This is a genomic window from Nocardiopsis quinghaiensis, assembly GCF_008638365.1.
Classification (GTDB): Bacteria; Actinomycetota; Actinomycetes; order Streptosporangiales; family Streptosporangiaceae; genus Nocardiopsis; species Nocardiopsis quinghaiensis.
Genome location: NZ_VWVU01000001.1, coordinates 56627 through 114297, shown reverse-complemented (window position 1 = coordinate 114297; position 57671 = coordinate 56627). Strand labels below are relative to the sequence as shown.

Here is a 57671-nt window from a genome sequence, read left to right as displayed (position 1 = left end):
GCCGGACTACCACCGGATATGGCGGTGTCCAGCCTCGAATGCCTGGCGTCGTCGTGCGTCGACACCCTGCTGGCGCGTGCCGGGCGGCGCTGAGCAGCACATGGGCGGCGCGCCCTCAGTCGCGTTGCTCCGCCAGGGAGCCCTCCCCGCCGTGTTCCGTCTCGGCATCGCCGGGAGCGCTGTCGGCCCCCTCGTCCCCCTGCGGATCTGTGGCGGGAGCACCGTCCGCCTCCTCGGCCCCGATCGGTGGGACGTGGCGAAGCCGAACGAAGACGAGCACGGCCGTGGCCACGAGAAGCACCGCGCTGACCAGGGCGACGACGTGGAGGCCGCTGGTGAACGCCTCCTGCGCCACGAGCGTCATCTGGGAGCCCGTAGAGCCTCCCAGCTCCTCCGACGCCGCGACGGCCCCGGCGACGTTGTCGGTCATGGCGGCAGCCGTGTCGGAGGGCACTCCGTCGGGTGTGGCTTCGGCCGCCTGCGTGCTGTAGACGAAGGCACCGAGCGTGCCCACCGTGGCGATTCCGAGGGACGTCCCCATCTCATTGCTGACCTGGGGCAGGGAGGCGGCGGAGCCGGCCTTCTCCGGAGGGGCTCCCCCGACCACCAGGTTCATGCCGAGGGCGAGCCCGGGGCCGCCTCCCAGGCACCAGACCATGAATCCGGCCACGGGGAGGACGACGCCGCTCTCGGGCCCGACCAGAAGCAGCATGAGCAGACCGGCCGCCACGACCAGCAGGCCTCCGCCGATGAGGAGCGAGGGACGGAACCGCTGCGCGAGGGTGGGGGCCAGTACCACGCTGACCGTTCCCACGGCCAAACCCGGGATGAGGGCGAGTGCGGCCTGGAACGGGGTCAGCCCCAGCACCGACTGGAAGAACTGGCTGATGAAGAACAGGGCCGTCCCGGTCAACATGCTGTACATGAGCATGACCACGAGCGCCACTGTGAGCTGACCGTTCTTGAACAGGCGCAGGTCGAGAAGGGGGTCGTCGAGAACCAGCTGGCGCCGTACGAAGGCCGCACCGCCGACGACGCCCAGGAGCACGGCGGCGATGGGCAGGGGCTCCCAGCCGATCCGCGCCAACTCCTTCACCCCGTAGACGAAGGGGAGGATCATCAGCAGCGACAGGAGGACACTCATGAGGTCGAGCCGGCCCGGCTCGGGAGAACGGTACTCCGGCAGTACCAGGGGGCCCAGGACGAGCAGGACCACCATGGCCGGAACGGCCAGCAGGAAGACCGAGCCCCACCAGAAGTACTCCAGCATCACACCGCCCGTGATGGGCCCGATGATCGCTCCGAGGGTGAACGCGCCGGCCCACATCCCGATAGCCGTCCCCTTCTGCTTCGGGTCGAGGAACATGTTGCTGATCAGCGCGAGCGTGGAGGGCGCGAGGGTGGCCCCGGCGATGCCGAGCAGCGCGCGTGCGGCGATCAGCATCTCGGGGCTGGTGGAGAAAGCGGCGGTGACCGAGGCGGCGCCGAAGGCCACCGCGCCGATCATCAGGAGCTTACGGCGGCCGATCCTGTCACCGAGGGTGCCCATCGTCACCAGGAATCCGCCGACCATGAAGCCGTAGATGTCCATGACCCAGAGCTGCTGGGTGCTGTTCACGCCGAGGTCGGCGGTCAGGTTCGGGAGGGCGAGCAACAGCACGAAGACGTCGAAGGAGACGAGCATGCTGGCCAGGGTGAGGACCGCGAGCCCCACCCACTCCTTGCGCCCCGCTCTCGGTGCGCTCTGCGTGGTCATCGTGGTTCCTTTCTGCACGGGTTTCCGGTGGGACGCGGCCGCCGGGTGTACGCCCCGGAGGTGTCGGCGCCGTTCCGTTCACGAGCACCGCGTTCACGCCCTACACCCCTACGACGAACGCCCCTCGCCGAAATCGACAGACGAACGGGACGTGGACGCTCACATGTCCCGGAACGTGGCGTTCGGGGTGATGTCCGCGTGGAAGAGCCCGGTCGGGTCGAGTTCCTCGCGCAACCGGTCCAACCGCTCCACCCGGTCCGGGGTGAGGTGACGTTGCGGCTGTTCCCGTGTCTCCACGAACGTGGGGGCGGTCGTGCCCGTGTCCCAGCGGGCCAGCCCCGAGCGGACCCTCGCGCAGTGGGCGGACAGAGCGCCGGGGGTCACACCGTCCAGCGGCGCTCCGGCACCGGAGTAGACGAAGGCGGCGTCGAGATGGTCGAGGGCCCCGCCGCCGGGGTGGGGCCGGGCCAGGGAACCGCCCAGCTGCCTGAGTCCGGCGGCCACGAGCGGGGAACCCGAGTCCGGTCCGACCAGGTCGATGAGGGCGCGTACACCAGCCTCGTCGAGGTCTTCCAGAAGCATGTGGTCGCCGAGGATCGGCACGGGTTCGGGGGGGTCCATGTGCATGCGGATCACCTCGGGCACGGCGACCGGAGCCCAGGTGTCGGTGATCGGCGCCGCCACGTCCCGCAACGGTCCCAACAGATCGTGGGCCGTCCCGAGCGCGGCCCGTTCGTCACCCGCGTAGGGAACGGCGCCGTCGACGCATACGACCGGTCCGGAGCTGAGTTCCTCCGGCACGTCCGGGACCCGGGGAAACCTCATGACGCGCAGCGACGACATGATGTCCTCAGAGGCCCCGCGGGCCCAGGCCGTCCACGTCTCCAGGAGCCGGTCCAGGTGCCTTCCCTCCCAGAACGCGGCCCCGGCCACGGCCCCACGCACGGGGAAGAGGGACACCTCGACGGCCGTCACCACACCGAACCCGCCCCCGCCTCCGCGCAGGGCCCACAGGATCTCAGGGTCATGCGCCTCGTCCACCCTGCGCGAACGGCCGTCGGCGGTGACCAGTTCGACGGCCCGTACCCCGTTGGACGCCAAACCGTGTCGACGGGAGTAGAAGCTCACCCCGCCGCGCAACAGGTAACCGACCGCTCCCACGTTGGCGGAGGAGCCATGCGGCGCCGCGAGCCCGTGGGGTGCCGCTGCGTCCACGACCTCTCCCCAGAGCGCCCCGGCGGGGACACGCGCGACCCTGCGGTCCGGATCGACCTCCACCCTCTCGGACATACGGGCGCGGACGAGCAACTGGCCCTCCATGGGGGCGGCGACCGCCGCGGCGTGCCCGGTGGAGTGCACACGCAGCCGGCTCCCGGCACGCCGGGCATACCTGACCGCCTCACCCACCTCCTCCGGGGTGGTGGCCGTCAGGGCACCGGACGGCCGCGCCGGAGCCAGGAGATTGAACACCCGTGTGGCCGTCCCGTAGTCGTGGGATCCGGGGAAGGCGAAGGGGGAGCGGTCCCCGCCCTGGCCCCCGGCCCTCATGCCTCCTCCCGGACGGCCGTCATGAAGACGAAACCCTCCTCGCCGGAGGCATCGACGATCCTCATCCCCGCATCGGCCAACCAGCCCCGGAGCTGTTCGGATTCGAACAGCAGCATCCCTTCAGGCCTGGAGGGGAAGTGATGGGACTCCTGGAAGTGGCGTTCCAGGGGGTCGTCCGCCCAGCGGAAGGTCATCAGGGTGAACGTTCCCCCCGGCCGCAGGCAGCGCCCGACCTCTCGGACGGCCGTCCCCGCCTCCTCGGGGAACGCCTGGAGGGCGTTCCAGCAGTTGACCGCGCCCAGGGAGCCCGTCGCGAAGGGGAGGTCGAGGGCACTGCCCAGGACCGCGGGGACTCCCGGAAGGCGCCGTCGGAGGACGTCGAGCATGGGCAGCCCGGAGTCGAGCGCGATCACCCGGTCCTCACCGACGGCTCCGGCGAGCACGCTCGTCCAGCGCCCCGCTCCGGCCGCCAGGTCCAGGACCGGGCCCTCCACCGGCCGGACGCGCTCGATGACGTAGTCGTCCTCGTCCGCCAGAGTGACCGCGCCTCCCCAGTTGCCCCCCGCGACGCGAAGGAAGGAAGGGCGCAGGACCGCCTCGTAGTAACGTCCCATGCTCGGCATGTTCGCGAGCTTGCCGAGCAGGCCGGCCGTGGCGTCGTCCCCGTCCGCCCCCGCGCCGCCCGGAGCCTCGCTGAGCAGGTCGACGATGCCCCCCGCGGTGGGAACGTCCCTGGAGCACGAGGGGCAGTGGAACACGGAGCCGAGGCCGGAGCCGTCGAGGACCTCCCTGCAGTCCGGGCAACGCAGGAGGCCCGCGAAGCGGTCGAACAGCCCTTCCCCGGAGGCCTCCGGGGCCACGGACCCGGTTCCCGGAGCCTCATCCGGCACCGTGGTCTCCTCCGGCGCGGGCAGGGAGCGGGTGCGGGTCACCCAGCGGGCGCGTCCGCCCATGTAGGCCAGAAGGGTACGGGTGTCGTTGTCCCAGTTGGCACGGGCCTGTTCGGGGGTGAGCCGATCGATCCACCCACGGTCGAAAGCGGTCTCCTCCTGGTTCAGACGCCACACCACGGGCGAGGGCCAGGCCCTGCCCAGGTCGGGATGGTCCGGATCGAACTCGGCCAGGGCCCGTTCCAGGCGGGCCCGGTCCGCCTGGACCAGGTCCGCCCCCTCAAGGAAGGCCAGGATGCGTTCGCGTTCCCCGGGGAGGTTCCCCAGCAGGTACAGCAATACCGTGGTGGTCTCGGCGTCGGCGCCGCCGAACAGATCGAGGTAGTGGTCGAGCCCCTCGGACACGCCCTCGGACAGGACGGGGTCCCCGCCACCGGCGAGGAGCCCGAGCAGCAGCAGCGAGAGGGTCGTGGGGCGTCGGCGGACCTCCTCCACAAGGAGCGGCACCGCGTCCCTGGCCTGCGGCGTGGGCTCCCCGCCCTGCCAGACGGCGTCGAGGAGCGCTTTGAAGCACGCCTCACGGCGTTCGGAGGGCGCCCTCGCCAGGTCCGCCACCAGAGTGGCCGTGGAGGGAGACTGTGTGGACACGCTCACGCGCGCCCCCTTTCCTGGTCGTTTTCCTGTTGGAAGTGGTTGTGGCGGCGGTCAGGGCCTGCGCGCTGAGACGATCACGTAGCCCACCTGGTCGCGGCGGGCGGCGAAGAAGCCCCGGTGCTTGTCCGCGTAGCGGGCCAGGTCGTCCTCGGAGAACTCGTCCGCCAGTTCCCCGCGCCGCGCGATCGACGCGCGAAGGTACCGGTTCTTCCGCCCGTAGACGCGGGGTCCGCACTGGGTGTGCTCCTCCACCGCGAACCCCGCCCGAAGCAGGGCTTCCAGCCACTCCCCCATGGAGGGCAGGCGCCGCAGTTCGAGGGAGGACATGAAGTGCGCCAGCCGTGTGGGCTCGGTGTCGGATTCACGGCTCAGGTCCGCGAACGTGAGGCGGCCGCCAGGGCGGAGCACCCTGTGGAACTCGGCCAGCACCCGGTCGAGGTCGGAGGCGTTCTGGAGGGACTCCAGCGCGACGACGGCATCGAAGGAACCGTTCTCGAAGGGCAGTTCCGCGAAGTCGCCCAGGAGGAAATCCGTCTTCGATCCGCCCGGTTCGAGCCGCGCCCGTTCCCGCGCCCGTCGGACCTCGTACCGGCTGATCGTGACGCCCGTGACGCGCGCGCCCGTGGCGCGGGCCAAGCGCAGTGCCAGTCCGCCCGTGCCGCAGCCGGCGTCCAGCACGCGTTCCCCGGAACGGGCTCCCAGGGCCTGGGCGACCCGGTCGCTGACCCGCTCGACCGCTTCGGGCAGGGAGGCCGGGTCCTCGTCGTCGTACCAGTACCACATATGGAGCTGACCGCCCCCGTAACGCTCTCCGACGGGGGAGCGCTCGTCGTAGTGGTGGCCGAAGTCGGTGGGCCCACGGGTGTCACCGTTCATGTCCCCTCCTGGTGTTGGAGTCCCGGCCAAGGGCACCGGGCTCCGGAAGGCCGCGTCAGCTCCAATCTCCTCGTTCCGGTCCCGGCGCCGCGTCCTTCAGATTGCGGACCGGCGCCTCCCGGCCGAGGAAAAATCCCCGGCCCTGTCGAATCGGCTCGGAGCCCGATCGTCGTAGGGGGTGAAGGACCCGACAACGGACAGGAAAGGGGCATCACCATGGCCCAGTACGCGATCCTCATCTACGCGCCCACCCCCGGTGACTGGATGGAGGCCCCGCCCGAGGAGCTGGAGGCCCACGGCGCCTACGGCGGCCAGATCGAGGAGATGGGCGGCAAGATCGTGTCCGCGCTCGCCCTCCAGGCCAGCAGCACCGCGACGACCGTCCGGGGGAACTCGGTCATCGACGGACCGTTCACCGAGACCAAGGAGGTCCTCGGAGGGGTGACGGTCATCGAGGCCCGCGACCTCGACCACGCCCTTGAGATCGCCAAGAAGTGCCCGGCGACCTGGCGTGGGAGCGTCGAGGTCCGCCCCCTGATGGGCTGACCCGGGTAACAGGACGAGCACAGGAACGAAGGAAGAAGCATCATGGGCAAGATCATCGTTTCGCCGTGGGTCACCGTCGACGGTGTCATCGAGTCCCCGCACGAGTGGCAGCTGCCGTTCTGGAGCGAGGACATGCGCAAGTTCTCCAACGAGCAGCTGTTCTCGGTCTCGGCCCTTCTCCTCGGCAGGGTGACCTACGAGGGGTTCGCGGGAGCGTGGCCCTCCCGCGGTGACGAGGACGAGTTCTCCGCGACGATGAACAAGCTGCCCAAGTACGTGGTCTCCACGACACTGGAGAACCCGGAGTGGAACAACAGCGCCGTCATCGGCGGTGACGCCGTCAGCGGCATCGCCGAACTGAAGGAGAAGGTCGACGGGGACATCCTCGTCTACGGCAGCGGAACGCTCGCCAACACCCTGCTCAGCCACGGACTCGGTGACGAGTACCGGGTCTGGGTGCATCCGACCGTGGTGGGGAAGGGCAAGCGGCTGTTCGAGGGGGAGGTGAGTCAGAGCGTGCTGTCCCTCACGGGAACCACGACCTTCGAGTCGGGGGTGACCGTCCTGACCTACGTCCCCGCCGCTCCCACGGAGTAACTGGGGGGTGCGCCGGGGCGGCCCCCCGGCGCACCCGGCTCAGGTCGGCTTCACCGCGTGGGCCAGCAGGTAACCGAACTCCTCGACCAGTCCGACGGGCGCCTTGAAGACCTCCAGGAGGGGGGCCACCTGGGGGCCGAAGCGTTCGACCAGCTCGTCGTGGCGCTCGTCGACGGCGTCGATGATCCTGCGGGGAGTGCGCTTGGTGTTCGGGGTGATGTCGAGAAGCTCGACGACTTCCAGACCGCTCCCCACCAGGAGCCCGCGGTAACCGTCGAGGTCCAGCAGCGGACCCGCGGACATCGCTTCCAGGTGCGCGCGCACGAGCTCCTCGTCGGCGGGGCTCATCGGCCCCGCCCTGAGCAGGTCCGTAGCCACCAGGCGTCCGCCCGGGCGGAGCACGCGCACGATCTCGGCGAGGGCCCGTCCGCGTTCCATGTGCATCAGTGACTCGAAGGCCCACACGGTGTCGAACGAGGAGTCGGGGAACTCCAGGTCGGCACCGTCCCCGAGCTCGAACAGGACGCGGTCGGACATCCCGGCCTCTTCCGCTCGCCCCCGTGCGTCGAAGACCTGCTCCTCGTTGTTGGAGACCCCGACGACATGGGCGCCCGTCCTCTCCGCGAGACGCAGCGCGGGCAGGCCCACCCCGCAGCCCACATCCAGCAGGCGCCCGCCCTCTCCCACACCGGAGCGGGCGATCAGTTCGTCTGTCATACGGTCCGTGGCGACCTGGTTGGAGCTGTCGTCCTCCTCCGAGGTCCAGTACCCGTGGTGGAAGTTCTCGCCCCACAACTCGCGCAGGATCTGGTTGGATATGTCGTAGTATGCGTCGGTTTCCTCGCTGAGCGGAGCGCTATCCGAGGCTCCGGGGTGATCGTCACGCATATGATGTGCCTCTTCTTTGTAGGCGGATGAGGCCGTACGGTGCCGCACGGCCGCTTCACTCGTTCAACATGTCATCGCGCGCCCGTGACAGGTTCTCGTACGCCTCCAGGTCGTCGACGTGCCAACCGTCCAGCCCGTACTCGTCCAGGCACTGACCCACGAACTGCTTGTAGCCGTCGACACGTCCGTCCGCGGTCTGGGCGGCCAGCAGTTCGATCCTCGTGTTCTCGTGGTTGCCCGCGTAGTTGCGCTCGTACAGTTCGTGCCGCCCGCCGAACTCGGTGCCGACCGCGTCCCACAGGAGCTTCATGACCTTGACGCGCTCCACGGCGTCCGAGCCGTCGGAGCCACGCAGAAAACGGTCCAGGTAGGGCCGCAGCTCCTCGTTGCGGAAGTCCTCGACTCCGGAGTTGACGTAGATGAGGCCGCTGGCGACATCCTGCTGAATGATCTCCCTGACCCGGGGGTAGCCGATCTGCATGAACCACCGGTACGCCAGTCCGTAGTCGGGATTGGGCAGCACGGCTCCGTCCTGCCAGGGAACGGGAGTGCGCGCCGCCGCGTCGGACAGGCCCCGGAAGAGGTTGCGCCACGCCAGGACCTCACCGAGCCTGGCACGCACGCCCCGGTAGTCCGCCGTCCCGGTGATCTCCAGGGCCCGGGCCAGCAGACCGGCGAGGAATTCGAGCTTGACCGCCAACCGGGTGGAGCCGTGGAACGTGAAGCGCTCCACGAACCCCGAGCGACCGGTGAAAAGCTGTGCCTTGCCGAGGTTGCCGTAGATGAACACGTTCTCCCACGGGACCAGCACCCGGTCCAGCACCAGGATGGTGTCGTTCTCGTCAAGGCGTGACGAGAGCGGATGATCGAACGGACTGCCCATGACCGCGGCCGCGGCGGTGTAGGAGGGCCTGCATATGAGCTTCGCCCCGGGCGCGTCCATGGGGATCGTGGCCACCAGGGCGAAGCTCTTGTCCTTGACCGGGATGCCGTAGTGGGCGACGAAGTTGTAGTGCGCGAGGGCCGAACCGGTGGCGACGACCTTCGCGCCGCTGACGACCAGCCCCGCGTCGGTCTCCTTCTCGACGTGGACGAAGACGTCACGGACCTCGTCGGGGGATCGGTTCCGGTCCACGGGGGGATGGACGATCGCGTGGTTCCAGAACAGGACTTTCTCCTGTGATTCCCGGTACCAGCGACGCGCGTTATCCGAAAAGGGCTCGTAGAACTGTGCGTTGGCGCCCAGGGTACCGAGGAAGGCCGCTTTGTAGTCCGGACTACGCCCCATCCAGCCGTAGCTCATCCGCGACCACGCCGTGATCGCCCGCTGGGAGGCGACGAGGTCGTCTGCGCTGCGGGGCGTGGTGAAGAAAGCGTGGGTGTAGCCGTCGCCTCCGCTGTCGGTGGGGACGACGAGGTCACCGTTCCTCGCCGGGTCGTGCAGGGCGTCGTAGAGACGGGCCGTCATCCGAACCGGGTTGTGGAACGCGGGGTGCCGGGTCACGTCCTTGACCCTCTCGCCCAGCAGGTACACCTCGCGGTCGTCCCGGAGGCTGTCGACGTACTCCTCCCCCGTGAGAGGACGCGTCTTCGGCTTTCCTTCGGTCGCCGCGCCTGTGGTCTCCCGCTGTTCTCCCACCAGACCCCCTCTTCTCCACCAGATAACCAGAACATTTCCATGGCATCATCGCACAATAGGCATTGGAAACTTCTCCAAAAATGCGCTGCTGATGACTGCGGAAGATATGAGAAGGCCTTCATATCTCCCACAGGCTTGGAGGCGCATCCGACCGGGTGATTCACAGGGAAATTTTCGCGCAATCAAGAAGGTGCCGCACAGGATTCTGTGTGCGACTGTCTCACAAGTGTGATGACAGCTTTTTACGCGGCTTCGGAGGGTACGCGGATGACGATGAGAACCACGGTTCCCGGTACAGACGAGGTTGTCCGCAGGGCGGCGGACACCGTTCCCGTTCTGCGTCAGCACGCCGCCTGGGGTGAGGAGAACAGGCGCCTGCACGGTGAGGTGATCGACGCCCTGGCCGAGTCCGGGGTCTTCCGCCTACGTGTACCCGAGCGCTTCGGGGGCCGGGAGGCGAACTGTGAGTCACTGGTCCGGGTCGCCACGGAACTGGGTCGGGGAGACGGCGCGGCCGCGTGGACGGCGTCCGTCTACTGGATCCCGACCTGGATGGTCTGCCAGTTCCCCGACGAGGTCCAGGAGGAGGTGTTCTCCACCCCCGACGTCCGCGTGTGCGGCACCTTGAGCCCTGGCGGCACCGGTGTCCCCGTGGACGGCGGCATCCGCGTCAACGGCCGCTGGGGCTTCATCAGCGGTGCGCCGCACGCCCACTGGCAGGAGATCATCGTGGTCGTTCCCGGCGCGGACGGCGGTGAGCCGGAACCGGTCGTGGCGCTCGTGCCGATGTCGGACCTGCGAATCGTGGATGACTGGCACACGTCGGGTCTGCGCGGCAGTGGAAGCGTTGCGACCGTGGCCGAGGACGTCTTCGTCCCGCAGGTACGCGTCCTCCCCCTGGGGCACGTCATGTCCGGTCGCTCCGCCTCCGCGGCCTCGGCCGGCTCCGCCGCCTACCGGGTCCCCCTGCTGCCCGTGGCCGCGGCCTCCTCCGTAGGTTGCACGGCCGGCATGGCCTTGGGCGCCAGAGAGGCGTTCCTGGAGCGTCTCCCGGGCCGAAAGATCACCTACACCTCCTATGAGCAGCAGAGCGAGGCCCCGCTGACCCATGTCCGGGTGGCCGAGGCCGCGACTCTCGCCGACGCCGCCGGGTTCCACGCCCTGCGCCTGGCCGGAACCGTCGACGCCAAGGGACTCGACGGCTCCGCCTGGTCCCTGGAGGAGAGGGCCAGGTGCCGGGCCGACCTTGGAGCGGCCTGCCGATCGGCCAGGGAGGCCGTCGACCTGCTCGCGTCTGCCAGCGGTGGGTCGTCGGTGTACTCCACCGTGCCGATCCAGCGGTTCCGGCGTGACCTCCACGCCGTAAACCTGCACGCCCTGATGAATCCCGACACCAACAACGAGCTGTACGGGAGGGTCCTGTGCGGCCTGGAACCCAACACCCTCTACGTGTGAGACCCCAGCGCCGTCCACGGCGAGCGACAACGACAGGGAGAGAGCTATGAACACGCGGACGACACACACCACCCCCGACGAAAAGGACCAGGCGGCCGTCGCCGCCGTTCCCGGGCGCATCGTAGCCGCCTGGGAGGAAAACGACGCACGTGCCTTCGCCGAGGTCTTCGCCCAGGACGGCACCATGGTCCTCCCGGGCGTCTACCGGAAGGGACGGCAGGAGGTCAGGGCCTTCATGGAGACAGCCTTCGCGGGCCCCTACAAGAGCACGCGGGTCACGGGAACCCCCCTGGACCTTCGCTTCCTGAGTCCCGACGTCGCGGTCGTCGTCACCCAGGGCGGCATCCTGGCCCCCGGTGAGACCGAGGTCTCGGACGAACGGGCCATCCGCGCCACGTGGGTCGTCGCTCGCGAGGACGGGCAGTGGCGCCTCGCGGCCTACCAGAACAGCCCGCGCGGCTGAGGCGTGGGCGCCGGCCGGCGCCCACGGCGAAGAGGGTGGGGACAGATCCTGTCCCCACCCTCTCGTGGTTCCCGGCCTCAGGCGCCCTGGGGAGCGAACGCCCGTCCGAGCCGAACGGGGAGACGCCGGTGACCGTTCATGATGAAGGTCGGGAGCGGTTCCAGGCCCTCGGAGGGCGCTGCCAGGGAAAGCCCGGGGAACCGGGTGAAGAGCCGGGACAGGCCGGTCTCGGCGACCAGCCTCGCCACTCCGGCCCCCAGGCAGTAATGGGGGCCGACTCCGAAGGACAGGTGCTCCTTGTCCTCTCGTGTCACGTCGAAGCGGTCGGCGCCTTCTCCGTGCAGTTCCGGGTCCCTGCCGACAGCGCTGTAGTTGACGAGGATCGGGTCACCTCTGGGAATGGTCACGCCGTCCAGGTCGATGTCCTCGACCGCGTAGCGCAGGGGCAGGTGCGCGAGGGGGGACTGCACACGCAGGGTCTCGTCCACGACGTCCTGCCAGGAGACCCGGCCTGAGACGACCAGCTCCAGCTGGTCGGGGTGGGACAGCAGCGCGGTGACGGCGTTGTCGAAGAAGTTGATCGTGGTTTCGGAGCCCGCTCCCAGGATCGCGAAGATCGTGTCCGTGAGTTCCTGGTCGCTCAGCTTGGAGCCGTCCTCGTCCTGCGCGGCGATGAGGTCGGAGGTGATGTCCTCCCCCGGCTCGCGGCGCTTGCGGGCTATCAGCTCGGACATGGCACCGCGCCATCCCTCCAGGATGCCCTGGGCCTGCACGGGGGTGACGGTGGTGTCCACCATCATGTCCACGACCTTCGCTGTCGCGGCCCGTGACTCCTCGGACATACCGATCATGTCGGCGACGAGGCGGGCGGGCAGAGGATAGGCGAAGCGCTCCCGCAGGTCGACCACCTCGGTCGGCTCCGCCTGGGCGAGTCCCGCGAGCAGCTCCTCGGTCAGCTCCTCGATCCGGGGGAGGAAGGCCCTGCTCCGCCGCGGTGTGAACGCCTTGCCCACCAGTCTCCGCAACCGGACATGGTCCTTACCGTATGCGGTGACCATGTTGTCCATGGCGATCCAGCTGATCATCTCCCAGTCCGGGGGGATCTCCCCGTTGATGAAGGCCGGCCAGTGGGCGCGCGCGCTCTTGGTCACCCGGGGGTCCGTGAGCACGCTCCTGATCGCGCTGTGGCTGTTCAACGACCAAGCCAGGACACCACCGGGAAGCTCCACGCGTGTGGCGGCCCCCCGGGAGCGGAGCAGGTCCGTCTCACCGTGCAGGTCACGTCCGCTGGTGTCGAGGACGTGGGGACATGTCGAGGTCATGAGAGCACCAATCCTTCGGGGCGGGTCATCGGGTGAACTGGCCGGGCCGGCGACCGGCCCCGGCCGGGCCGCGGTATGCCTGGGCGATGTCGAGCCAGTGGTCGGCGTCGGCTCCCACCGCGCTCACGGCCAGGTCGTCACGGTGGCGGCGACGCGTCACCAGCAGGCAGAAGTCGGCGGCCTCTCCCGTGATCCGCTGCTCTGCGTCGGCGGGGCCGAATTCCCACTTCTGGCCGGAGGGGGAGGTCAGCTCGTATCGGAACTGCGTGGCCGGAGGCGTAAGCCCCCGGGACTGGTAGCCGAAATCCCAGGTCAGTACCGCGAATCCCACCACGTTGCCGATGCGGTCGGTCCGCTCGGGGGTGACGCCCAGGGCGTCGGCGATGTCCTGGCCGTGGGCGAGGACCTCCATCATCCCCGCACAGGCGAGGACGCCCGGAGGAATCGGGCGTACGAGCCAGGGCACCGGCTGGTCGGCGGGGGCGGCGGCGAGGGCCTCCACGGCGAAGTCCCGGTCGGCGCGCCAGCGGGCGAGCAGTTTCTCGGGGTCCTCCAGCGGATAGGTCGTCAGGACCGCGTTGACGGCCCCGTCGAAGTCCTCGCTGGCCTTGGCCGTCATCGCGGCGAAGGCCTCCGCGTCCGAGGCCGCGGTTCCGGCCAACCGGAAGACGAAGCAGAGGTGGGCCACCTGGTGGGCGACGGTCCATCCGGGGGCCGGGGTCTCCCGCGTCCAGTCGACGGGGTCCAGGTCGGCCACCAAGGCGTCGATCCCGGCCGCCTCGGCCCTCAGATCGGCGATAACGGAGGGCAACTCCGTGATGACGTTGGGCAGGGTGCTCACGTCTGGGTCCTTTCATCTGTCCGGTGGTGTGTGCGGGGTCAGGAGGTCGGGCCCTCGTCCAACATGGCGCGGGTGGCGTGGCGGGCAGCGGTCATGGCGGCCCAGCAGACGGCTCGGACCAGGGTCGGATCGTCGGCTCCGGCGTTCCGGCACTCGGTGACCGTGTCGTCGCCGACCTGGTAGGAGGCCCGTGCGGTGAGCAGGGCCAGGCGGCCGAGGGGGCGATCGGGCGGGGGTAGCTCGCTCACCGGCTCCTCGACCCAGGCGCGGCTGACTCCGGCGGAACCGGTGCCCTGCTCCTGGAGGTGGCGGCGGAGCAGGGCGCGGACGGTGTCGGGGAGCGCGCGGTCACCGGCCGCGTCGATGGTGGCGGCCGTACGGGTCAGGGCACGCAGTATCCGGGGGTCCCCGGCGGCCCAGCCCAGGTCGTCGGGTACGGGTCCGCGCCGTGTTCGCTCGGGCAGCAGTGGGAGGGAGGCGCCGGGGACGGGGTGGCCCGACCGGGCGGCGATGACCGCCCCCGTGGCACGGCGCAAGGACTTCCGCGCGAAGCCGGGAGCGAAGGCGGGCAGGGGCGATTCGGGTAGGAAGACGTTGACCAGGCGGTTGATGTGCTGGAAGGTCAGTACGACGGCGCCCAGTTCGGCGCGCTCCGGGGGGTCGGCGCCCAGCCGCACCCGGGAGTCGCCGCCGACCGGGCCGAGGGAGCCGAGGGTCGCGCCGTGCACCTCCACGCAGTAGGGGCAGGCGTTGTCCCGGGACACGGCGGTCGCCACCGCCTCCCGGTCGGGGCGCGCTGTGCGGCCCGGGACCAGAAGTGATTCGCGCAGCGCCGTCCAAGTGGCCGCCGCGCACTCTGGGGCGGGTGAGAGCAGCGCGACCGGTGGTGCGAGCACCCCGAAGTCGCGCTCCACCTGCCGGTAGAGCGTCGCGACCTCGCCGCGCGCCCGGCGCGGCGGAACCGGGTGGACATGGCGTACGTCCTTCAACGACCGACGCACGGCCGTCCGCAGGAGCATCCAAAGCACTGGGGCGCCTCCCGTTTGAGAACCGGCCACTGATCAGGAGGACCGCTGGCCGCTCGGGTCCAGAACGCCCCCGCGCCCCGACGTGGCGCCGTCGGGGGCGGGAGCGCCGTATGTGACGTCGACACCCCGTGCGCGGGCGGCGTCGACGATGCCCGGCACGGCGCGTTCGGCGAGGGCCGCGATGGTCATCGCGGGGTTGACGGTGAGGGCGCCGGGGACCGACGACCCATCGGTGACGAAGACGCCCGGATGGCCCCGGAGCTCGTGGCGGTCGTCCAGGGCGGAGGTGTGCGGGTCGTCCCCGATACGGCACGAGGCCAGGGGGTGAACCGTGTAGGCACCGACCAGGTCGTTGGTCCAGGGGGCGACGTCGGCGATCCCGTCCTTGCCCAGGATCTCCTTGACCTCGGCGTCCGAGCGCTCCCAGCCGCGGAGGGTGTTCATCGTGGGCCGGTAGGTGAGCGGTCCCCTTCCGAGCATCTGCTGGGACAGGCGGACGGCGTTGCCCGTGGGCGGGAGCGGGCCGAAGACCCCCTCGTTGTCGTCCTCGCTCATGGTGAAGACGATCAGCCACGACTTCCAGCGCTTCAGCATCTCCTTCTTGTCCGCGCCGAACCACGACGGCGCGGGCGCTCCGGGGACCTGGGCGAGGATGGTGCCGAGGGCCGGCGGGAAGTAGAGCTGCTCCAGCGAGTACCGGGAGTACTCCGGGAGCGATCCGTCCAGCTTGTCCCAGTTGGCGACGCAGGGTCCCTTGCCGATCTGGAAGGCCTCGTAGGCGCGCTCCTCGTCGCGGGACAGGCCGAGGACGTCGCGGACCCGGTCCTCGTTGACGACCGCGGTGTTGAGGCGTTCGCCGTTGCCGGAGAAATAGCGCCCCACCGCGTGCGGCATGGTCCCCAGGTCGCTCTCGGACCGCTTGAGGATCACGGGCGTGGCTCCGGCCCCGGCGGCCAGCACGACGATCCTGGCCTCGATCACGCCCGAGTCCGTGGTGACGCGGTAGTCGTCCTCGTCGATGACGTCGTAGTGGACCCGGTATCCGCCGTCGTCCGTGCGCTCCAGCCTCTGCACCTCGTGCAGGGGCCTGATCCGCGCCCCGTGGGAGACCGCGGCGGGAAGGTAGTTGAACATCAGGGACTTCTTGGCCTCGAACCGGCAGCCCGCCATCATCCAGTTGCAGTTGACGCAGGCGTCCTTGTCGATGGCGACGGGCACCGGGTTCGCCGTCCGCCCGGAGTGGTCGCAGGCCGCGCCCCAGAGCCCGCCCGCGTAGCTGACGTCGGACCAGTCCTGGGTACGCACCCCCATCGCCTCGGCCACCCGGTCGTACCAGGGGTCCAGTGCCTCCCGTGTGATGGCGGACGGCCACATGCGCCGTCCGATCGAGCCCTTGCGCTCGAAGACGAACCGGGGAGCGCGGGGAAGCGCGGCGAAGTACACCATGCTCCCCCCTCCCACGCAGTTGCCGCCGAGCACGCTCATGCCGTCGCCCACGGTGAAGTCGAAGGCCCTGGTGTAGGAGGAGCCGAGGAGGAAGTCGTGCTGGAGCTCCTCGGTCTCCAGCCAGGGTCCCCGTTCGAGGACGGTGACGCGGGCGCCTCCGGCCGCGAGGTGGTAGGCGGTGATGGCGCCGCCGAAGCCGCTGCCGACGATGAGCACGTCGGTCTTCTCCGTGGTGTTCACGCGGGGCTCCCCGAGGAGGTCGTGTCCGGGTGGAGGCGGGCCAGCGGCCTGCCGTAGGAGTAGTCCTTGAAACGCAGGAGGCCGTCGGGGTCGGGGGCGGCGAACCCCATCGCCCGGAGCCCCGGGTGCCCTGCGGCGATGGCCGCGGGGGTGCTGGTGTGGGCGGCGCTGTCGTAGGCCATGTTGCAGAAGAGCGCGAGCATCACCCAGAACTCCTTCTCGGGGTGGCCCGGTGAGGTCAGCGCCCTGACCAGCGCGGTGCGGTCCTCGAAGGACAGCTGGACGAAGGGCGGGAGCCCTCCATCCAGGGCGGTGCCGTGCTGGTCGGCGTACCGTGCGGCGTGCCCGTTGAGGAGTTCGGTGAACTCGGCCAGCCCGGAGGCCAGCCCCGTCGCGGGGGTCCTCAGCAGTTCGAGCGCCCCCGCCTCGACCGCCCCGGCGTCGTGTGAGCGGCCCGCGACGGCGGTGTCCTCCGGCGTGCGCTTGACGCCCGGGAGGACGGTGTCGGCGAACGCCTCCAGTGTTCGTGTCTCAGTGCTCCCCGCGTCGGGAGTGCCCCTCGGCATGGTCGTCTCCTGTCTTCTGGGGGGTGTTCGTGGGGGGAGGCGTGTGTCGCCGCCCCGGCGTCCTAGGCGGGACGGACGTTCATCGGAAGTCCGCCGCGCACGCGCAGCGAGAGCATGGGTTCGGGCACGACCCTGTGGTCCGGCGGAAGGCTCAGTCGCAGTTCGCGCGACACGGCGGCGAGCACGAAGACGGACTCCATCATGCCGAGGTTGCTCCCCACGCAGACCCTCGGTCCGGCGCCGAAGGGGATGTAGGCGTAGCGGTGCCGGTCGTCGCGTCGGTCCGGGCCGAAGCGGTCGGGGTCGAAGCGGTCGGGGTCCTCCCAGGAGTCGGGGCGCCGGTGCAGGGTGTAGGGGCAGATCAGGACGTCGGATCCGGCCGGGACGCGGTAGCCCCCGACCTCGTCGTCGGCCAGCGCCTTGCGCGGCAGGATCCACACCGGCGGGTACAGGCGCATGGTCTCCTGGACGACCATCGTGGTGAAGGTCAGCTCGTGCAGGTCCTCGTAGGTCGGCGACCTGTCCCCGAGGACGCGCACCGCCTCCTCCCTGAGCCGCTCCGCCGTGCCGGGATTGCGGTCCACCAGGTAGAAGGCCCAGCTCAGGGTACTGGCCGTGGTTTCGTGCCCGGCCAGCAGGAGCGTGACCAACTCGTCGCGCACGCGCCGGGCGCGGACCCCGGGCTCCTCCGAGGCGGCCTCGGCCAGCACCCGGGAGAGGGCGTCGTCCCCCTCGCCTCCGGGAACGCGGTCCCGCACGAGGCGGCCGACGATGCTCTGGAGCTCCCTGCGCGCACGTCGGAACCTCGTCTGCGTGGGGAACGGCAGCCATACCGGCAGCGCGTTCATCGTGACCATGTCGAACATGGCCTGGTCCTGTACGGCCTCGAAGGAGGCGCCGATGGAGTCGAAGGCGTGGAGGTCCGACTCCAGGAGGGTGCGCCCCAGGACGCCCAGGGTCAGACCGGTCGCCTCCTCCGCCAGGTCCACGGGCCCGTGGCCCACGCGCGTCCTCAGCCGGTCCACGAGTGCGGCGGCCTCCTTGGCCACCGAGTCCGCCTGGCCGGCGATCCGCTGGTGCTGGAACACCGGGCGCATCGTCCGGCGCTGGGTGCGCCACAGATCGCCCTCGCTCGTCAGCAGCCCGTCGCCCAGGGCCCGCTTGGCGTGGGCCTGACCGATGCCCTTGTGGTAGTTGCCGCTGTTCTCGGCCAGCACGTGCTTGGCGTGGTCGGGGTGGTTGAAGAAGTACAGGGTCTTGGGTCCGGCGGCCATGCGGACCGCGTCGCCGTACCGCTCGGCCGCGGTGGACATCATCGCGAGCCTGTCGGTGAGGAGGTCACGCAGCATGCCGGGAGCCGCGGAGACCGGTGTGCGCGGCGGATGCCGCATGTCCCCCGCGGTCACGGCGTGCCCCCGTCCCTCTGCGCGAACTCGGCGGCGAGGGAGGCCCGCCACACCTCGTACCGGGGACGCGCGGGGTCGGGTTCGGGTCCTGAGGCGTCGGGGCGCAGGTCCCTGGAGAACCTGGCCGCCTTCTCCGCGTCCATGCCGCAGAGCACCCGGGCCCCGGTCTCCGTGTGCGGAGCCAGGAGATCAGCGCGGATCCTGGCCTCGGCGGCGAAGGCGCTGCCCTGGGCGAGGTGGTGCCGGTGGTCCCCGGCGTGCCCGCGGAGCCGGTGGAGTTCCTCCTCGTCGGCCCCGCCCGCGTAGGTGGCGGCCAGGCCCACCCCGGCGTAGAGGTCGGGCCTGCGGTCCTCGGGGAAGGACTCCACCAGGGCCGCGACCCGGTCCGCGTCCGTCCCGGCCACGAACCACAGGGCCCGTCCGATCCCCTGGTCGGCGGCACGGAGGGCGTAGGGGCCGTCCCCGGTCCGTCTCGCCGCGCGTTCGTCACGCTCCCTCCGGTGGACGTACCTGTCCGTGTGGAAGTACGCCTGGTGGAAGCCGTAGCCGTCGTGCACGAGCCAGCGCAGGAGGGGGTCGAGACGGCGGGTGTCGGGCCACAGGGGCCGCGGCAGGCGGGCCATGGCCCACCCGATACCGATGTAGGCCATGTAGACGTGCGGGTCCCCCGGTCCCCTCAGGAAGGAGTCGGTCCGGTGGCTCCCGGGGAGGAGGCCGTCCAGGAGCGCGAAGCCCATGGCCGCCCCCTCGTAGGCGAATCCCCGGAAACGCTCGGGCAGCGCTCCGAGCCGCTGTCCGGTGGCGGACGGGGAACCCGTCTCGACCGCGTCACCGAGGCCCGTGAGGAAGGACTCCCCCACGGTTTCCAGGATCCGCCGCGCCTCCGGTCCCTTGTCATGGAATCCACGGGTCTCCAGTTTCGTCTCGGACGCCTTCGGTGTCATCACGCGGCGCCTCAGCGCCCCTATCGCAGTGGCCAACTGGTCCTCGCTCCCGCCGTACGCGGTGGATTCTGTGTCATTTCCATACTTCTCGGGGACCGGGCGAGGAATCTACTCAGGAATTGCCGCGCGGCGGCCGTTCGGCTGTCAGAGCACTCCAGGAGAAACGGCTCGCACGCCCGCACGCCACACCTCGTAGTCCGGGTCCGCTCCGCCGCCCGGCTCGACGCGGTTGTCGTCGGCGATCCGCGCGGCGCCGAGGGCGTCCAGGCCCGTGAGGGCCCGCACCGCCTCCTCCGTGTACTCGGGCACGTAGTCCGAGAACACGCGCGCCTTGGCCGCGAAGACGGCTCCTTGGAAGACGTGCGCTCCGTCGTCTCCCGCGGCCTCCACCAGCCCGCGGAGGTCGCCGGGTTCCGCTCCGCCCGCGAATACGGCTGCGAGTCCGACTCCGCTCCAGAGGTCGGCCCTCCGCCGCCGGGCGAACCGCCCGACGGCGGAGGCGACCGCACCGCAGCGGGCGCCGTGGACGAACCACAGGGCCCGCCCCACTCCCTGGTCGAAGGCCCGGGGGAAGTACTCGGGGGCTCCCGCCCACGGGTAGGGCCTCGGGAGCCGCTGCTCCCCGATCCAGCGCGGTGAGTCGAAGTAGGCCAGGTCGAACCCGTAGCCGTCGACGGCCAGCCAGCTCATGGTGGGGTGGTAGGGATTCCCCGTCAGGTCGGGCAGGATCCTCTTCCACAGCGGCCGGGGCAGGCGGGCCATGGCGAATCCGATGCCTATGTAGGAGAGGAAGGTGTGGGGGAGCGCGGGTCCGAGCATGAGCTCGCGGGTCCGGTCGGACCGGCCGAGGGGGAGTACGTCCCGGATGGTGTGGGCCATGGTCACGCCCTCGCAGGCGAATCCACGCAGGTCCGGGGCGACCGTGTCGAGCCTGTGTTCGACCTCGCGCGAGTCGCGCGTCCCCATGCCCCACTCGAAACCGCAGACGACCGCTTCGGGGATCCTCTCCAGGTGACGGGCCGAGGGGGAGTCGCGGCCGGGGAGGCCGAGGTGGTCGAAGCCGACGTGTGCCAGCGGGGGCGACAGCAGCAGTCGGCCGAGAGCGCCGACGGGATGGGGTCGGGCGCCCATCTTCAGGCCACGGTCTGGCGGATGCATGCGGACCGCGAGAACCTGCTCTCCACCGACACGGCGGGTTCGGCCAGGGTGACGGCGATGGGCGCGTCGGTCTCCTGGACCTCGCTGAGGGACAGGTGGACGTAGGTCCGCAGGCCCCGTGCGATGGTCACCGGATGTCGGGACGAGCCGATGAACATGTGTCCCGAGCGGGTGCGGTCGCCGGTGGGGACCGCCAGGGCGATGACCACGTGCGGCCCCGTGGGGACGTCGGCGATCGTGAACTCGGCCCTTCCCTTGGCGGACAGGACCTCGTAGGCCACGGGGGCGCCCTGGGGGATCGCGTCGGGGAACACGGCGACGAGGACGTCGGACTCCCCCGCCTCGTCGGGGAGGTCGACCGCCCCGCTGATGGAGTGGGACGGGCCCTGCGGACGCGGTTGCAGGCGTCTGGCCCGCCGCATCTCCTCCAGGGGAGGCAGGCACGAGTACTCGTGGGAGGCGACGACGAGCAGCTCCGCCACCTTCGGGTCCCTGTACTGGGTGGGGGACATGCCCACCGCGCGCGTGAACCTGCTCGTGAAGGTGCCCACGCTGTTGTACCCCACGCTGCACACGATGTCGGAGACGGTGAGGGCGGTGGTGAGCAACAGTCGCTTGGCGGCGAACAGGCGCACTGACGTCAGGTACTTGCCGGGTGTGACGCCCATGGCGCGGGAGAAGACGCGGGAGAAGTGGTAGGGGCTGACGAAGACCTCCGCGGCGATCTCATTGAGTGTGAGTGGGTCGCAGTACCGTTTGTGCATGGAGGCGACAGCTTGACGAACGGATTTATCCATCTTCTCCACCAAAATCTCCTCAGAACAGAAGGACCTATCCCCTGGGATGATTATTCAAAGAGAGCACGGAAAGTGGAACTAGAAAATTGCACGCCAAATAGGCTTCGCACCGCCCAGAAATTCGGAAAAATAACCGATAAATCTTTGGAGCATACCCTCGAAAGGTAAGTCATAACCTCCGCATCGAATCGAGGCGCATGACCTTCGTCAACTCACTCAGTCAGCCTCGCAATCAGAGAGGGGGCACGGCGCTCCCACGACTCTCTTCCCCATTTCGCGTGAACCCACACCGACCCCTCCTCGCTTCGACGCTCCTCATCGTGTCACCCGAAGACACGGCACACATCTTCCATGTTGCGCCTTAGGCAGACAAAAAGGACAGGAAAAACCAGCATTTGATTACAAGAGCCGACACACTGTGTTCCCAGATAACTACAGTCCGCATGTATGAAGATCCCACCTTTCCCCCACGGACCGCCGGCTACCAGGAAACTACTCTTCGCACAACTGTGGTTTGGAATTCAACTTGCACGCCACGTGAAACCCGCCCCCCGCCCCGCGGCAAACAATGAGTGACATTCCGCCGGTTGGTGATTACTTTACGCATCGGTGTCGTCGCTCGTGTTCACATCGTGGACAAAAGAGCAGACTGTGCCGCGTCTTCCGTGAGATTGGGACCGAAACAAGGTTCGGAAGCGAACCGAAACAAAACCGCTGACCACGAGTAGCCTCCGTGCCCCGACGTGTACAGACTCACAGGCATGAGTCCTCGAAAGGCAGACCCAAATGCACGTGCCCACCTCATCGACACCGCCGCACGGCTTCTGTCCAGCGATGGCCCTCCGGCCCTGTCCACACGCAGGATCGCCCAGGAGGCGGGGAGCTCCACGATGGCCGTGTACACCTACTTCGACGGCATCGGCGGACTGGTGCACGCGATGGTCCACGAGGGGTTCGCGCGGTTGGAGGAGCACTTCACCCGGGTCGGGGCCACCGAGGACCCCGTCGCCGACCTGGCCCTGCTCGGCCGCGCGTTCCGCCACAACGCCTCGCGGAACGCGCATCTGTACGCGGTCATGTTCGGCGGCTGCTCCCTGGCCGGCTTCACCCTGTCCGAGGACGACCGGCAGCACGGTCGCTACACGCTCCGCAACGTGACCGCGTGCGTGGCCCGCTGCGTCGGGTCCGAACGCTTCCGTCCGGCCGACCCGGAGCTGGTCGCCCACCGGCTGTGGAGCGCGGTGCACGGGCTCACCACACTCGAACTCGGCTCCTACCTCGTCTCCCCCTACGACGCCGACCGGTGCTTCGAGGACCAGCTCGTGTCGCTGATGGTCGGGTGCGGAGACGCCCCGGACTCCGCCCGGCTGTCCGTGGCCGCGTCCTTGGAGCGCCTGCCGTCCCTGTGCGCCCTCGAAGCGCACGATGCGTGAGCGTCCGCCACCGACCACGCGGTGGGCCGGGGCCAGGCGTCCGGCGGGCGTGCACGCCCGGTCCGGCGGCCGCGGGCTCGCAAGGCACCGGGGCCACCTCCCGCACACGTAGGCACCGCCGTCCAGGCTCTGCCTGGTCGGAGGGCCGCGGCGACGTGCGTGCGAGGCCCAGGCTTTCGCGCCCCCACCCACCCTCTGGAGCGGTGACCGCAAGGGTCCGCCGGCCCGGCCCCGCGCGCCGTGGTCTTGTACTCATAGCGAGGTTGGACGCTCCAACCTCGCTATGAGTACAAGATCGATCAGGGTGAGACACCGAGTTCACACAGGCAACGCTTCCGGACAGCCCACTAGAGCGGCACGTTCCCGTGCTTGCGCCGGGGAGGCTCCCTCCTCTTGTCCCGCAGGAGCGCGAGCCCGCGCGCCACCGCCGAGCGCGTGTCCGCCGGGTCGATCACGTCGTCGACGAACCCCTCCTCCGGGGCCCGGTACGGGTGCATCAGGCGCTCCCTGTAGTCCGCGATGAGCTCCGCCCGCCGCGCCTCCGGGTCGGCCGCGGCCCGCAGTTCCCTGCGGTGGACCACGTTCACCGCGCCCTCCGCGCCCATCACCGCGATCTCGTTGCTGGGCCAGACCAGTGACAGGTCCGTGCCTATGGAACGGGAGTCCATCACGATGTAGGCGCCCCCGTACGCCTTGCGCAGGATCACCTGGACGCGCGGAACCGTCGCCTCGCAGTAGGCGTAGAGCAGCTTCGCCCCGTGCCGGATCACCCCCGCGTGCTCCTGGCCGGTCCCCGGGAGGAAGCCGGGGACGTCCACCAGGGTCACGATGGGGATGTTGAACGCGTCGCAGAAGCGGACGAAGCGCGCCGCCTTCTGCGAGGCGTCGCTGTCCAGGACGCCGGCCAGGACCATCGGCTGGTTGCCGACGACGCCGACCACGGCACCGTCCACGCGGGTGAGGGCGCACAGGACGTTGGGCGCCCACCCCTCGTGCACCTCCAGGAAGTCGCCGTCGTCCGCCAGCTCGGCGACGACCTCGCGCATGTCGTAGGGCTTGTTCGGCTCCGCGGGGACGATCTCGGCCAGGCGGGGGCGCGTGTCCGCGTCCGCCCCGGCCGGTGGCGCCTCGGGAGGGCGGGCCAGGTTGTTCTCGGGCAGGAGCGAGACGAGGTGGCGCACGTCCTCCAAGCACTCCTCCTCGTCGTCGCGGACGAAGGCGGCCACACCGGTGCGCCCGCCGTGCACGTCCGCGCCTCCGAGCTCCTCGTGCCCCACCCGTTCACCGCTCACCGCGGCGATCACGTCGGGGCCGGTCAGGTACATCCTGGCCGCGCCGCGGACCATGAACGTGAAGTCCGCGAGAGCGGGCGAGTAGGCGGCGCCGCCCGCGCACGGTCCGAGGATCACGCTGATCTGGGGGATCACCCCGGACGCGGCCACCTGGCGGCGGAAGATCCCCCCGTAGCCGTCCAGGGCCGCCACGCCCTCCTGGATACGGGCCCCGCCGCTGTCGTTGAGGCCGATGACCGGCGCCCCGCCGTCCAACGCCAGGTCCATGACCCGGTGGATCTTCCTGGCGTGCTCGGCGCCGAGGGACCCGCCGAGGATGGTGAAGTCCTGGGCGTAGACGAACACGCGCCTGCCGTCGATCGTGCCGGAGCCGGTGACCACGCCGTCGGTGTGCGGGCGCCGCCCCTCGGTGGCGGGGCCCTCGTCCCTGCGGCGGCGGAACATGCCGAACTCGACGAAGGAGCCCTCGTCGAGGAGCAGGGCCAGCCGCTCCCGCGCCGTGCGCTTGCCCAGGCCGTGCTGGCGTTCTATCCCGGTGGGGTCCCCCGCCTCGGTCAGGCCCCGCAGGGTGTCCCGCTCGCGTCGCAGTGACGCCATGGTGCGGGCCCGCGGGGCCTGTGGCCGTGCCGTGCGGGGCACGGCCACAGGGCGCAGATCCGCCTCGGAGGCGCTCATCCCGCGCTCACCGTCCCGTCCGGACGGGCGGCGGTCACGGAACCGTCGGCGAGCCCCCGGAAGGAGCCCCCGTGGAACAGCAGCGCGGTGCGCTCGGTCCCCGGAGCCGCGTCCAGCACCCGTCCGACGAAGATCGAGTGGTCGCCGGCCACGTGCTCCTCCGTCACCTCGCACTCCAGCCAGGCCAGCGCGTCGGAGATCAGGGGCGCTCCCGTCCGGGGCCCGGGCAGCCAGTCCACCGGCGCGAACTGCTCACGCCCGCACGGCCGGGAGCGGTCGGCGAAGTAGCGCGCGGCCCCCTCCTGTTCCGCGCACAGGACCGACACCGCGAAGTGCCCCTCGGCCGCGACCGCCTTGTGCAGCCGGGCCGTTCCCGAGACGCAGCACAGCACCAGGGGCGGGTCCAGCGACACCGAGCAGAAGGCGTTGGCCGTCATGCCGTGGGGGTTGGCACCGCCGACCGTGATCACCGTGACCCCGGTCGCGAACGTGGACATCACCTGTCGCAGGGACTCCATGTCAACCACCCGCCGTTCGTACCGGGGCGCGGCCGCCCGCGGCCGTCCCGTCCACGGTGTACGCCGCGAGTACCTCGCGCAGCTCCTCGGGGACGCGGGTGGGCACCGTGGCCGTGTTGGGACCGCGCATGCAGGCGATGCGCTGCCTGCCGCGCGCCACGAGCGTCTCCGCCTCGCCGTCCAGGAGCACGTAGTCGAAGGAGAACTGCACCTGGGTCTGGGTCAGCTCCTCCAGGCGCATCCGTACGGAGAGTTCGTCGAAGGCCGTGATCTCGGCGAAGAACTCGCAGTCCACCTTGAGCGTGAACAGCTTCAGGTCCCCGCGCACGTCCTCCAGGACGCCGGGGGCCCGCTCCTTGAGGAACATCTCCCGGCAGCGCCCCTGCCAGCGCAGGTAGTTGACGTAGTAGACGTTGCCCACCAGGTTCGTCTCCTCGAAACCGACGGTGTGGCGGAGCTCGTAGTAGTCGGACATCACCTCTCCTCTCCGGACAGGACGGCGAACACCACCGGGTCGGGGTTCGCGTTCAGCGTGGTCGTCCAGGTGGCGACGCGGGCGTCCCCCGACGAGAGGACCACCCACCCGTGGGGGCGCACCTCCTCCAGGGTCAGGGAGCGGCCGGTGCCCCCCGACTTGCGCAGGCACTCCAGGGCGCTCCACAGGCGCGTCGCCGCGACGTGCGCGGACTCCCCCGCCTGCTCGGCGACCAGGTCGCGCACGGACAGGAGCCCGTGGCCGAGCAGGCCGCTCCACTCCTCCTGCGGGCGTTCGGCCACGGTCTCCACGTCGCAGGCGATCCGTTCCGCGCCCGCGACCGCCAGCGTCACCCCCGCCCCGTGCGAGGCCGACACCGCCGACTCCTCCGCCTCCGGGCGCCCGTCCGGACGGTGGCGCACCCGGACGGGCCGGTTCAGGGCCCGGCTGACCGCGAGTTCGGTCCTCGCCCTCCGCTCCTCGGTGTCCCCGGCGGGGCCGGAGGACGGGTCGGGATCGACGACCACGGCCCTGGAACCGCCCAGCACCTGCTCCAGTTCACGCTCCAGGTGCGGCCCCAGCAGCGCGGGCACCCACGGGCCGGCGCCGCCGCTCCGGCGCACCGCCCTGAGCCGCAGGCCCTCCCAGCGCTCCACCAGCGCCCCGGAGGAGTCCCGCACATCGACGTCGTAGACGTAGGAGTCCCCGTCCTGCGAGCGCTCGCGCGCGTCGAGCAGCACGCAGTCGGCCTCCTGGTCCTCGGGACGGGCCAGGACGATCCGGTCGACTCCCTCCGGCAGCAGGGTCCCGTCCGGGACGCAGGCCTGGAGGACGTGCATGGCGGCGTCGCGCACTCCCGGATCCGCCAGGACCCTCTCCTGGGGCAGGAAGACCCCGAACCAGTCCCCCGGAGCGACGGTGGACAGCTCCGCGACCACGTGGCGCGCGCTCACCCTTCGGTAGGACAGCAGCCGCTGGAACCGCTTGCCCTGGAAGAGGACGCTCCCGTACAGCTCGTCGGGATCGATCGGCACCCGGGGCAGCGACAGGACCGTGTCCGCCGTCGGGGGGCGCTCCTCCTCGGGACCGGTGCTCCGCCAGCTCAGGACGGCGCGGAAGTGGTCCGCGTCGTAGCCCGTCTCCTCGCTGCGGACGACGACCTCCACCGTCTCGCCGTCGCGCACCAGCGCGGCGACGCGGATGGTGGTCGTGTCTCCGGGACGGACGGCCACCGGGCGCAGGAAGCGCCCCCGTTCCAGCACGGGAGGACCGCTGTGCCCGCTCACGGCCGCCGCGACCTGGGCCATCGCCTCCATGCCGACCACCGCGGGGAAGAGCATGTCGCCGTCCAGCAGGTGGTCGTCCAGGTAGGGGTCGTCGGTCGACGACAGCACGGTCTCGGTGACCAGCTCGACCCCGGGGTAGTGCACGAGGACCCGGTCGACGAAACGGCCCAGGGGGAGTTCGCGCTCCTCCGTCGCGAGCGTCGGCATGCCGCCGGTACGGCCGCTGACGACCAGCACCGGGCCCGCGGAGGGATCACGGAGGACCTGGTGCAGGACCGCTATCCCCTCCTCGGCGGAGACGGGCGTGATGCCGTCGCGCATCAGCGCCTCCACCACGCCGAGCCTCTCCCCCATACCGGCGCCGGACCACACCGACCACTCCAGGGCCAGGACGCGTGTGTCCGGGTGCTCCCGCCCGTACTCGACCGTCATCTCGGTGAGCCAGTCGTTGGCGGTGGAGTAGTGCGCCTCACCGCGCAGCCCGGCCCGGCCGATGATGCTGCCGAAGGTGACCAGCAGGCGCAGCCGCGCGGGGTCGAGCGCGCCGAGGACGGCCTCCAGGCCGTCGGTCTTGGGCGCGAGCGTGCGCCGGAAGACCGGCTCGGTCAGCGTTCCCACAGCGGCCGGCTCGTTGCGGCCGGCTCCGTGCAGCACCGCGGTGACGGCTCCCAGCCGCTCCTGGAGGGCGCTCACCGCGCGCCGGACCTCCTCGGGGCGGGTCACGTCGGCCCGCTCGTAGCGGTAGCGGACCCCGGACGCCGACATCCTCTCCAGGTTCGCGGCCAGCTCGGCGTCCTCCTCCTCGGACGCGCGGCCGACGAGGGCGAGCCCGGCACCGTACTCCGTGGCCAGGGACAGGGCGCACTCGGCGGTGATGCCCTTTCCGCCGCCGGTGACCAGGAGCACGTCGTCCGGCCCGAGGGGGGCCTCACCGCCGTCCGGCCGTCCGGGGAGCGTGGCCCGCAGCACGGGGACCGTGCGGCGTCCCTCCGCGTCGTAGCGCACCTCCGCGAACCCGGATGTGGCCGCGACCTCGGCGGCCACCCGGCGCACGGCCTCCTCCCGCGCCTCACCGGGAGCCGGCTCCGGGTCGTGCAGGGTGATCAGGGTGGTGGTCACACCGGGCAGCTCCTGGTGCAGCGTCCTGGCGACCCCCGAGGCACCGCGCCCGCCCTGGACCACGACGAACCGTCCCTCCGGTCCGGCGGCCAGCGCGGCGCGTGCCGCGTCCAGGAACGTCCCCACGAGGTGTGCCCCGCCGTCGGCGGGGAGGCAGAGGAGGACGCCACCGCCGTGGTCGGAGAGCGCCTCGCGCAGCGGCTCGGCCAGGGGGTGTCCGGGCGAGGCGTACACGCTCCACCCGTCCCGGTCCCGGTCGGCGGTCTCGGCGGGCCCCGGCCGAGGAGGCGGGGCCTCGACGTAGGCGGCCTCGAAGGCGCGCACCCACGGAGCCACCCCCGGTGCCTCCCCCGCGGCGTCCCCGCCGTCCGCGGTCCGCGCCAGCGCGTCGATGGTCTCGGCCAGTTCCCCCAGGCTGGAGGTCGCGTACCCCGACGTCGCCCCCATCGGGGGCAGGCCCAGGCGCCGGGTGACCTCGTTGACGATCTGGCCGACCGTGATGGAGCTCAGGTGGAGGTCGTCCAGCGGCCGTGTGTCCGGCCCCACCATGGACACGGGGAGTTCGACGCGTTCGGCGGAGAGCGCGCGCAGGAGCTCCAACGTGTCGGCGGCCTCCTCCCGGCCGCCGCCCGCCCCGTCCTCGGGGACAGCGGGCGCGGGGGCCCTGCCGTCGGTGCGCCCCACCTCCACGCTGGGGGCGGTCTCACAGGGACTGGCCAGGAACTCGAACTCGTCCGGCAGGTCCCGGACGAGCCGCCCGGTGAAGAGCGCCCGTACGTCCACGGGCGCGCCGAGGGCGTAGACGGCGGCGACCGCCCCGAGGAAGGAGGCCAGTGAGGTGGAGTCCGTGTCCACGGCCACGGCCGGGACGTCCGGAACGGCGGTGGCCGCGAGTCCGGTGAGCACGCGCCCCGGACCCACTTCGACGAAGAGGTCCGCGCCCTCCGCCGCACGGACGACGGCCTCGTGGAAACGCACCGGGAGCACGATCTGCTCGCTCAGGAGTGAACGCGTATCGGTGTCGGCGCCGAGGGGCGCCCCGGTCACCGTGGAGACCACACCGGCCGACAGCGGCGCGAACCGGGTCCCGTCGAGCCGTCGGCCGAACTCCTCGGTGGCGGGGGCGACCAACGGGGAGTGGAAGGCGTGCGAGACGTTCACGCGCGTGGCGGCGATCCCGTCGGCGCGCGCCCTCCGGCAGACCCTCTCCACGGCCTCGGCCGCACCGGAGACGACGGTCTGCTCGGGCCCGTTGTACCCGGCGACGACCAGTTCGGCCTCGTCCGCGACCAGCGCCTCCACCCGCTCGGGAGAGGCCGCCAGACCGGCCATGGCACCGTCGTCCCCGCCCGTCGCGGCCATCGCTCGGCCCCGGGCGGCGGCGAGGTCGAGGATCTCGGCGGCGTCGGCCGCACCCGCCCAGTGCAGGGCGGTCAACTCGCCGAGGCTGTGGCCGACGGCCCCGTCCGCCCGCACGCCGATGTCGTCCAGCACGGCCAGGGCCGCCAGGGAACCGGCCACGATGCGCGGCTGGGCGATCTCGGTGGCCGCCTGGTCCCCGTCCGCCCGCAGCCGGGCGGAGGCCACGACCTCGTCGGCCCGGCCGAACCGGCGGCGGAGCGCACCGGGTCCGCCGTTCCCCGAGCCCTGTCCGGGGAAGAGGTAGCGGATGCTGGGCGGGGTGGATCGGTGCGCGAGGAAGATCCCCCGCGCCGGGGAGACGACCTCCCGCTCACCCGAGTCGATCCGTTCGACCAGCGCGCGTACCGCGTCCGCGGCGGCCTCGGGCGAGGAGGCGACGACGGCGGCGCGCGCGGGGCCTCCACCGGTCCGCTCGGCGAGTGTGTGCGCCAGGTCGGTGAGCTCGGCGTAGGAGAGGCGGGGCAGGACCTCCGAGAGCTCCTCCAGCCGCTGGCGCACGTCGGCGGTGTCACCGCCCTCCACGACCAGCAGTTCGGCGCCCTGGCGACCGGACACCAGCTCGCGGGTGCGGGCTGTGATCCCGGCTCCCTCACGGTCGGCCGCCGCCTCCACCGTGATGTGGGTGTTGACCCCGCCGAACCCCATGGCCGAGACCCCGGCACGCACGGGGCGGTCCTGGGGCCACGGCAGCGCGCGGTCCGGCACGTACAGCGCCGCCGACTCCTCCTCCAGCAGCGGGTGCGGGTCGTGGTGCCCGGTGCCGGGCGGGATGACCCGGTGGTACACGGTGAGGATCGCCTTGATCAGTCCGGCGACACCCGCCGCGGCCTTGGTGTGGCCGAAGTTGGCCTTCACCGAGCCGAGGGCCGCCGGAGGGGCGGAGGGGTCGGCGGCGGTCCTGGCGCCGGAGAGCGCCGCGAGCTCGGTCGCGTCGCCCAGCGCGGTGCCGGTGCCGTGGCCCTCGAAGTAGCCGACCGTCTCGATCCCGTACCCGGCCCGCGCGTAGGCCCGCTCCAGCGCGAGCCGGTGCCCGCTCTCCTCGGGCCGGGTGATCCCGCCCCTGCCGTCGGAGGAGACCGCCCAGCCCGTGATCACGGCGTAGACGCGCTTGCCCTGGGCGATCGCGTCCTCCTCCCGCATGAGAACGAGCGCCCCGGAGCCCTCCCCCGGCCAGAAACCGTTGGAGTCCTTGTCGTAGACCTTCATCTCGCCGGTGGCCAGGGCCCCGGTCTTGGCGAAGCCGATCACCTCGAAGGGGTCGATGGACAGGTCGACCCCGCCGGCGAGCGCGGCGTCGAGGTCCCCCTCGGCCAGGGCGGTCGCGGCCGTGGCGACCGACAGCAGGGAGGACGAGCAGGCGCCGTCGACCGTGTAGCCGCCGCCGCCCAGGTCGAAGTGGTTGCAGACCCGGCCCGCGATGGTGTTGGACAGGCCCCCGGCGAGGGTGTCCTCGTCGATGCGTGGAAAGGGTGCCTTGTAGGACTCCTCCAGGTCGGACAGGAAGGCGTCGGCCTCCTCCTCCCCCCAACCGTGGTCGAGCAGGGCCGAGGCGACCGTCCTGCGCACGTAGGGCCAGCGCAGCCGCATCGTGTTGGCCCGGGAGAACTCACCCGTGAGGCTGTTTCCGATGACCACTCCGGTGGACCGCCGCGGCAGCCCATCCCCCTCGGGGAAACCAGCGTCCTCCAAGGCCCGGGCCATCGTGTCGAGAGCGAGCCAGTGCGTCATATCCGTCGAACGGAAAGAACTCCCGGACACCCGGTAGCGCGCCCTGTCGAACGAGAACCCGCGCAGCACCGCAGCCTTGTCCGAGTAGAAGCGGTCCTCCGCGGAAGGGTCCTGGGACCAGTAGTCGTCCAGGTTCATGCGCTCGCTGGGAAGACGGCGGAAGGCCCTCCTGCCAGCGAGTACGTTATCCCAAAGATCCAGGGGGGAGTCTGCGTCCGGATAACGCAGAGCGATTCCCACGACAGCAATTCTGGTGTTTTCCATACCCCACCCACACGATTTCAAGGAATGGCGATATCCGCCAGTAATCCCAGAACAATCATGCGCGTGCGGGGGCTCCCTGTCTTCTCCGTTAGTGCGCCTCCGTGCAACCCCTATTCCATAACAGCGTGATAATTGCTATGCAACGGGACTACACGCAGGCCATTCCGTCCTCGGGTACGGCGAGATCGATCAGGTAGGCGTCCACGGTCTCGTCGACGCACTGGTCGCCCATCCGGTAGCCGGTGTGGCCGTCGCCGTCCCGGGTCACCAGGAAGCCCGAGTCGAGCTGTTCGGCGAGCGCCTCGGACCACGCGTACGGGGTGGCCGAGTCCCGCGTGGTGCCCACCACCATGACGGGGTCGGCCCCCTCGCCGTCGAGCTCGGCGGACGGGGCCACCGCCTCCTCCGGCCAGTACGCGCACGGCAGCGCGCCCCACGCCAGTGTGGGACCGAAGATCGGCGACTCCTCACCGGCCTCGGCGGCGGCGTCGGCGTAGGCCTGCACGTCGCGCGGGCTGGGCGAGTCGGAGCAGTTCACCGCGATGAGCGCCGCCGTGGAGTTCTCGTAGGCGGCCGGCTCCCCGCGGTTGTACAGGTCGTCGGCGAGCTGCATCAGCACGGTGCCGTCACCGTCCTCCATCCCGGCGGTGAGCCCCTCGCGCACGCGCGGCCACCAGTTCTCGGTGTACAGGGCGGCGAGTACGCCCAGCTCGGCACGGGCCCGGTTGACCTCGCGGTCGTCCATGCTGTTGGACAGGGGCTCCTCGGCGGTGTCCGCAAGGAAACCGCTCAGCGCGTCGACACCGTCGTCCACACTGTCGCCGGAACCGCCGAGCGGGCAGTCCGGCAGGTCGAGGCAGTCCTCCACGAAGGCCCGCAGTGCGGTCTCGAACCCGGCCGCCTGCTGCACGCTGAGGTCGAGCTGTCCCTGGCTGGGGTCCATGGCGCCGTCGAGCACCAGCGCGCGCACCCGGTCGGGGAACTGCTCGGCGTACTGGGCGCCGATGTGGGTGCCGTAGGAGGCGCCCAGGTAGGTGAGCTGCTCGTCGCCGACCAGGGCGCGCAGGATGTCCATGTCGCGGGCGACGTCGGCGGTGCCCATGTGCAGCATGAGCTCGGGATCGTTGGCCTGACAGGCCTCGACGAAGTCGCGGCTGTCCTCCTCCAGCTCCCTCTGCTCGGCGTCGGTCACCTCGGACATGTCGCCGTCGCCCTCGACACTGTCCACACCGCCGAGGAACTCGTCGATGCCCTCGGCGTCCATGCAGGTCAACGGTGAGCTGCGCCCGACCCCGCGCGGGTCGAACCCGACCACGTCGAACCTCTTGCGCACCGCGCTGCTGACGATGTGGGGGGCGTGGTCGACGAAGTCGTACCCGGAACCGCCCGGCCCGCCGGGGTTGACCAGCAGGGAGCCGAGGGCGTCGCCGCCGCTGGCGGGGAGCCGCTTGACCGCGATCCCGATGCGCTCGCCCCCGGGGGCCTCGTAGTCCAGGGGCACCTCGTAGGTCGCGCACTCGGTACCGGACGGGCCGCTGTCGCACTCGTCCCAGGCGAGTTCCTGGTCGGCGAAGCCGGCGAGCGCGTCCACGGCCTCGGGGGCGCCTCCCTCCCCCGACGGCTCCCCCGGGTCCGCCGTACACGCCGTCGCCAGCAGCACGACCCCGGCGAGCACGGCCGCCCACGTTCCCCGAACCCTCGTCCTCACCGGCGTCCGCCTTCCTGTTACGGCCGACCCTGGTCGGCGTGTCGTCAACGCCGCACCATTGTCCACCAACGGCGCGGGCCCCGCGCCCGTGGCGCCGCCGCCTATCCGGCCAGGAGGGCGGAGGTCATGGCCTCCATGGCGATCTGGGGGTGCACGTTCGCGGCGATACGCTCACGGCACTGCATGATGGCGTCGATCCGGCGCAGCGTGGGCTCGGGGGCGCCGGCGCGCGCGACGCGCTCCAGGTCGCCGGAGCGCTCGGCCGTGGACAGTTCCACCCGCGCCCCGAGCTGCAGGGTGAGCACGTCCCGGTAGAAGGCGGCCAGGTCGAGCAGGGCACGGTCGTAGGAGTCGCGCTTGGTCCGGGTCGCGCGGCGCTTCTGCCGCTCCTCCAGGTCCTTCATCGCGCCCGCCGAGCCGCGTACCGCCTTGGCCACGCCCTTGCCCGTGGAGCCCTCGCCGAACGCGGCCCTGAGCTCTCCCCGCTCCTTCTCGTCGAGTGCCTTGGTGAGGGCCTTGGACTCCTCCTCGGCGATCTCGTAGAGCCGTGCGGCGGAGGTGACGCACGCACCGAGACCGTCGAGCCGGACCGGGATGGACAGCACCTCCTCCCGGCGCCTGCGCGCTTCGGGATCGGTGGCCAGCTGCCGGGCCCGGTCGATCCGTCCGGCGGCGGCGACCGCGGCCGAGCGGGCGGTGTCGGCGTCGATCCCGTCGCGCTGGACGAGGGCGTCCGCCAACTCCCGAGTGCCGGGAGTGGTCAGGGTGACCATGCGGCAGCGGGAGCGGATGGTGACGAGCAGGTCCTCGGGGGTGGGCGTGCACAGCAGCCACACCGTGCGCGGGGAGGGTTCCTCCACCGCCTTGAGCAGGGCGTTGGAGGCGGCCTCGGTGGCACGGTCGGCGTCCTCGAACAGGATGATCCGGAACCGCCCGCCGGAGGGCTTGGAGCCCGCGCGCAGCACGAGGTCGCGGGTGGCGGCCACTCCGAAGCTCAGTCCGCTGGGCCGCACGTACAGCATGTCGGGGTGGGTCCCGGCGAGGACCTGGTGGCAGGAGTCGCAGTGCCCGCAGCCTCCGTCGGCGCACTGGAGGGCCGCGGCGAAGGCCAGCGCGGCCTCCTCGCGCCCGGAGCCGGGCGGCCCGGTGAACAGCCAGGCGTGGGTCATCCCGGTGCCCCGGCCCCCGGAGACGAGGTCGGTCGCGCCGGCCACGGCACGCTTGAGCTGGCCCGTCGCGCCCTGCTGGCCGACGAGGTCGTCGAAGACCGTCACTCTTCCCCCCGGGAGCCGCCGCTGATGTCTGGACCTTCAGGATAGGAGCCGGCACCGACGCGCGGGCCGTCGTCCACAGGCTCGTCCCGTCCGTCCCCCGCGTCCGGGCCGCCCGCGCGCCCTGCTCCCCCTCCCGGGAGAGCCGGAAAGGGCATGCACCGAGAGTGACGACGCGCGACTCGCCCCATGGTTGTCGCAGGTCAGGGGATTGTCCGCATCAGGCCAGAGGGCACATCGACGCGAACTCCGGGCACCGTCCCCGGATCTCCCCGTGTGTGGCCGGGGAGACGGCCGCACATACGGGGGAACCGAACCAAGGGGGAAGACGATGACGAACACGCACAGCGAGACCGAGCGGACCGCGGCGGTGGCCGCCGGGTGGCCCGAACTGGCGGAGGGACAGCGGACCTGGGAGGTCGCCGTCGTCGAGTTCGTGCTCGCGGACCTCGGCTACTACGGCCACAGGAACGTCGACGAGCGGTTCGGCCCCGCGCTGACCGAGGCGCTCACCGCGTACCAGGACGACAGGGGCCGGGAGGCCACCGGCCGGGTCGACGCCGCCACCTGGGGGCAGCTGACCGACGACTTCGGCCTCGTCCGCCGGGGCCACGAGGGGGCGAGGGTCCGGGCCGCGCAGTACGCGCTCAACGAGGGCCACGGCAGCGACCTGGCCGTCGACGGGATCTTCGGCCCGGCGACCCTGGCCGCCGTCGAGTCCTTCCAGCAGGAGGCCGGGATCGAGGACGACGGCGTGGTCGGTCCGAACACCTTCACCTCGCTGATCACCCACGGGTCCTGAGCCCGGGCCCGGCCGGGAGGGGCGGCGCGGCTCGCGCGCCGTCCCTCCCGGCCACCACCGGAGCGGCCGGCCACCGCTCCCGAGGACGAGAAGGGTTCCCTCCCGTGGTGGGAGGGAACCCTTCCGGCGTCCGTGCCGCTCAGTCGTTCCTGATCACCGGGATCATGCCGGTGACCGCCTCCGCGCTGCTCGGGACCGGGTCGGGCAGCATGGAGCGCACCCGGCGCTGGATCTCGCGGGTGGTCCTCTCCCGCGGTTCACGCGCGTCGAGTACCAGGTAGCGCTCGGGGTCGGCCTTGGCCAACTCCAGGAAGCCCTTGCGGACCTTGTTGTGGAACTCCGCCGACTCGCCCTCGATGCGGTCGGCGGGACCGCCCAGGCGGGACAGGCCGTCCTCGGGGCGCACGTCCAGCAGCACCGTCAGGTCCGGTACCAGGCCCTGTGTGGCCCAACCGCTGATGCCGCGGATGTCGTCCACCGACAGGTCCCGGCCCGCGCCCTGGTAGGCGAGCAGCGAGTCCACGTAGCGGTCGCTGATGACGATCGCGCCGCGCCGCAGCGCCGGCAGGATCTCCTGCTCGACGTGGTCGGCCTTGTCGGCGGCGTACAGCAGCACCTCGGCGCGCGGGGTGATGTGCGAGTTCTCCCGGTCCAGGAGCAGGCCGCGCAGGCGCATGCCGAGCTTGGTCGCGCCCGGCTGGCGGGTGCCGATCACCTCGAAGCCCTGGTCGCGCAGCCACACCGTCAGCTCGCGCACCTGGGTGGACTTGCCCGCGCCCTCGCCGCCCTCGATGACGATGAACGCGCCGGCGGGCCTGGCCGCCTCCTCGTCCTCCTCCGTGACCGCGACGCCGCGCAGCGCCGCGAACAGCTCGGGAAGGAGGCCGGGGCCGGCTTCGGGATCGTCCCGGCGGTTCATCTGGCGGTAGCAGACCAGGGCCACGACGACGGCGAGCAGACCCGAGGCCATCAGCACGACACCGCCGCCGCGCAGGTCGTAGGTGAGCGAACCCAGCGGGATCGCGTAGCTGCCGATGAGCCCGGCGGCCAGGGGGGCGAGCGCGGCAGCGCCCACCAGGACGATGCGGGCGGCGCCGTGCAGGAAGGCGAGGGTACGACCCCGGTACTCGTCCTCGACCTCGTGACCGAGCATGGTCAGGCCGATCACCCAGGCGATACCGGCGCCCACGCCGAGCAGGGCGCTGAGGGCGGCGGTGAGCACCATGTCGGCGACGGCACCCGCGAACAGCAGGGCCAGACCGGCGAGGGCGATGCTCAGGCCGAACAGACGCCTGCGGCTGAACTGCTTGAGCAGCCGGGGCCCGGCGAGCATGCCCAGGGCCATGCCCGCGAAGACCGCCGCGAAGAGCACACCGAACCCGGCGTTGCCCGCGCCCAGGCTCTCGACGTGGAGGCGGCCGACACCGATGACGGCGCCCCCGGCGGCGAGGGCGCCGAGCATGCCCAGGACGAGGCCGCGCACGAGCGGTGTGCCGCCCGCGTGGCGCCGGCCGGTCAGCACCGAGCGCAGGATGCCGCTGTCGCGGGTGGCGCTCTCACTGTCCTTGGACGGCTTGTGCTTGGGAATCGGCAGACCGGCGATGACGACCGCCGCGACGAGGAAGGTCAGGCCGTTGAGGTAGAGGGCGACGTCCGCCTCGGGGCTGGCCATCGAGGGCAGCACCGCGCCGAGCACGTTGCTGGCGGAGGCGAGCGCGGCGAACAGCAGCGCCGCGAGGGGCGCGGTGCCGTAGGTGGTGAGCAGGCTCAGCCGGTCGGCCTGATCCAACAGCTTGCGGGGCACCAGGTTGGGGACCGTGGCGTCCTTGGCCGGCGCCCAGAACAGGGAGACGACCTCGGCCAGGAGGCCGGCGATGAACAGCCACTCCAGCGCGAAACCGGGGAGGAGGAGGCCCGCGAGGGGGATGGAGACGTACAGGAGGGCGCGCAGGACGTCCCCGACCACCATCGTCCACTTGCGGTCGAGGCGGTCGGCGACCGTCACGGCCAGCGGGCTCAGCAGGACCGACGGGGCGAGCTTGATCACCACGACGCCGCTGACGGCCAGGTACTGGACGAGTCGGGAGCTGTCGGCGGTGAAGACCGCCGCCAGGGAGATCAGGGCCAGCAGGCTCAGCCAGTCACCCAGGCTGGACAGGGTAAGCGAGATCCACAGCCTTCGGAAGGGTGTGATCGCGAGGACGTTACGCGCCTCGGACGGCGCTCCCGGTGGTGCAGATCTGCTCATAGCGCTCAAGGTTATTCGGTGAGGGGAAAGGGGGACGACGGACCGCGGGTCCGCCTCAGATTCGGTGGGTACCTCTGGGGCCACACACGTTTCCGCATCCCCATCAGTTCCACCAAGCGTAGTACGGAAGATGCCTTCCGAACAGGGTGGGAGCACGCCCACCCGGAGTGAGGACCGAAGACGCCGCTCACCCGGGCACGCCTCGTCGGTCGTGCCCGGGTGAGCCTACGCGTGAAGAGGGCGTGCGGCGAACCCGGGAGCCGGGCCGCCGCGTCCGGCTACTCCTTGGCGGAGGACCTGGGCGTACCGGTCTTCTTGGCCGGGGTCTTCTTGGCGGCCGTCTTCGTGGTGGCCGTCTTCGTGGTGGACGCCTTCTTCGCCGTGGTCTTCTTCGCGGCGGGCTTCTTCGCGGCGGGCTTCTTCTTGGCGGGGGCCTTGGCCCGACGCTCGGCCAGCAGCTCGGCGGCCCGCTCGTCGGTGATCGACTCGACCTCGTCGCCCTTGCGCAGGGAGGCGTTGACCTCCCCGTCGGTGACGTAGGGGCCGAACCGGCCGTCCTTGACCACCATCTTGGCGCCCGACTCCGGGTCGGTGCCCAGCTCGCGCAGCGGCGGGGCGGCGGCACGGCGCCCGCGCTGCTTGGGCTGGGCGAACAGCGCCTCGGCCTGCTCCAGGGTGACCGTGAAGATCTGGTCCTCGGTCTCCAGGGAACGGCTGTCGGTGCCCTTCTTCAGGTAGGGCCCGAACCGGCCGTTCTGCGCGGTGACGTCCTCGCCGTCGAGCTGGCCGACCACGCGGGGCAGCGACAGCAGGCGCAGCGCGTCGTCCAGGGCGACGGTGTCCAGGCTCATCGACTTCAGCAGCGAGCTGGTGCGCGGCTTGGGCCTGGCCTTCTTGCCCTTGGCCTTGGATCCGCCCTCGGCGGCCTCCTCCGGCTCCTCGATCACCTCGGTGACGTAGGGGCCGAACCGCCCGGTCTTGGCCACGATCATGCGCCCGGTCTCGGGGTCGGTACCCAGCTCGCGGTCACCGCTGGGCTGGGCGAACAGCTCCTCGGCCTTCTCCTTGGTCAGCTCGTCCGGGGCCAGGTCCTCGGGCACGTTCACCCGCACGCCGTCCCGGTCCAGGTAGGGGCCGTAGCGCCCCACCCTCAGCACGATGTCGGTTCCGGGCAGCGGCAGGGAGCTGATCTCCTTGGGGTCGATCTCGGAGAGCTGGTCGCTCACCAACTCCTTCAGACCGGTCTCCCGGTGCCCCTCGGTGTCCTCACCGCCGAAGTAGAAGCGGCGCAGCCACGGCAGGCTCTCGGCCTCGCCCCGGGCGATGGCGTCGAGTACGCCCTCCAGGCGCGCGGTGAACTCGTAGTCCACCAGGCTGCCGAAGTGCCGCTCCAACAGCTGCACCACGGCGAAGGCCAGGAAGGACGGCACGAGCGCCGTGCCCTTCTTGAACACGTAGCCGCGGTCCAGGATGGTGCCGATGATCGAGGCGTAGGTGGAGGGCCGGCCGATCTCCCGCTCCTCCAGCTCCTTGACCAGGGTGGCCTCGGTGTAGCGCGCGGGCGGACGGGTGCTGTGCCCCTCGGCCTCCAGGTTCTGCGCCTTGAGCGGGTCGCCCTCGGACATCGCGGGCAGGCGGCGCTCGCGGTCGTCCAGGTCGGCGGCCGGGTCGTCGGAGCCCTCCACGTAGGCCTTGAGGAAGCCGTGGAAGGTGATGACCTTGCCGGTCGCGCTGAACTCCGCCACCTCGCCGTCGGAGGAGGCGCCCTCGATCCGCACCGTGACGGACTCGCCGACCGCGTCCTTCATCTGGGAGGCGACGGTGCGCTTCCAGACCAGCTCGTAGAGCCGGAGCTCCGGTCCGGACAGACCGGTGGCGGAGGGGGTGCGGAAGGTGTCGCCGGACGGGCGGATCGCCTCGTGCGCCTCCTGCGCGTTCTTGACCTTCTTGGCGTACACCCGCGGCTTGTCGGGCAGGTAGTCGCCGCCGTACAGGCTGCGCACCTGGGAGCGGGCGGCGTTGACGGCGCTGTCCGACAGCGTGGTGCTGTCGGTACGCATGTAGGTGATGTAGCCGTGCTCGTACAGCCGCTGGGCGACCTGCATGGTCTGCTTCGCGGACAGGCCGAGCTTGCGGGAGGCCTCCTGCTGGAGGGTGGTGGTGCGGAACGGCGCGTAGGGCGAGCGGCGGTAGGGCTTGCGCTCCACCGAGCGGACCGAGAACCCGGCACCGGTCAGGCGCTCGGCCAGTCCGCGGGCCGCGGCCTCGTCCAGCTGGCGGACGTCGCGGTCCGGGCGCAGTGTGCCCTGCGTGGTGAAGTCGCGGCCGACGGCGACGCGGGTGCCGTCCACCGAGACCAGGGTGGCGGGGAAGGCCGCGGTCCCCTCGGCGGCACCGGCCTCGGTGGCGTCGAAGAGCGCCTTGATGTCCCAGTACTCGGCGGAGGTGAACGCCATGCGCTCGCGCTCGCGCTCGACCACCAGGCGGGTGGCCACGGACTGCACGCGGCCCGCCGAGAGCTTCGGCATGACCTTCTTCCACAGCACGGGTGAGACCTCGTAGCCGTAGAGGCGGTCCAGGATGCGCCGGGTCTCCTGGGCGCTGACCAGGCGGGTGTTGAGGTCGCGCGTGTTGTGGGCCGCACGCTGGATGGCGTCCTCGGTGATCTCGTTGAACACCATGCGGTGGACGGGGATCCGGGGCTTGAGCTCCTCCAGCAGGTGCCAGGCGATCGCCTCGCCCTCGCGGTCCTCATCCGTGGCGAGGAGGAGTTCGTCGGCGTCCTCCACGAGCTCCTTGAGCTTCTTGACGTGCGCCTTCTTGTCGGTGTTGACGACGTAGAGCGGTTCGAAGTCGCCATCGACGTCCACGCCGAGCCGCGCCCAGGCCTGTCCCTTGTACTTGGCGGGGATCTCGGCGGCCTTGTTGGGCATGTCACGGATGTGGCCGATGCTGGACTCCACGACGTAGCCACGCCCCAGATAACCGGCGATGGTCTTCGCCTTGGCTGGCGACTCGACGATGACGAGGGTGGTGCCCACCCCCTGTCGTCCGCTGTCCTTCGAGCCGTTCTTGCCGGCGCTGCCCTTCGTGGGTGGCACGCTCTTCCCCTACGTCTAGCCTTCGTGGTCTATCCGGCCGCGGTCCGTCGATGTCCCGTGGGAACCGACAGTAACCGAAACTCCTGGCACTCCCCCATCGGTGGGTGGGCGGTGTCCCCGTCCCCCTCGGGTGCGTATCCCGTCGCCCCGGGTGGGCACCCGGCTCACACCCACCGGCATCCGCAGAATAAGCGCTTCCCGCACCGAGGCCGGTTCGTAGCGTACGTGAGCCGTCCCGGCAACGTGCGTCGGTTCGCGGTCACCGGCTCTGACGAGCACCTACAACACCCCTCCCGAGTGACTTCGGTCACACTTGACTGCGGCCGGGCGTCACCTCCCCCGGAATGCGGCGAGTCCTCCCGGATATTCCCGGGAGGACTCGGCTCACGTCCTGGACTGGTGGCCCCCACCTCCGTGCTCCCCGCAGTCCACCGCGTTCCTCACGGAACGGGGAGTACGGAAGGTGAGCGGTCCGGTCCAGTCGACGCGCACGGCACTCGGAGTGCCGGTGCGGGAAACCCCGCCCCGGGACACCGCCGCCCTGTGGTGTTCGGCACCTCGCAGTCCACCGCGTTCCTCACGGAACGAGGCGCCGCCGCCGCCAGGGCCGCGCGGTCACCCGCGGGCACGGTCCCCCTGTTCGGTCGCTACAGGCCCACGCCCGCGGCACCGAGGACCTCGCCGACCGGGTCGGCCACCTTCAGCGGCGCGGACTCGGGCAGCTGGTCGGCCTGCTCGGGGGCGTGCTGCTCGACGGCCTGCTTGGTGGTCTCGCTCACCTCGTAGTTGACGGGCACCATCTCCGAGACCGGGACCTCGGGCAGTTCGCTCACGAGCGGCACGGAGTCCAGCGCGCCGGCCTGGTGCTCGGTGGCGCTCTGGTGCACGACCGCGGCGCCGTCGTCGGTGCTGCTGGCACCGGCCATGCCCGCGACCGCGGCGACGGCGTTGCCGGAGACGTTGACCGGGATCTCGCCGTCCACGACCAGCTGGTTGCCGCCGACCGCGGAACCGTTGCCGGAGGTGGCGACGTCCTCCTCTTCCTCCACGACCAGGGCGCCGGTGTCGGTCGAGGCCGCACCGGCCACACCGCCGACGGCGCCGATCGCGTTGCCCGCGACGTTCACGGGCACGTCCAGGTCCACGACGGCCTGGTTCCCGCCCAGCAGCGAACCGTTGCCCGAGGTGGCGACGGACTGGTGCTCGCGCCCCGCGGACTGGTGCTCGCGGGGGGCCGACTGGTGCAGCACGCCCGCGTCCACGCCGGAGGTGTCGGGCAGCGGCAGCACCTCGGCGTTGCGTGCGGCCTCGCCGACCAGGTCCATGGCCGTGTACTCGGCGGGCGCGGACTGGTGGTGGCGGTGGCCGTGTCCGTGGCCCTCGTGCACCAGCGCGCCGGTGTCGGTGGCCGCGGCTCCCGCGACACCGCCGACCGCGCCGATGGCGTTGCCCGCGACGTTGACCGGGATCTCGCCGTCCACGACCAGCTGGTTGCCGCCCAGGAGGGAGCCGTTGCCCGAGGTGGCGACGTCCGGGTCGTGGTGGTCGTGGTGGACCACCGCGGCACCGTCGCCGGTGCTGCTGGCTCCGGCCGTGCCCAGCACGGCGCCGATGGCGTTGCCCGAGACGTTGACCGGGATGTCGCCGTTCACGACGGCCTGGTTGCCGCCGAGGACCGAGCCGTTGCCGCTGCTCGCTACGTCGCTGTCGGCGAAGGCCACGCCGCCGCCCAGCGCGACGAAGCCCGCCGTCAACAGCACGGACTTCGCTGAGGTGCTGGCCCACTTACGCATGTGGGAAGTCCTTTCGGAGAGTCTTGATGAGAAGGTGTGTGTGCTTGGGCCACAGGCCGTTCCACGCCCCTGGATGGGGTGCGGGCCCTCGGCCAAGGCCGGGGATCACCCGGTCGGCCCCGCACCTGGGCGGTGCGTGTCGCCGGTTCTGGAGGGTGAGCCGCAGCCGCGCTCCGCTGGTTGCGGACGGACCCGCGCACCCCGTCGGTCAGCCCCGCCCGGAGGCGGCGGCTGACGTGAACCCCGCGCACATGGCCTCGGCCGGTGCTACGGGACTCGCGTCAGCCCCCGGGCCGCGAACGGCCCGGGAGGCCGACCTCAGGCGCGGGCGCGGCGGCGCCTGCCGAAGAGGACCAGGCCGACACCGGCCGCGATCGCGGCGGCGGCGGTGGCGAGCAGCCCGGAGAGGGCGCCGCCGTCGGTCCCGGTGAGGGCGAGCTCGGGAGCCGGGGTGTCCTTGTCCTCGGCGGGCGGGGAGGTGGTCTCCTCCCCCGGGGTCTCCCCGTAGCCCGGGTCCTTGGGCTCCTTGGGCTCCTTGGGCTCCTTGGGCTCCTCGGGGTCCTTCGGGTCCTCGGGGTCCTTCGGGTCCTCAGGGTCCTTGGGCTCCTCAGGGTCCTTGGGCTCCTCAGGGTCCTTCGGCTCCTCGGGCTCCTTCGGGTCCTCAGGGTCCTTGGGCTCCTTCGGGTCCTCAGGGTCCTTGGGGTCCTCGGGCTTCTCCGTGACCCCGGCTCCGCTGTCGACGCAGTCGGCACCGGCCGCGCCGACGGCGGAGACGGCGTTGCCGCAGACGTTGACGGGGACGTCGCCGTCCACGACGCCCTGGTTGCCGCCCAGGACGGAGCCGTTGCCCGAGGTGGTGACGTCCGAGCCGCCGTGGTCGTGCTCCTTGACCTCGGCTCCGCTGCCGACGCAGCTGGCGCCGGCCAGGCCGAGCACGGCGATGGCGTTGCCGCAGGCGTTGATGGGGATGTCGCCGTCCAGAACCAGCTGGTTACCGCCCCCGAGGGAACCGTTTCCGCTGGTCGCGGTGTCGGCGTAGGCCATACCGCCGGTGGTGGCGAGAAGTCCCGCGGTCACCAGTGCGGCGATCCGGGCATGCGTGGTGTAGGTCATCACGTGTCCTTTGGTCAGCGAGAAGTAAGACCGGTCATCTACTCGTGGACCGCGGACGGAGAGCTTCGTGCTCCGGGAGTGCCGGGGAGAAGGCGCGCCCGCCGGTTCGGCGGGACGGCTGCGCGCAGGGGCGCACGGACCGGCCGCGGTCGGATGACGCGGCTAGTCAGGCGAGAAGGAGGGGTCGTCCGCGGCGTCGCGGACGACCAGGGTGGGGTCGCCGGGAAGGGCGACCCGCTGGGCCCGGGGAGCCAGGTGGTCGGCCCGGGCCATGAGGAACCCGGCGGCACCGGGTACGGGGAAGGACGGAGCGGCTGCGCCGGTGGCGTCCGTCCCCGCCGGGTGGTGCGCCCCACCCGCGATGAGGTGGATGCGCTCCCCCGGAACCTCGTCCGGGACCTGGTCGACGGCCTCGGCCGCGGCCGAGCGCCACACCGCCGGGTCCACGGGTGTGTGGACGGCCGCACCGGAACCGGTACGGACCCGCTCCTCCCCGCGGTCGTCGGCTTCGGTGGTGCGCTCGGTCGTGGTCCCGACCGGGTTCCCGGTGAGTTCGTCCGAGGTGCCGGGGACCGGCAGACCGAGCGGCGCCGTGGTGTTCACGGCGTCGTCGATCCGGCCGTGCACGACGTGCGCGGAGTCGGCCAGCCCTTCGGCGACCGTGTCCACGAGACGGCTGTCGCGCAGCGACTCGTCAGTGGACTCCACCACGCCGTGGCCCTTGCGGGCGAGGCCGCCGACGAGGTCGCCCGCGCCGCGGGCGGTGCCGTCGACGGTCCGGGTGGTGTCCTCGACCATCCTGTTGGCGGTGGTGCCGGCCCTGGTCTCGTCGAGCGCCGAGGAGACACCGGTCTCGTGCAGGGCGTTGGCGGGAAGCGCCGCGGCCTGGGGCACGACGGTGTCGGTGAGTGACTCGGTGGTGGAGGCGGCACGGGCCGTGGTGTCGGAGAGGCGCGCTTCACGCATCTCCTGGGCCGCGGCCTGTCCCGCGCTCTCCGCGCTGTCGCCGACCTCCAGGACGCGGTCGACCAGACTGTCGGACTCGGGTGCGGCCTCGCCGTGGGCGACACCGATCCCCCCGGCCAGCCAGGCGACGGCGACGATGCCGGACAGGAGCAGCAGCCGGGTGTAGGCACTCCGGGACACGCGGACAGCGCGACTGCTGAACAGCCACTCCCTACCCGCGAGCACCATGGATGCCCCCTCGCTTCGCTGCCACTGGACGGTCCCGTGCGGCGGTTCCGTCACGGTCGAACGGCGGTGTCGGGGCTTCACGTCTGCGGAGGCAGGCGGAGAACCACGACATCCTCGAACTCAAGGCAACCATAGCATCACACACAGTGATTGCGGGTCAGATCGGCGACCGCGCCGAGAAAGTTCTCGGCGCGGTTCACCGGAAGGGCACCGCAAAGCTGCCCGAAGTCAGCTCAACCCGACGAAACGGTCAAGGACGCGGACGCCGAACTGGAGTCCGTCGACCGGGACACGCTCGTCCACCCCGTGGAACATGCCCGCGAAGTCCAGTTCCGGAGGGAGTTTCAGGGGGGCGAAGCCGTAGTTGCGCACGCCGAGTCGGGAGAAGCTCTTGGCGTCCGTGCCGCCGGAGAGGCAGTAGGGGACGGCCTTGGCGCCCGGGTCCTCGGCCAGCAGGGACTCCGACATCGCGTTGACCAGGCCGCCGTCGAAGGAGGTCTCCACCGCGGGCAGGTGGTGGATGAACTCCCGGCTGACCTTGGGACCCAGCAGGCGGTCGATCTCGGCGAAGTACTCGTCCTCGGTGCCCGGCAGGAACCGGCCGTCCACCTGGGCGGTGGCCTCGCCCGGGATGACGTTGGCCTTGTAGCCGCCGCCCAGCACGGTGGGATTGAGGGTGTTGCGCAGGGTGGCGCCGATCATGCGGGCGATGGGCCCCAGACGGGCGACCGTGGCTTCGACGTCCTTCTCGTCGAAGGGGATCCCGAACTCCTCGCAGATCTCCTCCAGGAAGGTCCGCACGGTCGGGGTGAGCCGCACGGGGAACCGGTGCTCACCGAGCCTGGCGACGGCCGCCGCCAACTCGGTGACGGCGTTGTCGGGGTTGACCATGGAGCCGTGCCCGGCGGTGCCGCGCGCGGTCAGCCTCATCCAGGCGATGCCCTTCTCCGCGGTCTCCACCAGGTAGAGGCGGCGGTCGTCGCCGGCCGTGAACGAGAAGCCGCCGACCTCGCTGATCGCCGAGTCGCAGTCGGCGAACAGTTCGGGGTGCTCGTTCACCAGGTACTGGGCGCCCCAGGTGCCGCCGGCCTCCTCGTCGGCGAGGAAGGCCAGGACGATGTCGCGCGGGGGACGGCGCCCCTCGCGCAGGCGCTGGCGCAGCATCGCCAGGACCATCGCGTTCATGTTCTTCATGTCGATCGCGCCGCGTCCCCACACGCAGCCGTCGGCGACCTCGCCCGCGAAGGGATGGTGGGTCCAGTCCTCCGGAGCCGCGGGGACGACGTCCAGGTGGCCGTGGATGAGCAGAGGGGGACGGCTGGAGTCCTCTCCCGCGATCCGCGCCACGACGTTGCTGCGCCCCGGGTGCTTCTCGTAGATCCTCGACTCGACACCGACCTCGTCGAGCCTGGCAGCCACGTACTCGGCCGCCTTGCGCTCCCCGGGGCCCGAATGGTCGCCGTAGTTGGAGGTGTCGAACTCGATGAGCTCCCGGCACAGGTCGACCACCTCGACCTCGGCCGTACTCAGGTCCCTGTCTGGCTCTGCCATCTGACACTCCCGTCCAGCCACACCTTTTGCCCTACTGTCCTGTCCGACCCTGCCACGGTCTTCCCCGGCGGAAAAGCTGGTTCGTGCTGCCCCAGACCTTTGCTATGGTTGATCTGTCCGACGCGAGAGCGCCGGATGTACCCAGTCCGGGTGGCGGAATAGGTAGACGCGCTAGCTTGAGGTGCTAGTGGCCGTTAAGGCTGTGGGGGTTCAAGTCCCCCCTCGGACACAAGCAAAGGCCCTGTTCGCAGGGCCTTTTTCGTTGCCCGGGTCGGCTCGGGCGGCCCGGGCTCCGAGCGCTGGCGCGGCGGCGCGCAGGGCCACGGCGGATACACGCATGGTCGACCTCGTCATCCCCTCAGGGTCTCCGCGCCGGGTGTGAAGGCCACCCCCGCGAACCAGAACGTGTCCACATGGTCGACCGGAGTGGGCTTCCTGTCCGCCGGTTCACCCTCCACGGCGCCATGGACCCCTGAGCCCGGCACCGCTCTCCAGGACCGGACACCGATATGGGTTCTGGCACTGGTCTTGTGCGATGACAGCCCGCCACCCGTGTTGACGAGCACGAAACTGTCGGAGGCCGGCGTGATAATCCCGGTGTCCACCCACAACCGCAGGGGCAGGGCGAAAGCCCGTTCCGAGGAGCGTCCGATGACATCACCAGCACCCTGCCCGTGCCGTGGAGCCCGCCGATGAGCGGTCACCTGGACCTGTGGCCGCTGATCCACCAGGAGCGGACGGCGTTGGCCGACGACCTGTCGGAGCTGACCGAGGAACAGTGGGCGACACCGTCGCTGTGTGAGGGCCTGACCGTGCGCGAGGTACTCGCACACCTGACGTCGGCAGCGACCCTCAACGGCTTTCGATGGCTGGCCGGGGTCATCCGCTGCCGCTTCGACTTCGACGCCCAGGTCGCGATGCGCCTGGCCGAGCAGATGGGGACCTCCGGCGCCGAGACCCTCGCACGCTTCCGAGGGGTCACAAGGAGCACGACGTCACCGCCCCTGCCAAAGCCCGCCGTCCTGGGGGAGGCGGTCGTGCACGGAGAGGACATCAGGCGGCCCTTGGGCATCGTCAGCGCCCGTCCGATCGCCACGCTGATCCGCGTGGCGGACTACTACCAGGGCTCGGACCAGGTCGTCATCGCCAAGAGCCGGGTCCAAGGGTTGAGGCTCCAGGCCACCGACGGTCCGTTCGCCTCCGGCACCGGACCGCTCGTCTGCGGGAGCACACTCGCTCTGATCATGGCGATGACCGGTCGCCCCGCACACCTGGACGAACTCACCGGCGACGGTGTGGAAATCCTGCGCGAACGTGTGGACGGCTGACCCGCCCCGACCGTGGAGCGAGGGGACGGCAGCCGTGGTGACAGGGCCAGAGCTACGAGGCGGAGCGTCCCCGGCGTATGTCAGCAGGCCGGCGCCCTCCCCCACCCACGCGACGGGACGGGGTGAACCGCGGGCGATGCGGGCAGGAGCGCCACAGGGAAGTGGTGTTCCGCCCACGCCGGATCCGCGTGCCGACGGCCGAACGGCCCGGTCCCCCGACGGGGCGCGTCCTCCCCTACCGGCCGACGGGCGGTATCCGGACGGGCACCGAACCGGTCCCCGCCGGGGCGGTCGGCCCCAAGCCCCGCTGCGCGTCCGCCCACGCGACCGTGTCGTCGTCCGCTCCCGGGGTGGCGCTACCGGTGCCCGTGCGCGACCGGCACCACCGCGGCGGCGGCGGCGGAGAAGGCCGCGGCCACCGCGAAGACGGCGGGCAGGCCCGCGAGGGTGATCACGGCCGCCATGAGCACCGGAGTCAGCGTCGTGCTGATGGCCTGGAGCCAGTTCTGCACGGCCAGGGCCCGCCCGGCCCAGGAGGTCCCCGCGATCTCCGCCACGGCGGTGAAGGTCAGACCGTTGTGCCACATCGTCAGGACCAGGCAGAGCAGGACCATCGGCACCGCCGTCCACGCCCAGGCGTTCGGCAGCGCGGTGAGCAGGACCAGGCAGGTCCCGGAGGCGACCGCCAGCCATCGCACCGGTCGCATCCGGTTCCCGGTCCGGTCCGACCGGACGCCGAGCAGCAGGCGACCGGCGGCCCCGGGCACCTGCGCCGCCGCGACGACCGCGCCCGCGGCGGGCGCGCTCCACCCCTGTTCCTGGACCAGGTAGATGACCGCGTAGGTCATGAGGGTGATCTGCGGGACCCCGAGCAGCATGCTCACACCGTGCACCCGCCAGATGGCCCCGTGGCGGTACGGCGATCCGGTCGGGGAGGTCGGCGCGCGCTCCGTGTCCCCCGCCGCGTCCGGTGCCGGGGTCCTCTCCGGGACGTCCGCGGGCGGCTCCGCGGGCATCGCCAGCACGAGCGGAACCGCGAGGAGCGCGAGCACGGCCGGGAGCGTCATCGCCCCGACGAACCCCCAGGCCTCGGCCGCTCCGGGTAGCACCAGGCCGGAGACGCCCACGCCCAGGGGCAACGCCGACTGCCGGATACCCATGGCCAGACCGCGCTCCCCCGCGGAGAACCAGGAGAGCACCAGCCGCCCGCTCGCGGCGTTGACCGGTCCGCCGACCGCTCCCACCAGCAGCAGGACCGCGGCGGCGCTCCACAGGTGTGCGACGGACCAGAGCAGGCCGAGCGCACCCGCCGTGAGGACCAGGCTCAGAGCCATCGTCGACCGCTCCCCGGCCCGGTCGATCACCAGGCCCCAGAGCAGGAGCGTGAGCAGCAGCCCGAACGACGGCAGTCCGGCCAGGACCCCGGCCTGCGCCGTCGTGACCCCGAAGGCCTCCCGCAGCTGCGGCAGCACGATGGGCACGCCGAACATCGCCGACACGCTGGCCACCTGCGCCACCATGCTGACGGAGAGGACGGCCCAACGGCTGCGCACGAGCATCCCGACAGCCTAGGGAAGGGCGTCTCCCCGGCCGGGGGCGGTCCGGACGGCCCCGCGTCCTCGCCCGGCTATCCGTCGACGGGCTCGGCGCCGAGCCCGTCAGGACGCGTTCCGGTGCCGGAGGGCAGGTGCGTCCATCCGTCGGTGAGCAGTTCGAGCGGCTGGTGCGCGGTGTCCACGGGACGGTCCTGCACATGGCCGTGCCGGACCGGTACCACGGAGAGCTCGGTCGGCGCCGTGTCGCGTCGGCCGGCGGTGAGGACGCCCGAGCAGCGGCGCCGCGAGGGGCGGCACACTGGGACGATGGGAGACGAAGGCATGACGAGCGCCACCGCCGCACACGGGCGGACCCGACCGCCCGACACCTCGGTGGCCGTCCACCAGACCCCCGCGACGCGCGTGCTGATCGGCGGCGGTGCGTGCGGCCTCGCCCATGAGGAGGCCGCACGGCTCGGCGCCCGGCGGGTGCTGCTGGTGGCGGCCCCGTCCGCCGCCGTGGCCGCCGACCGGGTGGCCGACGCGCTGGGCCCGCGGCTGGCGGCGCGCTTCGACCGGCCCGCGCCGCACACCCCGGTCACGGTGACCGCCGAGGCCATGGAGGTCGTCGGCTCCACCTCCGCGGACTGCGTGGTGGCGATCGGCGGCGGCTCCGCGATCGGTCTGGCCAAGGCCCTCTCGGCGCGTACCGGGATGCCGCAGGTCGCCGTGCCGACCACCTACGCGGGTTCCGAGGCGACCCCGGTCCTGGGCGAGACCGAGGACGGCGTCAAGACCACCCGCCGCGATCCCGCCCTGGCCCCCGGCACGGTCGTCTACGATCCCGGACTCACGCTCACGATGCCGCCCGGCCTGACCCGGACCAGTGCCGTGAACGCGCTCGCCCACGCGGTCGAGGCCCTGTGGGCCCCCGACGCCACCCGGTTCACCGACGCGCTGGCGACCGAGGCGGCCGACGGCATCCTGGGCGCGCTGCCCGAGGTGCTCGACGACCCGTCCGGTCCGGAGCCGCGCGGGCGTCTGCAGTCCGCGGCGTGGCTGGCGGGGACATGTCTCGCCCAGACCCGGATGGGTCTGCACCACCAGCTCGCGCACGTGCTCGGCGGCGCCTTCGACCTGCCGCACGCCGAGCTGCACACGGTGCTGTTGGCGCACGTGATGGCGTTCAACCTGCCCGCGGCTCCGGAGGCGGCGGCCCGGCTGGCCCGGGCCGCCGACGGGGACCCCGTCGCGGCGGTCTCCGGGCTCGCCCGCGGGTACGACGGTCCGACGGCCCTCTCGGACCTGGGGGTACCTCGCTCGGGGTTGCGCGACATCGCCGAGCGGGTGGCTGCCAAGCCGTACCCCAACCCCCGGGAACCGACCGTCGACGGGGTCGCCGACCTGCTCGACCGGATGTACTGACCGGGGCCGCACCCGGCACCCGTGCGTGGCGGGCCCGACCCCTCGTGGGACCGGGCCCGCCGCGCACTCCGTCATGCCCGCGTGCCCTCGTCTCAGCCGGTGAAGCCCGCGACGTCCCGCTCCGCCGGATCTCTTCCTCGCCGGGTGCGGCCCTGATCGGGGAAACGACCTGTTCCGTGTTCGACCGCCCCTCACCCCGTTGCCAGCGTGTTCGCGCCGACATACCTTCGCGTGGCCAGCAGTGACCAACAACGGACCGTCCGTGTTGGTACGAACGAAAGGCACCGCAGTGGCTACGAACGCGCACCGCCCCGCCACGGTCACCGCCCTCGGAATCAGCGCCGCACTCGGGATCAGCACCGCACTCGCCTCCCCGGCGGCACTGGCCTCCCCCACCGACGACGCCCTGCTCCCGGTCCCCGTCCCCGAGATCGAGGGCCCCCTGCCGGGAAGCGTCCCCGGCGACCCCCTCGCCGACGACGTCGAGGACACCTACCCCTTCTTCGCCACGACCGAGAACCTCGACCTCTACGACTACGTGGAGGAGGAGTTCCTCGTCTCCGGGACCGCCAACCGGTACTCCGACGGAGAGGTCCTCTCCGAGCACCCCTACACGACCCGGGTGGTGGTCCGCCGCCCCGAAGATCCGCGCGACTCCAACGGCACCGCGCTCGCCGAGTGGCAGAACGTCAGCGCGGGCAGCGACCTGGACGCCCTCTGGGGTCCCAGCGCCGCACACATCATGCGCTCGGGCTACACCTGGGTGGGGGTGTCCGCGCAGGACGTCGGCGTCTCCCAGCTGACGGAGTGGAGCCCCGCCCGCTACGGCCGGCTGGACGTCACGGACGGCGGCACCGTCGGTGACGACCAGCTCTCCTACGACGTCTTCTCGCAGGCGGCGCAGGCCCTGCGCTCCTCCGGCGACCTCACCGGCGGGACCGGGGCCGACCAGGTCCTGGCCATCGGGGCGTCGCAGTCCGCGGGCCGCATGACGGTCTACTACGAGGAGGTCCTCCCCCACACCGAGCCGGTCTTCGACGGATACGGCTTCATCGTGGGCACGGCCCCCGAGGCCGACCGTCCCGAACCGGTGTTCCAGGTGCTGTCGGAGACCGACGTCGCCTGGATCGGCCCCGCGGAGGACACGGAGACCTTCCGCCGCTGGGAGGTGGCGGGCACCGCGCACTCCGGCTGGGCCGGAAGGCAGGCGCGCGAGGAGATCGAGAAGCGCGACTTCGGCCAGCAGCCGCAGTACGACTGCGTCGAGCCGCCGTTCAGCCGCGTGCCGCTGCACCACGTGCTCAACTCCTCCTACGACCACCTCAGCGACTGGGCCTCGGACGGGACCCCGCCGCCGAGCGCGGAGCCGATCGCGCGCACCGGCCAGGGGGAGATCGTCCGGGACGAGGACGGGTTCGCCGAGGGAGGCATCCGGCTCTCCCAGGTGGAGGCGCCCACGGCGCTGAACACCGGCGGCAACGCCCCGGCGACCCCTGAGGACTACTTCTGTGTGCTCTTCGGCTCGCACGTCCCCTTCGACGAGGACGAGTTGGCGGACCGCTACCGCGGTCACGGACAGTACGTGTGGGCGGTCAACCGCGCGGAGAACGAGAACGTGCGCGAGGGCTACGTCACGCGTGCCGACTCCCTGCGGACCAGGCTGGAGGCCGCGCACCGCTGACGCGCTCCCTAACCGATGAGGCCGCGGCGGTAGGCCTCGGCCACCGCCGCGGCCCGATCGCGGACGCCGAGCTTGTTGTACACGTGCTGCAGGTGGGTCTTGACGCTCGCCTCACTGATGAACAGGCGCGCCGCCGCGCTCCGGTTGGACGCGCCGTCGGCGACGAGCCCCAGCACCTCGAGTTCGCGCTCGCTCAGCCTCTGCCCCGCGGGTCTGCGCACCTGGCCCATCAGGTGCCGCACCGCCGTCGGCGCCAGGACGGACTCCCCGCGGTGCACGGCGCGTACCCCGCGCAGCAGCTCGTCGGTCGAGGCGTCCTTGAGCAGGTACCCGGTGGCCCCGGCCTCGACGGCCGGGAAGACGTCGCTCTCGCTGTCGAAGGTGGTGAGGACGAGGACGCGCACGTCCGGTGCCTCCCGGGCCAGGGCTGCGATCGCCCCGGCCCCGGAGAGCACCGGCATGCGCAGGTCCATCAGCACGACGTCGACGGAGAGCGCCACCGCGCGTTCGACCGCCTCGCGACCGTTGGACGCCTCCCCGGCCACCTCGATGTCCTCCTCCGCGGCGAAGGCGCCGCGCAGGCCGTCGCGCACGACGGGGTGGTCGTCGGCGATGAGGACACGGATCACGTCGCCTCCACCGGGATCGCGGGCACGGTCGCGCTGACAGCGGTGCCCTCCCCCTCGCCGGTCTCGATCTCCACCGTGCCTCCGATCCCGCGAATGCGCTGGCGCATGCTCTTGAGTCCGAACCCGTGCCGCCTGCTCCCGGTCATCCCCCGCCCGTCGTCGCGGACGTCGAGCAGGACCACGTCGTCGGAGTAGGACAGGGTCACGCCCACCCGGGAGGCGTCGGCGTGCTTGGCGACGTTGGTGAGCGCCTCCTGGGCGACCCGGAAGAGGGCCACCTCGACCGCCGGGCTCAGCGCGACGCGCTCGCCGGTGACGTCGAGCCCGGAGCGGACGCGGTGCTCCTCCGTCCAGCGGCGGGTGAACTCGCCGAGGGCCTCGGGCAACTGGCTCTCCACCAGCTGCCGGGGGTGCAGGGCCTGCACGGAGCGCCGCGCCTCGGTCAGGCTCTCACGGGCCAGGTCGAGCGCGCGGTCCACGTGCGGGCGCGCCGACCCGGGACCGTCCCACACCCGCTGCGCCGCTTGGACCTGCGTCACGATCCCGGTGAGCCCCTGGGCCAGGGTGTCGTGGATCTCCCGCGCCATGCGCTGGCGCTCGTCCAGCATCCCGGCCTCCCGTGCCTGGGCGAGCAGCTGCGCGTGCAGCCCGGCGTTCTCCTCCAGGGCCTCCTCCAGCCTGGCCACCATCACCCGGCGCTCCCGGTGCTGCTCGGCGCTCTTGGTCGCGACCACGAGGCCTCCACCGATGGCCACGGTCTGGACCGTGATCACGCCGACGTAGAGGAACAGCTGCTCCAGGAACGGCGTCTCCGTGTCCGTTCCGGGGAATCCCATGGTGGTCGTGTGCAGCGCGATCGAGGTGGCCGCTACCCCGACGAAGGTCAGCGGCCAGGGCAGCACCATGGCGCGGAAGAACAGCGCGATCGTGAACATCAGGAACAGGGTGTCGTGAGCCATCAACGCCGAGGCCAGCGCGAGGAGCACCGCGAAGTGGATCCCGGAGAGCAGCGGTCCGCCACCCTTCCAGGGCCGCACGCACCCGAGGAACATCCAGGCGGCGACGAGCGCGGTCAGGCCCACGGTGACCGTGTGTTCGGTCCAGTCCGACACGGGCTGGGACAGGACCAGCGCCGCCGAGGGCAGCAGCAGGGTCCAGGGGACGACGGCGACGAACACGTCCCACCACCGGTCCCAGTTCCGGGTGGTGTCCACCCCGGTGCTCCGTCCGCTCATCCTCCACTCATTCCCATCGGAACAGTCTGGCGGCCAGCGCGGCGACCACCACGGCGACGCCCGCCATTATCCCGAGCTGGACGAGTTGCGAGAGTCCCGCGTCCCCGGCGTTGCCCGACCAGCTCTCCAGTAGGAGCTGCGCCCCGGGTGGCGTGAACTCCCCCATACGTACCAGGAGGTCGGGCAGGAACACCCGTGGCAGGAAGACCCCGCCCACCAGCATCAGCAGCATGTACAGGGCCATCGACAAGCCGTTGGCCGCGCTCGCGCTGGGCGCCACGGCGGCGATCAGGATCCCCAGCGCGATGAGCGAGGCGGCTCCGACGACGAACGCGACGGTGAACAGCAGTGGCTGGCTCGGCGGTTCGACGTCCAGGAACAGCCAGGAGGAGAGCACCAGGATCACCGCGGAGAGGACCGCCGCCGCGAACACCACGATGAGCTGCGCGGTCAGGAGCATCCCGGGGTGCACCGGGGTGGTCGACATCCGGCGCAGCACGCCCTTCTCCCGGTAGGCGGCCAGGACGGACGGCAGGTACTGGACGCACAGGATCCCCATGCCGAGGATCAGGGCCGTGGGAGCCCAGGTGTCGACGAAGCGCAGACCGCCGAACTGCGGGTTGGGTTCCCTCAGCATCGGCAGGGATCCGAGTCCCAGCATGACCGCGGTCGGTGTCAGGATCCCGAGGACGACCGCCGTGGGCTCGCGCGTCAGCAGTCTGGCCTCGGTCACGGTGAGCCGGACCAGGGCGGACACGGGGGACTTCCTCTCGGTGCCGGTGCTCATGATTCGGGGGACCGGCCGGTCAGGGCGACGAACGCGTCGTCCAGACTGGAGCGCTCGACGCGCAGGTCCTCGGCGATGACGTGCTCGCGGGCCAGGACGGAGGTCACGGCGTGGAGCAGGCCGTCCCGGCCGGTCACCCGGACCCGGCGCCCTCTGCGGTGCGCGGAGACCACCTCGGGCCGTGCGGCGAGGAGTTGCTCGTCGAACTCCCGGGGCGCGCGGAAGGTCACCTGCTGCTCCGGGGCGGCCCGCGTGACGAGCCCGGCCGGGGTGTCCAGGGCGGCGATGCGGCCCGAGTCGATCAGCGCGAGCCGGTCGCAGAGCCGTTCGGCCTCGTCCATGAAGTGCGTGACGAGCACGATCGTGACGCCGGAGTCGCGCACGTCCTCGATGAGTTCCCAGGTGTCCCGACGCGCCTGCGGGTCCAGGCCCGTGGTCAGCTCGTCGAGGATGGTCACCACGGGGCGGCCCACGAGGGCCAGGGCGATGGACACCCGCTGCTTCTGGCCCCCGGACAGCCTGCGGTACTGGGTGTCGCGCTTGTCGGCGATCCCCAGCGTCTCCAGGAGCTGTCCGGTGTCGGCCGAGGAGGGGTGGAAAGAGGCGTAGAGGTCGAGGGCCTCCCCGACCCTGATCCGGTCGGGCAGCCGCGCCTCCTGGAGCTGCACGCCGAGGCGTTCGCGGACCTCGTCCCGTTCCCGCCTCGGGTCCCGGCCGAGCACGGTGACCGCTCCGCCGTCGAGGGGGCGCATCCCCGCGACGCACTCGACCGTGGTGGTCTTCCCGGCCCCGTTGGGACCGAGGATCCCGAAGATCTCACCCTCTCCGACGGAGAAGGTGACGTCGTCGACGACGACCTTCTCGCTGTAGCGCTTGCGCAGGTTCCTGACATCGATGATCGGCATGCCCCGAGCATCGCGTGGGACCGGGGAGCCGCGGATCGCCCGCACGGCCACGGGATCGGTGGATTCCACGGGTCAACCGATCGGTCGACCCGCCCCGCCGGTCGGTCCGGGGGGTCGGACGCCGCGGTCCGGGGCCGGGGCGGGACAATAGGCCCGATGACCGACAGACCCCGTCCCCACGCTCCCGTACCCGCCGCCTCCACGGCGGGAGACGTGCGATGAGGCCGACCGGGAGCCTCGCCCGCGCGGCCCCCTCGCCCGCCCGGGTCGTGGTCGCCTCCGCGCTGGTCCTGGCGTTGAGCGGCCCGGGGCAGACCGCGGGTGTCTCCGTGTTCGTCGACCACGTCATCGCCGACCTGGACATCAGCCGCTCGGCGGTCTCCCTCGCCTACATGGTCGGCACGCTCAGCGGCGCGCTCGCGCTGCCCTGGCTGGGGCGGGCCGTCGACAGGTTCGGGGTCCAGCGGGTCCTGGCCGCGGTGGCTCTGGGCTTCGGCGGCTTCCTGGTCCTGCTGGCCTGCGTACAGGGACTGGTGGGGCTGACCGCCGGCTTCGTCGGGGTACGCGCCCTGGGCCAGGGCGGCATGTCGCTGATCGCAAGCACCGCCGTCGCGATCTCGGTGACCCGCAACCGGGGCGCCCTGCTCGGGCTCACCACCTCGGCGGGGAGCGCGGGGATCTCGCTGTTCCCACTGATCGCCGAACAGGTGGTCTCCGTCCTGGGCTGGCGGTACACCTTCGCCGCCGAGGCGCTGCTCATCTGGGTGGTCGTGCTGCCCCTGGCGTTCTGGGGCCTGCGCGGGGTCACCCGGGTGCCCGAGCGGACCGAGGAGGCCGAGGCTCCCGATGGGGCCGAGGAGACCCAGCGGGGCGGGAAGCCCGCACACGCGGAGCCGGCCGCGCCCCCCGAACCGGAGTGGCCGCTGCGGGCGATCGTGCGCACCTCCGTCTTCTGGGCGCTGGCCGGGGCGGTGGCGTGCAGCGGGCTGGTGTCCACCGCCGTGTTCTTCCACCAGATCGCCGTGCTGGGTGAACAGGGGCTCACCCCGACGCAGGCCGCCGCCAACTTCCTGCCCCAGACCGTCGCCGGGCTGGGTTCGGCGCTGCTCTTCGGTTCGGCCGCCGACCGGCTGTCCCCCAAGATGCTGATGTGCGCGGCCATGGCCATGCACGCGCTGGCGCTCACCCTGCTGCCGCTGGTGTCCCCGGGCCTGGGAGCGGTCCTCTACGGGGTGGCGCTGGGCGCGGCGGCCTCCGGGGCCCGCGCGGTGGAGAACGCCGCGCTGCCCTTCTACTTCGGCACCGCCAACCTCGGCTCCCTGCGCGGGGTGACCCAGTCCGTCGCGGTCGCCTCCACCGCCGTGGGGCCCATCCTGCTGTCCCTGGCCCACGGGTGGGCGGGGTCCTACCGCCCCGGCATTCTGGGGCTGGCCCTGCTCTGCGCGCTGATGGCGGTCGCGGTGTGCTTCGCCCGGCGGCCCGTGTCCCCGCGCCAGCGCGCGAGCGGAGCCGGACATCCGCCTCCCTGACGGGCGCGGGAGCGGCGGCACGCGACTCCCCTCCGGCACGCATACGGTATACGGTGACGAAGGTGACGGCGGAGTTTTCCGGTAGTCCTGTGGCCTTTTGCGCTACCGGTTAGTAACGTCCAAACATGTCCACACTTCTGTTACATTGCCACAGCGTACATACAAGGAGGGGGATCGGGTCATGCGAGCAGTGAAACGGTCGCTATCCGCTCCCCGTATAGCATTCGCAGTCGCCCAAACCGTGGACGGACACTGAATCCGGAAGAAGAGGATGAGGCAGCGATGAGGGATTCCGCCAACCTCGGTACTGCCAGAGGGACGGCACTGGTGCTCCCCTCGCTCCGAACCGCCGAGAGACCGCTGTGTTCACGGTGACCTGAGGACCGTTCTCGCGTGTGCCGTCCGGGCACGGGGCCGAGTCACGGCGCATGCCGATCCGACACATGCCGGCCCCACCCGGAACCGCCGGGCGCACGCGTAGCCCTGCTTCCAGAATCGTCACTCTCCGTAACAACACTGTCGTGGTGTGTGCGCCTTCGTGGTGCTTTCCCTCCCCGCAACCCC

44 protein-coding genes and 1 tRNA gene (1 of these 45 cut by a window edge) are annotated in these 57671 nt (G+C 71.5%); 12 read left to right on the top strand and 33 right to left on the bottom strand.

The features are described from left to right. A protein-coding gene (locus FYX01_RS05295; RefSeq protein WP_150238128.1) for an aspartate/glutamate racemase family protein crosses the window boundary here: on the top strand, positions 1 to 93 show its 3' end. It extends 618 nt beyond the left edge of the window; 93 of the gene's 711 nt are visible here — the last part of the coding sequence; its start codon lies off the left edge, out of view; it ends in the stop codon at positions 91 to 93. Between the two features lie 22 nt (positions 94 to 115). Here FYX01_RS05295 and FYX01_RS05290 read toward each other — a convergent pair whose 3' ends face one another. From FYX01_RS05290 to FYX01_RS05275, 4 genes are all read right to left on the bottom strand, one after another. After that, positions 116 to 1756: an MFS transporter gene (locus FYX01_RS05290; RefSeq protein ID WP_150238125.1), complete on the bottom strand. Its 1641-nt coding sequence runs from the start codon at positions 1754 to 1756 to the stop codon at positions 116 to 118. Between the two features lie 159 nt (positions 1757 to 1915). Further along, positions 1916 to 3304 carry an FAD-binding oxidoreductase gene (locus tag FYX01_RS05285; protein ID WP_150238124.1) on the bottom strand — a complete coding sequence of 463 codons (1389 nt, stop codon included), beginning with the start codon at positions 3302 to 3304 and terminating at the stop codon, positions 1916 to 1918. Next, complete coding sequence (locus tag FYX01_RS27020) at positions 3301 to 4848, bottom strand: class I SAM-dependent methyltransferase (protein WP_150238122.1); 1548 nt, start codon at positions 4846 to 4848, stop codon at positions 3301 to 3303. Before FYX01_RS27020 ends, FYX01_RS05285 begins: the two co-directional genes overlap by 4 nt. 51 nt (positions 4849 to 4899) lie before the next feature. Beyond that, positions 4900 to 5724, bottom strand: a complete 825-nt coding sequence (locus FYX01_RS05275; protein ID WP_150238120.1) for a class I SAM-dependent methyltransferase — start codon at positions 5722 to 5724, stop codon at positions 4900 to 4902. A gap of 216 nt (positions 5725 to 5940) precedes the next feature. Between FYX01_RS05275 and FYX01_RS05270 the strand changes: the two genes are divergently transcribed. Beyond that, entirely contained in the window at positions 5941 to 6270 is a 330-nt protein-coding gene (locus FYX01_RS05270; RefSeq protein WP_150238118.1) for a YciI family protein, read from the top strand. A gap of 42 nt (positions 6271 to 6312) precedes the next feature. Continuing rightward, entirely contained in the window at positions 6313 to 6867 is a 555-nt protein-coding gene (locus tag FYX01_RS05265) for a dihydrofolate reductase family protein (protein WP_150238117.1), read from the top strand. A gap of 39 nt (positions 6868 to 6906) precedes the next feature. On the opposite strand, the gene FYX01_RS05260 is transcribed toward FYX01_RS05265, so the two are convergent. Continuing rightward, a complete protein-coding gene (locus FYX01_RS05260) occupies positions 6907 to 7755 on the bottom strand; it encodes a methyltransferase domain-containing protein (protein ID WP_150238115.1) in 849 nt (282 codons plus the stop codon). 55 nt (positions 7756 to 7810) lie between these two features. After that, positions 7811 to 9394 carry a 4-hydroxyphenylacetate 3-hydroxylase family protein gene (locus tag FYX01_RS05255; protein WP_150238114.1) on the bottom strand — a complete coding sequence of 528 codons (1584 nt, stop codon included), beginning with the start codon at positions 9392 to 9394 and terminating at the stop codon, positions 7811 to 7813. Between the two features lie 267 nt (positions 9395 to 9661). Here FYX01_RS05255 and FYX01_RS05250 point away from each other — a divergent pair, with 267 nt between their 5' ends. Both FYX01_RS05250 and FYX01_RS05245 read left to right on the top strand, forming a co-directional pair. Continuing rightward, entirely contained in the window at positions 9662 to 10849 is a 1188-nt protein-coding gene (locus tag FYX01_RS05250; protein WP_150238112.1) for an acyl-CoA dehydrogenase family protein, read from the top strand. A gap of 46 nt (positions 10850 to 10895) precedes the next feature. Next, positions 10896 to 11312 carry an SgcJ/EcaC family oxidoreductase gene (locus tag FYX01_RS05245; RefSeq protein WP_150238110.1) on the top strand — a complete coding sequence of 139 codons (417 nt, stop codon included), beginning with the start codon at positions 10896 to 10898 and terminating at the stop codon, positions 11310 to 11312. 77 nt (positions 11313 to 11389) lie between these two features. Here the strand turns inward: FYX01_RS05245 and FYX01_RS05240 are convergent, their stop codons facing one another. From FYX01_RS05240 to FYX01_RS05200, 9 genes are all read right to left on the bottom strand, one after another. Then, positions 11390 to 12634 carry a cytochrome P450 family protein gene (locus FYX01_RS05240; protein WP_150238108.1) on the bottom strand — a complete coding sequence of 415 codons (1245 nt, stop codon included), beginning with the start codon at positions 12632 to 12634 and terminating at the stop codon, positions 11390 to 11392. A gap of 25 nt (positions 12635 to 12659) precedes the next feature. Next, positions 12660 to 13475: a TIGR03084 family metal-binding protein gene (locus tag FYX01_RS05235; RefSeq protein ID WP_223830318.1), complete on the bottom strand. Its 816-nt coding sequence runs from the start codon at positions 13473 to 13475 to the stop codon at positions 12660 to 12662. Between the two features lie 38 nt (positions 13476 to 13513). Further along, a complete protein-coding gene (locus tag FYX01_RS05230) occupies positions 13514 to 14494 on the bottom strand; it encodes a carboxymuconolactone decarboxylase family protein (protein WP_150238106.1) in 981 nt (326 codons plus the stop codon). Between the two features lie 42 nt (positions 14495 to 14536). After that, on the bottom strand, positions 14537 to 16189 hold the full coding sequence (locus tag FYX01_RS05225; protein ID WP_150238104.1) for an FAD-dependent oxidoreductase: 1653 nt from the start codon (positions 16187 to 16189) through the stop codon (positions 14537 to 14539). Further along, positions 16186 to 16755, bottom strand: coding sequence for a DUF5987 family protein (locus FYX01_RS05220; RefSeq protein ID WP_150238102.1), 570 nt, complete (start codon positions 16753 to 16755; stop codon positions 16186 to 16188). Before FYX01_RS05220 ends, FYX01_RS05225 begins: the two co-directional genes overlap by 4 nt. Positions 16756 to 16817: 62 nt before the next feature. After that, positions 16818 to 18161: a cytochrome P450 gene (locus tag FYX01_RS05215; RefSeq protein WP_223830317.1), complete on the bottom strand. Its 1344-nt coding sequence runs from the start codon at positions 18159 to 18161 to the stop codon at positions 16818 to 16820. Beyond that, complete coding sequence (locus FYX01_RS05210; RefSeq protein WP_394350434.1) at positions 18158 to 19105, bottom strand: DUF1702 family protein; 948 nt, start codon at positions 19103 to 19105, stop codon at positions 18158 to 18160. Before FYX01_RS05210 ends, FYX01_RS05215 begins: the two co-directional genes overlap by 4 nt. 144 nt (positions 19106 to 19249) lie before the next feature. Further along, positions 19250 to 20236 carry a DUF1702 family protein gene (locus FYX01_RS05205; RefSeq protein ID WP_150238098.1) on the bottom strand — a complete coding sequence of 329 codons (987 nt, stop codon included), beginning with the start codon at positions 20234 to 20236 and terminating at the stop codon, positions 19250 to 19252. 2 nt (positions 20237 to 20238) lie between these two features. After that, positions 20239 to 21027, bottom strand: a complete 789-nt coding sequence (locus FYX01_RS05200; RefSeq protein ID WP_223830316.1) for a helix-turn-helix transcriptional regulator — start codon at positions 21025 to 21027, stop codon at positions 20239 to 20241. Between the two features lie 794 nt (positions 21028 to 21821). Between FYX01_RS05200 and FYX01_RS05195 the strand changes: the two genes are divergently transcribed. Beyond that, complete coding sequence (locus FYX01_RS05195) at positions 21822 to 22493, top strand: TetR/AcrR family transcriptional regulator (protein ID WP_150238096.1); 672 nt, start codon at positions 21822 to 21824, stop codon at positions 22491 to 22493. Between the two features lie 347 nt (positions 22494 to 22840). Here FYX01_RS05195 and FYX01_RS05190 read toward each other — a convergent pair whose 3' ends face one another. The 6 genes from FYX01_RS05190 to FYX01_RS05165 form a co-directional block, all read right to left on the bottom strand. Then, entirely contained in the window at positions 22841 to 24460 is a 1620-nt protein-coding gene (locus FYX01_RS05190; RefSeq protein WP_150238094.1) for an acyl-CoA carboxylase subunit beta, read from the bottom strand. After that, positions 24457 to 24978 carry a flavin reductase family protein gene (locus FYX01_RS05185; protein WP_150238093.1) on the bottom strand — a complete coding sequence of 174 codons (522 nt, stop codon included), beginning with the start codon at positions 24976 to 24978 and terminating at the stop codon, positions 24457 to 24459. The genes FYX01_RS05190 and FYX01_RS05185 overlap by 4 nt, the downstream gene beginning before the upstream one ends. A gap of 1 nt (position 24979) precedes the next feature. Further along, the gene (locus FYX01_RS05180; protein WP_150238092.1) at positions 24980 to 25453 is read right to left on the bottom strand and encodes an acyl-CoA thioesterase; all 474 of its coding nucleotides are present in this window, start codon (positions 25451 to 25453) and stop codon (positions 24980 to 24982) included. After that, on the bottom strand, positions 25453 to 31272 hold the full coding sequence (locus FYX01_RS05175) for a type I polyketide synthase (protein WP_150238090.1): 5820 nt from the start codon (positions 31270 to 31272) through the stop codon (positions 25453 to 25455). Before FYX01_RS05175 ends, FYX01_RS05180 begins: the two co-directional genes overlap by 1 nt. 148 nt (positions 31273 to 31420) lie before the next feature. Next, positions 31421 to 32947: an alpha/beta hydrolase gene (locus FYX01_RS05170; protein ID WP_150238667.1), complete on the bottom strand. Its 1527-nt coding sequence runs from the start codon at positions 32945 to 32947 to the stop codon at positions 31421 to 31423. 134 nt (positions 32948 to 33081) lie between these two features. After that, complete coding sequence (locus tag FYX01_RS05165; RefSeq protein WP_150238087.1) at positions 33082 to 34254, bottom strand: DNA polymerase III subunit delta'; 1173 nt, start codon at positions 34252 to 34254, stop codon at positions 33082 to 33084. Positions 34255 to 34582: 328 nt separating this feature from the next. Between FYX01_RS05165 and FYX01_RS05160 the strand changes: the two genes are divergently transcribed. After that, positions 34583 to 35053: a peptidoglycan-binding domain-containing protein gene (locus FYX01_RS05160; RefSeq protein WP_150238085.1), complete on the top strand. Its 471-nt coding sequence runs from the start codon at positions 34583 to 34585 to the stop codon at positions 35051 to 35053. A 139-nt stretch (positions 35054 to 35192) separates the two neighbouring features. Here FYX01_RS05160 and tmk read toward each other — a convergent pair whose 3' ends face one another. The 6 genes from tmk to FYX01_RS05130 all read right to left on the bottom strand — a co-directional run bounded on the left by tmk (position 35193) and on the right by FYX01_RS05130 (position 46053). After that, positions 35193 to 37301, bottom strand: a complete 2109-nt coding sequence (gene tmk, locus FYX01_RS05155) for a dTMP kinase (protein WP_150238083.1) — start codon at positions 37299 to 37301, stop codon at positions 35193 to 35195. Positions 37302 to 37579: 278 nt separating this feature from the next. Further along, a complete protein-coding gene (gene topA / locus FYX01_RS05150) occupies positions 37580 to 40402 on the bottom strand; it encodes a type I DNA topoisomerase (RefSeq protein WP_150238081.1) in 2823 nt (940 codons plus the stop codon). Positions 40403 to 41049: 647 nt separating this feature from the next. Further along, positions 41050 to 42195: a hypothetical protein gene (locus FYX01_RS05145; protein ID WP_150238079.1), complete on the bottom strand. Its 1146-nt coding sequence runs from the start codon at positions 42193 to 42195 to the stop codon at positions 41050 to 41052. Positions 42196 to 42513: 318 nt separating this feature from the next. Further along, complete coding sequence (locus tag FYX01_RS05140; protein ID WP_150238077.1) at positions 42514 to 43308, bottom strand: chaplin family protein; 795 nt, start codon at positions 43306 to 43308, stop codon at positions 42514 to 42516. Positions 43309 to 43470: 162 nt separating this feature from the next. Next, positions 43471 to 44502, bottom strand: coding sequence for a hypothetical protein (locus tag FYX01_RS05135; protein WP_150238075.1), 1032 nt, complete (start codon positions 44500 to 44502; stop codon positions 43471 to 43473). Between the two features lie 228 nt (positions 44503 to 44730). Next, the gene (locus FYX01_RS05130) at positions 44731 to 46053 is read right to left on the bottom strand and encodes a M20/M25/M40 family metallo-hydrolase (protein ID WP_150238074.1); all 1323 of its coding nucleotides are present in this window, start codon (positions 46051 to 46053) and stop codon (positions 44731 to 44733) included. A gap of 144 nt (positions 46054 to 46197) precedes the next feature. Here FYX01_RS05130 and FYX01_RS05125 point away from each other — a divergent pair. Both FYX01_RS05125 and FYX01_RS05120 read left to right on the top strand, forming a co-directional pair. Next, positions 46198 to 46282 (top strand) — tRNA-Leu (locus FYX01_RS05125). Between the two features lie 463 nt (positions 46283 to 46745). Then, complete coding sequence (locus FYX01_RS05120; RefSeq protein WP_150238072.1) at positions 46746 to 47381, top strand: maleylpyruvate isomerase family mycothiol-dependent enzyme; 636 nt, start codon at positions 46746 to 46748, stop codon at positions 47379 to 47381. A 356-nt stretch (positions 47382 to 47737) separates the two neighbouring features. Here FYX01_RS05120 and FYX01_RS05115 read toward each other — a convergent pair whose 3' ends face one another. Then, on the bottom strand, positions 47738 to 48940 hold the full coding sequence (locus tag FYX01_RS05115; RefSeq protein WP_150238070.1) for an MFS transporter: 1203 nt from the start codon (positions 48938 to 48940) through the stop codon (positions 47738 to 47740). Positions 48941 to 49008: 68 nt separating this feature from the next. Further along, positions 49009 to 49260: a hypothetical protein gene (locus FYX01_RS05110; protein ID WP_150238068.1), complete on the bottom strand. Its 252-nt coding sequence runs from the start codon at positions 49258 to 49260 to the stop codon at positions 49009 to 49011. On the opposite strand from FYX01_RS05110, the gene FYX01_RS05105 reads away from it, so the two are divergent. Continuing rightward, on the top strand, positions 49259 to 50341 hold the full coding sequence (locus tag FYX01_RS05105) for a maleylacetate reductase (RefSeq protein WP_150238066.1): 1083 nt from the start codon (positions 49259 to 49261) through the stop codon (positions 50339 to 50341). The genes FYX01_RS05110 and FYX01_RS05105 overlap by 2 nt on opposite strands. 289 nt (positions 50342 to 50630) lie before the next feature. Continuing rightward, a complete protein-coding gene (locus FYX01_RS05100; RefSeq protein ID WP_223830315.1) occupies positions 50631 to 52022 on the top strand; it encodes an alpha/beta hydrolase domain-containing protein in 1392 nt (463 codons plus the stop codon). An 8-nt stretch (positions 52023 to 52030) separates the two neighbouring features. Here FYX01_RS05100 and FYX01_RS05095 read toward each other — a convergent pair whose 3' ends face one another. Genes FYX01_RS05095 through FYX01_RS05080 form a run of 4 tightly spaced genes read right to left on the bottom strand, consistent with a single transcriptional unit; the run spans position 52031 to position 55578 of the window. Next, complete coding sequence (locus tag FYX01_RS05095) at positions 52031 to 52651, bottom strand: response regulator transcription factor (protein WP_150238063.1); 621 nt, start codon at positions 52649 to 52651, stop codon at positions 52031 to 52033. After that, positions 52648 to 53886: a sensor histidine kinase gene (locus FYX01_RS05090; protein WP_150238062.1), complete on the bottom strand. Its 1239-nt coding sequence runs from the start codon at positions 53884 to 53886 to the stop codon at positions 52648 to 52650. Before FYX01_RS05090 ends, FYX01_RS05095 begins: the two co-directional genes overlap by 4 nt. A 7-nt stretch (positions 53887 to 53893) precedes the next feature. After that, a complete protein-coding gene (locus tag FYX01_RS05085) occupies positions 53894 to 54643 on the bottom strand; it encodes an ABC transporter permease (protein WP_223830314.1) in 750 nt (249 codons plus the stop codon). Between the two features lie 26 nt (positions 54644 to 54669). Then, positions 54670 to 55578 carry an ABC transporter ATP-binding protein gene (locus FYX01_RS05080; RefSeq protein ID WP_150238060.1) on the bottom strand — a complete coding sequence of 303 codons (909 nt, stop codon included), beginning with the start codon at positions 55576 to 55578 and terminating at the stop codon, positions 54670 to 54672. Positions 55579 to 55796: 218 nt separating this feature from the next. On the opposite strand from FYX01_RS05080, the gene FYX01_RS05075 reads away from it, so the two are divergent. After that, positions 55797 to 57107: an MFS transporter gene (locus FYX01_RS05075; RefSeq protein WP_150238056.1), complete on the top strand. Its 1311-nt coding sequence runs from the start codon at positions 55797 to 55799 to the stop codon at positions 57105 to 57107. Positions 57108 to 57671: the final 564 nt, after the last annotated feature.

What these genes read in the sequence shown, in the direction of transcription:
- FYX01_RS05220 (WP_150238102.1), bottom strand. Translation starts at nt 16,755, where the DNA reads ATGCCGAGGGGCACTCCCGACGCGGGGAGCACTGAGACACGAACACTG.
- FYX01_RS05110 (WP_150238068.1), bottom strand. Translation starts at nt 49,260, where the DNA reads ATGCCTTCGTCTCCCATCGTCCCAGTGTGCCGCCCCTCGCGGCGCCGC.
- FYX01_RS05205 (WP_150238098.1), bottom strand. Translation starts at nt 20,236, where the DNA reads ATGGGCGCCCGACCCCATCCCGTCGGCGCTCTCGGCCGACTGCTGCTG.
- FYX01_RS05080 (WP_150238060.1), bottom strand. Translation starts at nt 55,578, where the DNA reads ATGCCGATCATCGATGTCAGGAACCTGCGCAAGCGCTACAGCGAGAAG.
- FYX01_RS05185 (WP_150238093.1), bottom strand. Translation starts at nt 24,978, where the DNA reads ATGGAGTCCCTGCGACAGGTGATGTCCACGTTCGCGACCGGGGTCACG.
- FYX01_RS05200 (WP_223830316.1), bottom strand. Translation starts at nt 21,027, where the DNA reads ATGCACAAACGGTACTGCGACCCACTCACACTCAATGAGATCGCCGCG.
- FYX01_RS05275 (WP_150238120.1), bottom strand. Translation starts at nt 5,724, where the DNA reads ATGAACGGTGACACCCGTGGGCCCACCGACTTCGGCCACCACTACGAC.
- FYX01_RS05195 (WP_150238096.1), top strand. Translation starts at nt 21,822, where the DNA reads ATGAGTCCTCGAAAGGCAGACCCAAATGCACGTGCCCACCTCATCGAC.
- FYX01_RS05090 (WP_150238062.1), bottom strand. Translation starts at nt 53,886, where the DNA reads ATGAGCGGACGGAGCACCGGGGTGGACACCACCCGGAACTGGGACCGG.
- FYX01_RS05105 (WP_150238066.1), top strand. Translation starts at nt 49,259, where the DNA reads ATGACGAGCGCCACCGCCGCACACGGGCGGACCCGACCGCCCGACACC.
- FYX01_RS05075 (WP_150238056.1), top strand. Translation starts at nt 55,797, where the DNA reads ATGAGGCCGACCGGGAGCCTCGCCCGCGCGGCCCCCTCGCCCGCCCGG.
- FYX01_RS05240 (WP_150238108.1), bottom strand. Translation starts at nt 12,634, where the DNA reads ATGACCTCGACATGTCCCCACGTCCTCGACACCAGCGGACGTGACCTG.
- FYX01_RS05115 (WP_150238070.1), bottom strand. Translation starts at nt 48,940, where the DNA reads ATGCTCGTGCGCAGCCGTTGGGCCGTCCTCTCCGTCAGCATGGTGGCG.
- FYX01_RS05120 (WP_150238072.1), top strand. Translation starts at nt 46,746, where the DNA reads ATGAGCGGTCACCTGGACCTGTGGCCGCTGATCCACCAGGAGCGGACG.
- FYX01_RS05210 (WP_394350434.1), bottom strand. Translation starts at nt 19,105, where the DNA reads ATGACACCGAAGGCGTCCGAGACGAAACTGGAGACCCGTGGATTCCAT.
- FYX01_RS05265 (WP_150238117.1), top strand. Translation starts at nt 6,313, where the DNA reads ATGGGCAAGATCATCGTTTCGCCGTGGGTCACCGTCGACGGTGTCATC.
- FYX01_RS05260 (WP_150238115.1), bottom strand. Translation starts at nt 7,755, where the DNA reads ATGCGTGACGATCACCCCGGAGCCTCGGATAGCGCTCCGCTCAGCGAG.
- FYX01_RS05135 (WP_150238075.1), bottom strand. Translation starts at nt 44,502, where the DNA reads ATGGTGCTCGCGGGTAGGGAGTGGCTGTTCAGCAGTCGCGCTGTCCGC.
- FYX01_RS05285 (WP_150238124.1), bottom strand. Translation starts at nt 3,304, where the DNA reads ATGAGGGCCGGGGGCCAGGGCGGGGACCGCTCCCCCTTCGCCTTCCCC.
- FYX01_RS05245 (WP_150238110.1), top strand. Translation starts at nt 10,896, where the DNA reads ATGAACACGCGGACGACACACACCACCCCCGACGAAAAGGACCAGGCG.
- FYX01_RS05180 (WP_150238092.1), bottom strand. Translation starts at nt 25,453, where the DNA reads ATGTCCGACTACTACGAGCTCCGCCACACCGTCGGTTTCGAGGAGACG.
- FYX01_RS05250 (WP_150238112.1), top strand. Translation starts at nt 9,662, where the DNA reads ATGACGATGAGAACCACGGTTCCCGGTACAGACGAGGTTGTCCGCAGG.
- FYX01_RS05140 (WP_150238077.1), bottom strand. Translation starts at nt 43,308, where the DNA reads ATGACCTACACCACGCATGCCCGGATCGCCGCACTGGTGACCGCGGGA.
- FYX01_RS05290 (WP_150238125.1), bottom strand. Translation starts at nt 1,756, where the DNA reads ATGACCACGCAGAGCGCACCGAGAGCGGGGCGCAAGGAGTGGGTGGGG.
- FYX01_RS05130 (WP_150238074.1), bottom strand. Translation starts at nt 46,053, where the DNA reads ATGGCAGAGCCAGACAGGGACCTGAGTACGGCCGAGGTCGAGGTGGTC.
- FYX01_RS05160 (WP_150238085.1), top strand. Translation starts at nt 34,583, where the DNA reads ATGACGAACACGCACAGCGAGACCGAGCGGACCGCGGCGGTGGCCGCC.
- FYX01_RS05145 (WP_150238079.1), bottom strand. Translation starts at nt 42,195, where the DNA reads ATGCGTAAGTGGGCCAGCACCTCAGCGAAGTCCGTGCTGTTGACGGCG.
- tmk (WP_150238083.1), bottom strand. Translation starts at nt 37,301, where the DNA reads ATGAGCAGATCTGCACCACCGGGAGCGCCGTCCGAGGCGCGTAACGTC.
- FYX01_RS05190 (WP_150238094.1), bottom strand. Translation starts at nt 24,460, where the DNA reads ATGAGCGCCTCCGAGGCGGATCTGCGCCCTGTGGCCGTGCCCCGCACG.
- FYX01_RS05175 (WP_150238090.1), bottom strand. Translation starts at nt 31,272, where the DNA reads ATGGAAAACACCAGAATTGCTGTCGTGGGAATCGCTCTGCGTTATCCG.
- FYX01_RS05270 (WP_150238118.1), top strand. Translation starts at nt 5,941, where the DNA reads ATGGCCCAGTACGCGATCCTCATCTACGCGCCCACCCCCGGTGACTGG.
- FYX01_RS05230 (WP_150238106.1), bottom strand. Translation starts at nt 14,494, where the DNA reads ATGCTCCTGCGGACGGCCGTGCGTCGGTCGTTGAAGGACGTACGCCAT.